Here is a 45,106-nt window from a genome sequence, read left to right on the forward strand (position 1 = left end):
TGGATTACATAGACACGCCTTGATGACCATGATCGCCTACGCCTTTCTCCAAGCCCGCCGCCTCAAAGCTGCGGGACGGAAAAAAGAGTCGGCGGTCCACCGCCACAACCGAGCATGCCAGCGATTAGACAAGCCATTCTCGACCTCTTCACACGGTCGCCACCCGGCAGATGCCCGCACTGTCAGAAGCTGCTGGCACACGCCCGAGAATCTAAACTGCCAAAGTAGTGCTAGGCATGGAAATCGGCACTTCCGAGGCCGAACCGATCTGGACGGAGCTCCTGCGCAAGCTGGCGCGCCGCGGCCAGCGCGGTGTTAAGCTCGTCGTATCCGACGCTCACGAAGGCATCAAAGCCACTGTTTCCAAGGTCCTATCCGCGACCTGGCAAAGATGCCGGGTTCACTTCATGCGCAATGCATTGGCGCATGCTGGAAAGAGTGGACGGCGCGTCGTCTCAGCCTTCATTGCAACGGCCTTTGCCCAGGACACGCCTGAAGCTGCCAGCCAACAGTGACGTAGTGTTGCCGATCAGATAAGGCCAAAAGTGCCGAAACTCGCCGGCCTCATGGATGCCGCAGAAGAAGACGTCCTAGAGCATTTCACCTTTTAACGGAACCATAGCCAGCATTTGTGAGATAGTTTTCGCATTCGGCGGGCTGGATTGTTTCGACCAGCCTGCCGATATGACGCCAGGTATCTTCGATGGTCCGCTTCTGTGCGTTTCGCATCCAATGCTTTATCTTCGAGAAGGCCTGCTCGATCGGATTGAGGTCTGGCGAGTAGGGTGGCAGGAACCAAAGCCGGGCACCGGCGGCCTTGATCAATTATCGGATTGTCGCCGACTTGTGACTGCCGAGATTGTCCATGACGACGATGTCTCCTGGCTTGAGCACCGGCACTAACTGTTGCTCGACATAGGCGCGAAAGCACCCGCCATTGATCGGTCCATCGAAGACACAGGGCGCGGTCAGCCGGTCGGCCCTCAAGGCACCCAGGAATGTCAGCGTGCGCCAGTGACCGTGCGGCGTAAACGCTCGCAGACGCTTGCCTTTCGTTGCCCAGCCCCTGATCGGCGTCATGTTGGTTTTGATCCAGGTCTCATCGATGAAAGCCAACCGTTCGGGATCGAGGTGCTGCTGCAAGGTCCTCCATCGCTCTCGTCTGCGGGCGACATCGGCACGAGACTGTTCAAGGGCGAACAGCGTTTTTTTTGAAGCGTAGCCCCTCGCTGCGGATGAACTTCCAAATCGTATTATGCGAGACGGTGAGACCTCGCGAAGCGAGTTCGGCCTTCAGTCCATGTAGCGTCAGATGCGGATTTTGAGCGAGCCGCTCGGCAATGAAGTCACGATGCGGCTCCAGAACAGGTTTGCGATAACCACCCATCTTGCTTGGACGAACCGATCCGGTCGCGCGATGGCGCTGAGACCACTTCACTACCGAAGACGCAGCCACTTCGAAACGCGCAGCCACAGCCCGGATACTCTCGCCGCTCGATACAGCGGCAACAACACGCTCACGAAGATCATTCGAAATCGGCGCGGTCATGTGATGCTGACCTCCATCCAGCCAGCATCAGTGAATCAGAAAAGAACTGAGTTGGGAATCAAACCCGATTCAGAAAAACGCGGAAACGCTCTAGCCTACATGACCTTTCCAAAGCAGCACTGGACAAAGCTTCATAGCACGAACCCAATCGAGCGGCTGAACGGTGAGATCAAGCGAAGGACGGAGGTCGTGGGCATCTTTCCCAATAACGACGCCATCGTCAGGCTCGTCGGTGCGCTGCTTTTGGAGCAAAATGACGAGTGGGCCGTTCAGCGCTCGCGCTACATGACGCTGGAAACCATCGCCACAATCAGTGATGATCAGCTTATTAACTTGCTAGCTGCGAGTTGACCCATTCCCGGTCTTGGGCGGAAAGCTCGAGAATCAACTGAGCTACATCATTCCATGGGACGCGATCTTGAGACGCATGCGAACCTCCTCTGCCTCGGATCTTGCCACCGATCATTTCTCCCAAGCGACCTTAGTCATTGTCGATGCTTCCGTAATTCTGGCTCTGGGCAGGGTGCCTGGAACCAGATGATGGCGGGCGCTGCCGAAATCTCTCATGAAAAACTCAACAGGGCTTGCTTTTAAAAAAGCATAAGACTAGCTTTTAGAGAATTGCGCTCGGGAAGGGGCGTGGGAGGACAGATGCGGGGCAGAGCGTCCCGGTTGGCGTGCGCGGTGAGGCGTGACGTTTTCCGTCCGGTGGAAATGGGAGGAACGCAGTTATGACACAACTGACCGTGTCAAAAGCCAAAGCGGAGTTCGTGACCCTGAGTGATGGGCAAATCATTGCCGCCTATCCGCAGGTTTTCCACGCCCGCGCACCGTGGGTGGTCTTCTCCAATTCGTTGGCCACCGATCATTCCATCTGGTCTGCCCAGGTCGAGGCGCTGGCGGGGCGGTGGAACATTCTTCGCTACGACCAGCGTGGGCATGGTGCATCGCCTGAGCCGTCAGCGCTGTCCGGTTTCGACCGGCTTGGCGCGGATGTCGTGGAACTGCTCGACAGGCTCGGTGTGAAGCGCGCCGCTTATGTCGGTCTTTCGATGGGGGTTCCCACAGGGCTCGCGGCGGTCGCAGCCGCCCCGGACCGTTTTTCCGGCTTGCTGCTGGCGGATGGTCAGGCACGGACGGCGCCGGGCGGCGGCCAGCAATGGCGCGAACGTGTCGCTTTTGTGCAGGACCAGGGGCTTGCGGCTTTCGCTTCGGTGACGGCCTCGCGTTGGTTGGCTGACCCGACCGGAGAGCGGCTGGCGCGGCTTGAGGCCATGATCGCCCGAACGCCGCTTGACGGTTTCGTCGCCTGTGCCGGCGCTCTGGCCGATTTTGATTTCACGGCTGGCCTTTCGCAGATCGATTGCCCCGTGTTGCTGGTCGCGGGAGAGCGTGACGGAAAGCTTCCCGAAACGATGCGCGCAATGGCCGACCTCATTCCCGGGGCGCGTTTCGAAACCATTGCCGAGGCGGGCCATGTGCCCTGTTTCGAGCGTCCCGACGCGTTCAATGCGCCCATGCTTGCTTTTCTGGAGACCCTGACGTGATGAAACTCCACTGGTCCCCGCGCTCGCCCTTCGTGCGCAAGGTGATGATTGTTCTTAATGAAACCGGTCAGATCGATCAGGTCGAATGCGTTCGTTCGGCCGTTGCCATGGCGACGGAACCCAATCCGGACGTTCTGGCCGATAATCCCCTCGGGAAGATCCCGACGCTTGTGCTGGAAGACGGCACGGCACTGTTCGACAGCCGCGTGATCTGCACTTATCTGGCCGAGCGCGCGGGAATGTTTCAGCCCGTTTCAGCCGCCGAACGTTTTCGCCAGCTTCGCTGGGAGGCGCTGGGGGACGGCCTGACGGATATCCTGCTTCTGTGGCGGATCGAGCGAACGCGCGAGGAGAAAGCCGATTCGGTGATTTGCGCCGCGTTCGAAACCAAGGTGCGGGCGACGGTGGCAAGGCTCGACGCCGAGGTGGACCCACTTTCGCAAACGCCGCTTGGTCTTGGCCAGATAGCCATTTTCTGCGCGCTTGGCCAATTGGAGTTCCGCTGGCCCGGCACGGGTTGGCGCGAAGCCTTCCCGCGCCTTGCGGAATGGTTTGCCGGGCTGGAGATGCGACCCAGCTTTGCCCGAACGGCGGTGGTTGACGATGCGCCGGCCTCCGTGCCGCCGGTTGCCAGCCAGCCGGCTGCCTTCACGTTCGGAGGTTGAGGCATGGCCGGACCGCTTTCCAATATCAGGGTTCTGGATCTCAGCCGCATCATGGCCGGGCCGTGGGCCGGGCAGATTCTGGCCGATCTCGGCGCGGATGTCGTCAAGGTCGAGCGTAAGGGCGTTGGTGACGATACCCGCAAATGGGGGCCGCCCTACCTGAAGGACACCGAGGGCAAGCCGACGGCGGAATCCGGCTATTACCTCTCGGTCAATCGCGGCAAGCGCTCCATCGAACTGGATCTGGCCTCCCTCGAAGGGCAGGACGTGGTGCGCGAACTGGCGAAGCAATCGGATATCGTGCTGGAAAATTTCAAGGTCGGAACGCTCGATCGCTACGGTCTGGGGCAGGCGCAGCTTCGCGAAATCAACCCGAGGCTCATCTATTGCTCGATCACCGGTTTCGGCCAGGATGGGCCGATGGCCGAGGACGCTGCCTATGATTTCATGATCCAGGGCATGGGCGGGCTGATGAGCGTGACCGGCACGCCGGACGGTGAAGCCGGTGGCGGCCCGCAGAAGGTGGGCGTGCCGATTGTCGATATCATGACCGGCATGTATGCGGCCATTTCCGTTCTGGCTGCGCTGTCCGAGCGCAATTCCAGCGGCAAGGGCGATTACATCGATCTCGCCATGCTGGACGTCGCGACCGCGATGCTGGCCAATCAGGCCATGAACCATCTCGTGTCCGGCAAGGTGCCGGAACGCAAGGGCAACAAGCACCCGAACATTCAGCCGCAGGACGTGTTCGCCGTCCGCGACGGGCATATGGTTCTGGCCGTGGGGAACGACGAGCAATTCGCTCGCTTCGCCGAGGCGCTGGATATGCCCGAACTGGCCACGGACCCGCGTTACGCGAAAAATGCCGACCGCGTTCGCAATCTCGATGTGCTGCATCCGCTGATTTCCGCTCGCCTCAAGACACGGGATCTCACCGACTGGCTTGCCCGGCTGGGCGAGAGGAAGATCCCTTGCGGCCCGATCAACACGGTGCCGATGGTATTTGAGGAAGCGCAGGTCAAGCATCGGCAGATGCTGCGGAAACTGCCGCACCCGCTTGCAGGCGAGGTGGCGCAGGTCGTGTCGCCGATGCGGTTTGAGCGTTCGGCACTCGAGTTCGACCGGGCTCCGCCGCTGCTGGGGGCCGATACACAGGCAGTTCTGGCGGAACTGGGTCTCTTTAAGGAGGATAACTGAATATGGGCAGGATCAGCTTTCCCACTCCCGATGAGATGTCGAAGGAGCAGCTCGCTGTCTTCAACGATATCATTTCCGGTCCGCGTGGAACGCTTGTGGGGCCGTTGCGCGCCGCACTTCACAATCCGGTGCTTGCCGACCGCTGGCAACGGCTTGGGCAGGTGCTGCGTTACGAAACAAGCATACCGTTCGCGCTCAATGAAATCGCCATTCTGGTCACGGCCCGCCACTGGAGCAGCCTGCTGGAATTTGCGCTTCACGCACGCGAGGCGCGCCGGGCTGGCGTCGATGAGGGCTGGATCGAGGCGCTTCGCTGTGGGGCGCGTCCGAATTTCGCGGGCGATGATGCGGCTGCCGAGGTCTATGAATATGTGCGCCAGCTTCTGAGCGCCGGCGATATTGCCGATACCGCCTATGAGGCGGTGAAAAAGCGCTGGGGCGAGGTCGGCGTTGTCGAACTGACGGCGGTTGCCGGTTACTACTCGATGGTGGCTATGACCTTGAACGCACATCGCATCCCGCTGCCGGAGGGCGTGGAATACGAGATTCCGGACAATGACAAGGGCGTGTTCAATCTGCCGCCCTTGCAGGAGAATGAGCCGCAACCTGTTCTGTAAGTGGCTTTCGCCTTGTATAAATCATAAAACTGATTTATAGATATTTTGGGCTGATCGGTCGCGCCTGGAGGAAGCGGCGCACCGTCACTGGGAGGAGTTGGAGATGAAATCTGTTGCAAATGCAATGCTGGCCGCCACGGTTGCCGGTCTCGTGTGTTGGGCGTCTTCGGCGCGCGCGGCCAGCGACGAACTGATTGCCGCCGCCAAGACGGAAGGCAAGGTGGTCTGGTACACGACGATGATCGTCGATCAGGCTGTCCGGCCGATCGCCGCCGCCTTCGAGAAGAAGTATCCGGGCGTCAAGGTGGAGTTTGCCCGCGGCAACAGTGGCGACATGGCGCTCAAGGTCATCAATGAAGGGCAGGCCCGCAACCGGATCGGCGACGTGTTCGACGGCACAGGCACCTATTCCTCCATCCGTGCGGCCGACATGGTGGCGCCCTATACGCCGGATTCGGCCGCGAGCCTCGCGCCTGAATTCAAGGACCCCAAGGGTTACTGGCACGCGGAGAATTTCTACTATCTGACCGCCGCCTACAACACGGATCAGGTCACCGCTGAAGAAGCGCCGAAAACCTACGAGGATCTTCTCGATCCCAAATGGAAAGGCCAGATGGCCTGGGCCGTGACGCCCGAACCGACCGGCGCAGCCGGCTTCGTTGGCAATATCCTGATGACCATGGGCGAGGAAAAGGGGATGGACTATCTCCGCAAGCTCGCCGCTCAGAAGATCACGAACATGACCTCGAGCCAGCGCACGGTGCTGGATCGCACCATTCTGGGTGAATCCCCGATTGCGTTGATGATCTTCAACCATCACGTTCCCATCAGTCAGGAAAAGGGTGCGCCGGTCGAGTGGATCCGCATGGAGCCGCTGGTCTCGAGCGCAAGCCTGATTGGCCTCGTCAAGGATGCGCCGCATCCGAATGCGGGCAAGCTTCTGATCGACTTCATTCTTTCCGACGAGGGCCAGGAAGCGGTTGCGGCCGCCGGGTACCTGCCATCCAATCCCAATGTGAAGATTCCGCATTCGGAGCTTCTTCCGACCGGCCCCAAGCCGTTCAAGGCGAACTTCATGTCGCCCGAGGTTGTGGACGAGAACCTCAAGAAATGGATCGAGATCGTCAACAAGACGTTCATGTGATCCTGTTTGCCCGGGTGGGCATCACCCGGGCTTTTCCTGCAAGAACAGTGCCGTCACGGTCGCATATGCAGGCCGTGGCAAGGATTTGATCAGCCGGAGGCCGCTGATGGCTATGACCGAACAGATTTCCATGAACCGTGCCGGAGCAGAGGCTCCCAGTTTGCCTCGAAGGAGCCGTAACCCGACATTCTGGCTCACGGCCGTGCTTGGGGTCGTGCTGGCCGTTCTCGTCCTGCCGTCGGTCGCCATCCTGATCGCGCGCTCGGTCATGATCACCAATCCGGACGCAAGCTTCGGCGGCCTAACCATTGCGCATTTCACGCGCTTCTTTACGACGACCGGCGTTCTGACGAGTACCTACAATTCAATCGTGTTCGCGGTGTTTTCCACCGTCGTGGCGCTGTTGTTCGGCGGCGCGCAGGCATGGCTCGTGGAACGCACCAACATGCGTTTCAAGCCGCTGGCCTACATGACCACCATCATATCGCTCGGCACGCCCTATATTCTTTATGTCGGCGCCTGGCTGTTCCTGCTGGGTAAGGCCGGGCCTATCAACGATGTCTTCCGCATGGTCACCGGTTCGCGCGGCGTGCTTATCGATGTCTACTCGATGTTCGGCATGGTGCTGATCGAGGGCTTCCTGTGGTCGCCGCTCGTTTTTCTGCTGCTCTCGTCCACGTTCCGTGTTGCCAATGCCGATCTGGAAGAGGCCGCGCGCATGAGCGGCGCCAATGTGTTCCAGACGATCTGGAACGTGTCCATCAAGATGGCGATGCCGGCTATTCTGGCGCTTGCCCTCTTCGTGTTCATTCGCGCCGTCGAGGCGTTCGAGGTGCCTGCCATGGTGGGCATGCCGGGCGGCATCGACGTTCTGACCACGGATGTCTACAAGTCGATCAAGGAAACCATTCCGCCTGATCTCGGCTATGCCAGCGCCTATTCGGTGGTTCTGCTCGTGATCGTCGGTATCCTGCTTTATTTCTACGGCAAGCTGGCCAAGAATGCGGGCAAGTACAGCTCCATTACCGGCAAGAGCTTCCGTCCGCGTCCGTTCAATCTCGGTCCCTATCGCTGGGTTGCCGAGGCGCTGGTGATCTTCAACTTCGTACTTCTTCTGCTTCTTCCGCTGCTTGCGCTGCTCTGGCTCGCGCTTCAGCCGTTCATGCGCGCCATTCGCCCTTCCGCTTTCTCGGCCATGTCGTTCCATAATTTCGCAACGGTCTTTTCGTCGGAGTATTATCGGGACCTCGCCGTCAACACGATCCTGATCGGCGCCATTGCCGCCACCGCAGCCGTCGTCATCACCTTTTTCGTCGGCTGGCTCAGCGCCCGCCGCAAGCCGGGCGGCGTCGTTCTGGACCAGCTCGCCACCGCGCCTTTGATCTTCCCCGGCATTGTCATGGGCGTGGCGTTCCTCATGGTGTTCCTGTCCGTACCGGTTCCGATCTATGGAACGCTCTGGGCGCTGGCGATCGCCTACACGGTGCGCTACCTGCCCTATGGCCTGCGCTACAGCTATGCGGGCGTACTCCAGATCCATCATGAGCTTGAAGAGGCCGCCGGTGTGGCGGGCGCGGGGCCGCTGACGATGCTGCGGCGGATCATGGCGCCGCTTCTTTCGCCGGCTCTCGTTTCCGCATGGCTGTTCATTTTCCTGATCGCCACCAAGGAACTTGCCGTGGCCGCCCTGCTGGCCGGACCAAACAGCCAGGTGGTCGCGGTCGGGATGTATGACCTGTGGGTCAACGGGCAGGGCGGGGAGCTTGCCGCCTTCGGTCTGGTCTGGGCCGCAGTCATGACCTGCCTTGCCTTCGTCTTCTATGCGTTCGCCCGAAACAAGGCGTGATCGACCAATTCCATGCGGGAGGAGTAATCCCATGTTGAAGCTTGAACATATCAGCAAAGTCTATCCGGCCGGCCGCAACGAGTATGCCGGCGGTATCCGGGATGCGGACTTCAACCTTGAGCCGGGCACGTTTTTCACCATGCTGGGTCCGTCCGGCTGCGGCAAGACGACCACGCTGCGCTGCATTGCCGGGCTGGAGGAACCGAACAAGGGCCGCATTTTGCTCGACGGACGCCCGATCTTCGACAGCGAGGCCGGCCTCTCCATTCCCATGCACCGCCGCAACATCGGCATGGTTTTCCAGTCCTACGCGATCTGGCCGCACATGACCGTGTTCGAGAATGTCGCTTTTCCGCTCAAGGTTTCGAAAGCGCAACGCTACACCGCCGCTGAAACCGACAAGGCCGTGAACGAAGCGCTGGAAGTGGTGGGGCTTGGCGGTTATGGCGCCCGCTCGGCCACGCAGCTTTCGGGTGGCCAGCAGCAGCGCATCGCGCTGGCGCGCGCCATCGTACACCGTCCCAAGCTTCTTCTTCTCGACGAGCCGCTCTCCAACCTCGATGCAACGCTGCGCGAGGGGATGCGTGTCGAACTGAAGCGGCTCCAGTCCGAACTGGGGATCACGGCGGTTTATGTGACGCATGACCAGACGGAAGCGCTTGCGATGTCGGATGTCATCGCCGTCATCGAAAAGGGGCGCGTCCAGCAGTTCGGCTCACCGGAGGATATCTATTTCCGCCCGGCCAACGAGTTCGTCGCCGGCTTCATCGGCCACACCAACATCCTGCGCGGCAAGGCTCTTGGCGGCGCGCCGGATGCGGTCACGGTGGAACTCGGCGCGGGTGTAACGATCCGGTGTCATGCCGATTGCGAACAGAAGCCCGGCGAGACGGTTGCGGTGTCGATCCGTCCCGAAAACATCACGCTGGCCGGTCTCAGGGAAGCCGCCGCCAACGAGAACAGCAACAGCCTGTCCGGTCAGGTCGGATCCGTCAGCTTCCTTGGCAACGTGCTGCATTACGAGATCAGGGTGGGCGATCAGACCATGCAGGTGGAGAGCAATCCGGACCGGCGTTTCGAACCCGGTGCGGATGTGGCCATCAGCTTCGCCCCGCGCCATGGTCGGGTTCTGCCGGTCGTCTGAAATGTTTTACGATCCGCGCAGCGAAGACCCCAAGGCGTTGGGCTTCACCCACAATCCCTGGAACGCCCTGATAGCGCCGCGCCCGATCGCCTGGATTTCCACGCGTTCGGGCGCGGGTGTCGCCAATCTCGCCCCGTATTCGTTTTTCAATGCGGTGTCGGGCGCTCCGCCTTTCGTGATGTTCTCTTCCGCCGGTCGCAAGGATACGCAGCGCAACATCGAGGAAACCGGCGAGTTCGTCGTCAACATGGCGACGGAAGACCTCGTTGCGGCACTGAACGACAGTTGCTTTCCGTTCGGGCCGGATGTCGATGAATTCCAACGGGCTGGCCTGACGGCTGTGGCGGCGCGCCACCTTCACCACGCACCCCGCCTCGAGGAAACACCCGTCTCCATCGAGTGTCGCCTGTCACAGATCGTCGAGCTGAAGACCGCTGCCGGCGCTCCGGTGCGTTCGGCCGCCATTTTCGGCGAAGTCGTCGGCATTCATGTCGATGAACGGATCATTCGAAACGGTCGCGTCGATCTGGCGCTGGCCCGTCCGCTGTCGCGGCTCGGTTACATGGACTATGCGGGTCTCGGACCAATCTTCGAGGTTCTCCGGCCCGAATCCGAACCGCAGGAGAGGGTGGCGCCCTATGGCTGACGATGCCCTCATCCGCCGGCTTGGCGGCGAACTGTTCAACAGGGCCGTGCGGCGCGTTCCTGACGACACTGTACATGCCTTGCGGCAGGCGATGGAGCGGGAACGGACGGAAACAGCGCGCAAGACGCTGGCCATGCAGTTGCGCAGCGCCGAACTGGCGGCGGAGCGCAATGCGTTCGTTTGCTCGGATAACGGTATTCCCGTCTATTTCGTCAGGCTGGGCAGTGAAAGCCCGATCCGTGCCGACTTCAAGGCAGCGCTCAAGGCCGGTTACGAAGCGCTCGTTGAAAATGTCCAGCCACCCTTTCTGCCGCACGTTACCAATCCCCTGACGCGTGAGCGCTCGCACACTGGCAAGGGTGTGCCCATCGTCACCTTCGATCAGGAAGGCGGGGTCGACTGGGTGGAAATCGTCTGTTCGCCGAAAGCGCTCGGCTCCGGGCGCTGGGCGGCGCTTGAGCTTTTCACCTTTCCAAGCATCGCCGAAATCGAGGCCTATGTGCTCGATGTGGCGATCCGGGCCGGCGGGCAGCACTGTCCGCCTGTCGCGGTCGGTGTCGGGATCGGCGGCACCTTCGACTATGCGGCGAAGATGGCGAAGGAGGCGACGTTGCGGCCGCTCGGAACGCCGCACACCGATCCAGAGGTCGCGGCAATGGAGGACCGGCTGACGCGGGCCATCAATGCGCTCGGATACGGACCGATGGGAACGGGCGGCGACACAACCACCCTCGGCGTTCATGTGGAATGGTGTGCCGGCCACGGCTTCACCCCGGTGGCCGTGGCGTTCAATTGCTGGATCAATCGCCGCTCCCGCGTGCGCATTCATCCTGGCGGCGATGTGGAGTGGATCGAATGAGCCGCGAAATCGATCTTCAGCTTCCACTCGGGCGGGCGGACCTTGCCGGGCTGCAGCTTGGCGATCGCGTGTTCCTCACGGGCGAGATCGTCTCCAGTGCCGGCTTGCCGACCTATGAGCGGCTGGTGCGGGAACTGTCCGAAGGCATCGCGCCGCCCGTGGCGTTGCAGGGCGGCTGCATATTCCATCTCGGTTCCGCGCTGGAGGCGCGCGATGGCGGCTGGCACCTGCATTACATCAACCCGACGACCAGCACGCGTTTCGATGCGCTGATGCCTGCTCTGATCGAAGGCTTCGACCTGTTGCTGACCGGCGGGAAGGGCGGTCTTTCACCTGAAAGCGCCCGGGCACTGGCCCGCACGGGTGGCGTCTACCTGTCCTTTCCCGGCGGCGGTGCGCCCATCCTGACCGATGCCGTCGAGGCTGTGGTGGAAGTTGCCTGGCCGGAAATGGTGTCCCATTACCGCATTGTGCGCCTGCGGGTGAAGCGGCTTGGGCCGCTGACCGTGGGTATCGATGCGCGTGGCAACAGCTTGTTTGCGCAAATCGATACCGTCGCAAAAGGGCGTCGGGACGAGATCCTTGCAGCGTTGGCGCAGTCGCGGGGCTGAGGGGGCTTTTCGACAAAAAGCAAAACTCTATATGATAGGTTTGAGTGATCGGCACGGCGTCGCGCGTCTGATTCACGGAGTCTGATCGACACGAGGAAAGCTGCCATGTCAGAGGCTACAATAAAATCACAGACCGCGAGTGCGCTGGAGAAGAGTGCCGTCGCCCGCTATATCCAGCTTGCCTCCATGTTTCGGAAATGGGTTGAAAACGGCCAGTGGCCTGTCGGTTCGCAAATTCCGACGGTGGGGATGCTCGCGAAGGAATGCGGCGTTGCCGGCATGACCATCCGCCAGGCGCTGGATATTCTGGAAAAAGAGGGGCTTATCGAGCGGTTTCGCGCCAAGGGCACCTTCGTTCGCCAGAAGCCGCGCCGCGAATTGTGGTGTGAGGTGCAGACCGACTGGAACGGCCTGCTGATGTCGCGCATCGATGCCGATATTTCCATTCTGTCCGATGTCGCCAACCAGACGCTCGATCAGTCCGGTTTCGATGTCGGAACCGTCGTGCCCGCCTATCGGCACCTGCGGCGCCTTCACCGGCGGTCAGGCGTTCCTTTCCTCGTCGCCGATGTCTTCGTCGATGAAGGATTGCGTGGCCTCATTCCCGAAGAGAACTTTTCGAAGACCACGGCCATGCGTCTGGTTGCCGATTTGCCGGGAGTCAAGATCGCCGATGCGCGGCAGATCCTGACCATCGATTCCGCCGATCTGGAAACCGCCACCCTGCTCGATATCGCTCTGTCTGATCCGATCGCCAAGGTGCAGCGACTGGCGGTCGATGAGAACGGCAAGTTGCTTCTCGTCGCAAACGGTCTTTATCGCGGCGATATGGTGCGGATCGACATGAAGCTCATCAAGTAGGGTCAGTCGGCCTTTACTGCTTTTATAAGTCAATAAATCATGTTATTGATTCAATGCGTGCAAAGAGATGCACGATTGGGAGGATATCATGATGTTTCAAAGGCTTGCTGGCGCATTGTGCGCCGGCGGAATGATCGTGCTTGCGCATGTGACGCCTGTCCAGGCGACGGAAGAAAAGACCGTGACGAACGGTGAGGCGACCATAGCCTATTCCGTGCGCGGCGAAGGCCCGCTGGTTCTGGTAATCGCCTCGACAGGCCGCGGCACGTCGGAGTTCGGCCCGCTTGCAGATCGGCTTGTCCAGCGGGGATACCGGGTTGCCCTGCCGGAACCGCGCGGGATCGGAGGCTCGCGCGGGCCTATGGAAAACGTGACGTTCCACGATTTCGCAAAGGACTTTTCCAAGGTGATCGAAGCGGAAGGCGGCAAGGCCGTCGTCGCCGGTCATGCCTATGGCCAGTGGATCGCCAAGACCATCGCGTCTGACCATCCCGGCATGACGAAGGGCGTCGTTCTTCTGGCGGGTGGCGCGAAGAAGTGGCCTCAGGAGCTTTCGGATGCCATCACGATGATCAACGATCCGGCATCCTCGCGCGAGCAGAAACTGGCCGGTCTCAGGCTTGCCTTCTTTGCGGAAGGCAACGACCCGACATCATGGCTTGAGGGTTGGTATGAAGACGTGACGAAGAGCCAGCGCGCCGCGCGCAAGCTGACCAACCAGAGCGACTGGTGGGCTGGCGGCACGGCGCCGATGCTCGACCTTCAGGCCGGCTCCGATCCGTTCCGTCCGGAAAGCTCGCGTCAGGAGGTCAAGGACGAGTTTGGCGATCGCGTGACCGTAGCCGTTATCCCGAATGCCAGCCACGCGCTTCCCGCCGAAAAGCCGGTGGAAACCGCTGACGCCATTGCCGACTGGGCTGACAAGCTGCCGAAGTAACGGTGTCAATGGAGGGCCGGGCCGCCTGCCTGCAAGGGGTGTCCGGCCTTCCGCTGTGTCAATCGCCTTTGCCGTAAAGTTCGGCAAGAATCCTTTCGCGATCCTGATCCAGATCAGGGACCGGGCCGCGCTTGGCCGTATCCGCAAAGGCGGAGAACTTGATGGGATTGCCTGACACGGCAAAGGTTTCACCCGTGCTGTTTCGGGTTTCGCACACCATGTTGCGGGCCTTGACCTGCGGGTCGTGGATCAGGTCCGCGATGGTGTTGATGGAGCCGCAGGGAATGCCTGCCGCCCGCAGAAGGGCAAGCCATTCGTCACGCGTGCGAGTGGTGAGGGTCTGTTCGATTTCGACCTCGAGTGCCTGATGGTGCCGCTGGCGCATCAGCCTGCTGACAAACAGGGGATTGCCGGCCAGTTCCGGCCTGCCGATGGCGTTCGTGAAGGTTCTGAAAAGTTTGTCGTTGCCTGCCGCGATGACGATCCATGTATCGGCGGTTCGGAAGGCCTGGAACGGCGCGATGAGCGGATGCTTGTTGCCCATGGGGCCGGGAACCTCGCCGGTGGCAACGTGGCGCGTGATGGCGTTCTCATGCAGCGCAATCTGGCAATCGAGCATTCCGACATCGATCATGCCGCCTTTGCCCGTCCGTTCACGGCTGAAAAGTGCGGCGGAAATGCCGAGCGCCAGGAATGTGCCCGCGCCGATATCGCCAAGCGAAGTGCCAACGCGGGCGGGCGGTGCGCCGGGAGACCCGGTCACGCTCATCATGCCGCTCATGGCCTGCACGACGATATCGTAGGCGGCGCGGTCGCGATAGGGACCGGTCTGCCCGAAGCCGGACACTGACGCATAGATCAGCCGGGGAAATCGGTTCTCCAGCGCCGGCCAGTCCAGCCCCAGCCGCTCCATCACGCCCGGGCGGAAATTCTCGATCAGCACGTCGGCGCGCTCCAGGAGGTCGAAGAGTATGGCCCGGTCGTCCTCGGCCTTCAGGTCCAGCGCGATGGACTCCTTGCCACGATTGACGGAGGCGAAATAGGTCGATGTCCCCGCATGCATCGGGCCGAAACCGCGTGAATCGTCGCCGCTTTCAGGCGCTTCCACCTTGATGACGCGCGCACCGAGGTCCGCAAGCAACATACTGGCATAAGGGCCTGCAAGCACGCGCGTCAGGTCGATGACCGTCACGCCTGAAAGAAGGCCGGGGTTCTGTGTCATGATCGAAGATCCTCCCAATCTTCACCCGTTTTCCCGGCACACTACAGGCAATGCGCCGGGAAATCCGCAGGATTTCGCAATCAGGCCCCGGCGAGGACAGGTGCGAGATCGGCGCGGTGAAAGCCAAAGCCCGCAGCCTGCGCCAGTTCGTCCATTGCCGCTTCCAGAACCGCCGGTGGCTGGCGCGCTGCCCAGAACAACGGCCCGCCGCGATAGGCGGGGAAGCCGTAACCGTTGACCATGGCGAGGTCGATATCGGAAGCGCGCTGGGCGATCCCTTCGGCCAGAAGCAGGGCCGCTTCGTTTGCCATCGCCGCCAGCGCCCGGCGCACGATTTCGTCATCGGTGAACGGGCGTTGCGGCCTGCCGCTCGCAGTGCGGCATTCGGCGACGATCCGTGCCGTTTCCAGAGCCGGTGTTCCCCGCCCGCCGGCAGGCGGGTAGTCATACCACCCACCGCCCGTCTTGCGGCCAAGGCGGCCCGCCTCGCAAAGCCAGTCGGCGATCATGACATAGCGCGTGCGGGGATCGCGCGTGGCGGCAAGCCGCTGGCGCATCTTCCATGCGATGTCGAGGCCGGAGAGATCCGACACCGCAAACGGGCCCATGGCGAAGCCGAAGCGCTCCAGCGCGCTGTCGATCTGTTCGGGGGCTGCGCCATCTTCCACCATGAACTCGCAATGGCGGCGGTAGGCGGCGTAGATGCGGTTGCCGATGAAGCCTTCGCCGACACCCGCGACAACCGTGGCCTTCTTCAGCCGCTTGCCGATGGCCAGTGCGGTTGCCACCACCTCGGGCGAGGTTCTGGCGCCGCGGACCACTTCGAGCAGCTTCATGATGTGGGCCGGGCTGAAGAAATGCAGGCCGACCACATCCTGCGCCCGGCCGGATGCCTCCGCCAGCCGGTCGAGATCGAGATAGGAGGTATTCGAAGCGATGATCGCACCGGGCTTTGCCAGCGCCCCAAGCTGGCGCATGACTGGCAGCTTGACGTCGTATTCCTCGAAAACCGCCTCGAGCAGCAGGTCGCAGCGGGCCAGCGCTTCATTATCCGTCGTGGTCTCGATGCGCGCCAGTGTTTGCGTCGCGCGGTCTTGAGCGATGCGTCCGGCGGCGACCGATTTCGCATAGTTTTCGCCGATCCGCGCACGGCCCGCGGCCAGCGCCTCGTCGGTGCGGTCGATCAGGATCACCCGGTAGCCGGCATCGAGGAAGGCGATGGCGATGCCGCTGCCCATCGTACCCGCGCCCAGAATGCCGACCGTCTCGATGTTGCGTGGCGCGACCTTTTCGAGACCGGCGACCTGCTGGGCCTGCCGTTCGGCGAAGAACTGGTGGCGAAGCGCGGTTGCCTGCTCGCCGTAACGCAATTCATCGAATGCGGCCCGTTCGAGAGCCAATGCGGCATCGAACCCGATCCCGGCGCCTTCCCGCAGCACCCTGAGCGCGGCGGGAACAGATAAAAGGCCCCTGGCGCCCTTCATCGCGGCGGCTTCGGCCGCCCTTATCCGCTCTTCCTCCTCATTCGGGATCGGCAGGTCGCGAACCCGCCGCTTCTCACCGGCGAGCGCCTTTGCCGCCCGCAGCGCCTCCAGGCGAAGGTCACCTGTGGCAACCGCATCGATCATGCCAAGTTTCGCCGCTTCGGGGGCCGGCACGCGGCGGGCCGAGGTGATGAGGCCGATTGCCGTGCTCATGCCGGTGAGGCGCGGCAGGCGCTGCGTGCCGCCCGCGCCGGGAATGATGCCGAGCCGCACTTCCGGCAGGCCGACAACGGCGTCCTGCGCGGCAATGCGATAATCGCAGGCCAGCGCTATCTCGTAGCCGCCCCCCAGGCCTGCGCCGTGAATGGCAGCGATCACCGGCTTTGGACAGCATTCGATGGCCTGAATGACCTGCGGCACCTGCGGTTCGCGCAGTGGCTTGCCAAATTCGCGAATATCCGAGCCGGATATGAAGGTCTTGCCGCCGCCGATGATCATGACGGCTTCAATGCCGTTATCCTGCGTTGCAAGCGCCATGGCGTCAGCCAGCCCCTGCCGTACGCCCCACGATCCCGCATTGACGGGCGGGTTGTCGATGATGGCGATCAGAACGCCATCTTCCCTTTCGAATTTCACCAATGTCTGCTGCTCGCCCGCCGGGGCGGTGCTTTCGGCTTCCGCTGCCATGTGCGGCTTTCCTCCTGAAGGTTTCAGCGGCCCTGGAAGGCTGGCGCACGCTTCTCGACGACGGCGCGGGTCGCTTCGCGCGCATCCTCGGTCGTCATCAGGCGGGTGCTGAACCCCTGTTCGAGCTGGTAACCGTCCTCGACGGTCATGAACTCCACGGCATTCAACGCTTCCTTGCCCAACCGCAGGCCGAGCGGCGCCTTGGCGGCGATGATGGCAGCCAGAGCCAGCGCCTCGTCCATCAGCGTTTCATGGGACACGATGCGATCGACGAAGCCCCAGCGTTCGGCTTCCTGCGCCGAAATCGGCAGGCCCGTGAAGAACATGCGCCGCAACACGCCCTGCGGCAGGTGGCGCCCCATGTGGGCGGTGGCGCCGCAGCGGCCGACATTGATTTCGGGCAGGCCGAAGCGGGCGTTTTCCGTCGCCAGACGGATGTCGCACACGGAGGCGATCACGGCACCCGCGCCCAGCGCAGGACCGTTGACGGCGGCGATGGTCGGCAGGGCGCATTTGCGAATGTTTTCGAAGCAGCGACGGATGATGCGCGCGCGGTAAGGGTCTTCTTCAACGGTCGCCGCCAGAAATTCGTTGAGATCGAGTCCGGCGCAAAATGCCTTCCGGCCCGAGCCCGTGAGCACGATGCAGTTCACGTCCGTCCAGTTGCTCGCGTCCTGGAACAGATCGGCAAGCTCCTTGTAGAGCGCCAGTGTGACGACATTGACAGGCGGGTTGTCGATCGTGATCGTGGCGATCTTGTCTGCTTTGGTAACTTTCAGGCGATCCGAGAGCTGGGTCGTCATCGATGGTGCTCCTCCCGTGGAAAATAGATGGCATAACCGCAAAATAGCAGCGAGAATATCATAAAACTATATATATGACATATATAAGTCCAGCCGTTTTCGCAATTGGTGGCGCGTGGCGCGCGGCGGCTGGTCCAGCATCTTGGAAACACGGGTTTCGGGATTGACGACGATATAAAAATCAATAAACTGATTTATAGAGTTTTGATCTTTCTGGAGGAGGAAAGATGACTGATCTGGCTGAGATCGAGATGATCCGCGACAGTGCGCGCGCCTTTGTGCCGCCTGGCGGTGATCTCGTGAGAATAAGAGGTTTGCGGTTTGGCGAAGCGGGTTTCGATCCCGCGATCTATCGTCAGATGGCCGAGATGGGCTGGCTCATGCTGCGCCTGCCGGAAGAGGAGGGCGGGCTTGGCCTGGGAATGAGGGCCTATTGCGCGCTTGCCGCCGTTCTGGGCGCAGGGCTGGTGCCGGAACCGCTCATTCACGCCAACCTTGCTGTTCGTCTTCTCGGTGCAGGCGTCGGGGACGCCGTTCTTGCCGGCACGAGGATCGTGCTTCCGGCATGGCAAGCCGGTTTCGATGGCCTCGATCTTGCCGCGGGCGTCACAGGTGCGGCGGGCGGACTTTCCGGTGAAAAACGTTTCGTTTATCAGGCAGCCGGCGCTGACGCATTCCTTGTCACCGGTGCGGAAGGCGGCTGGCTGGTCGAGGCTGGGGCGGAGGGTGTCTCGCTTGAATGCGAGGGCACACAGGATGGCGGCCACTTTGGCAGCCTCCGGCTCGCGGGCGTGTCCGCCGAACGGATCGACCTGATCGATCCGGCGGCGGCGCTCGACGAGGCGGCGCTGGCAACCTCGGCCTATCTGCTCGGGGTTGCAGAAACGGCGTTCGAAATGACGCTGGACTATCTGCGGGTCCGCAAGCAGTTCGACAAGCCGATCGGCAGTTTTCAGTCCCTCCAGCACCGTGCCACCGATCTGAAGATGCAACTCGCGCTTTTGCGAGCCGGTGTCGACATGGCTGCGGGCGCGCTCGATGCGGGCGTCGACGATGCCCGCCGCTCGGCCCTTGTCTCGCAGGTCAAGGTGCGCGCGGCCGACACAGCCATGCTCGTGGCCCGGGAGGCCGTACAGATGCACGGCGCCATCGGCTTTACCGACGAGCATGATGTGGGGCTTTTCGTGCGCAAGGCCATGACGCTTGCCAACCAGTTCGGCAGCGCTGCCTTTCACCGCCGCCGCTTTGCCGCCATGCAGCCTTATGCCGCCGCCTGAGGCGTGACGAGGATTTTCCGATGAGCCTTCACTCCAGAAACGACATCTACGCCGTCATGAGCGATGAAGAATTCCGCGCGCAGGCCCGGGCCTTCATCGAAGCCAATTATCCGGACATTCCGCGCTTTTCGCAGAAGCGGCTGCATTTCAGCCAGAGCAAGCCATGGTACATGGCGCTGGCCCGCAAGGGCTGGGTCGCACCCGCCTGGCCCGTGGAGCATGGCGGCATGGGGCTTTCCGCGACCAAGCAATTGATCTGGATCGAGGAAAACGAACGCTTCGGCGCCGCGCGAATCAACGATATCGGTCCCGTCATGCTGGGGCCGCTGTTGATCCAGTTCGGTACCGATGCGCAGAAGGCGCAGTTTCTGCCGAAGATTCTCAGTGGCGAGCATATATGGGCGCAGGGCTACAGCGAGCCGAATGCAGGGTCCGATCTCGCCGCCGTCCGCACCGAGGCGGTGCTGGACGGTGACGAATGGGTCATCAACGGCCAGAAGACCTGGGCGACGCTGGGCAACGATGCCAACTGGATTTTCATTCTGGCGCGGACGGACAAGTCCGTGAAGAAGCAGGCGGGCATCAGCTTCATTCTTGTGCCGATGGATTTGCCGGGGGTCACGGTGCGTCCCATCGAAAACCTCGAGATGCACGATGAATTCTGCGAAGTTTTCTTCGATGATGTTCGGGTTCCCCGAGAAAACCTGGTCGGTGCGGTCAATCAGGGCTGGACCATGGCCAAGGCGCTGCTGGGCCATGAACGTGTCTTCATCGGTGCGCCGCGCCTGTCGTCGTCAGCGCTCGCCCGGCTCGATCTTCTGGCCCGAAAGGTTGGTGTCGCTGACGATCCGGCTTTTCAGGACCGCTTCACGCGCCTCAGGCTCGACGTCGCCGACCTGACAGCCCTGTTCGAGACCTATATCGAGAAACTGCGTCACGGCGAGGCGATCGGTGCGGATGTCTCGATCATGAAGATTTTCCAGAGCGAGCTTTACCAGCGCATTTCCGAGGAAATGATGGCAATTGGCGGCGCGACGGCAGCATTGCTGGAACCCTTCGAACATGATCCCAGACTGCATGCGGCCGGCACATATCTGATGGCCCGGCCGACAACCATTTTCGGCGGCTCGAACGAGGTGTTGCGCAACGTTCTGGCCCGAATGGTTCTCGATCTGCCCGCCTGACCGGTTTCCCTTCCGCAATTTCACTTACAGAAAGGGTGTCCTGTACCATGTCAGAACCCGCTCGAACGCCATCCGCCGGCTGCCTTTCCCATCTTGTGGTTCTTGATCTCAGCCGCGTTTTCGCCGGGCCGCTGGCAGGCCAGATTCTTGCCGATTTCGGTGCCGATGTCATCAAGATCGAGCATCCCGTGCATGGCGACGATGTGCGCCATCTCGGCATACACCGCAAGGACGCCGAGGGCCGCGAGACCGGGGAAACGTCCTCCTTCCTCGCGATGAACCGTGGCAAGCGATCCGTTGCCATCGATCTCAAGGCCCCCGAAGGACAGGCGCTGGTCCGCAAGCTGGCAGAGCAGGCAGATGTCGTGATCGAGAATTTCAAGGCGGGAACGCTCGACCGGTACGGACTGGGTTACGAGGATCTGAAGGCGATCAATCCCCGTCTCGTCTATTGTTCGATCACCGGCTTCGGGCAGACCGGTCCGAGCGCCGACCTGCCGGGCTATGATCCGCTTTTTCAGGCCCTGAGCGGGCTGATGAGCATTACCGGTGTGCCGGATGGCGACCCCGGCGCCGGGCCCAATCTTGTTGGTTACAGCGTTTCCGACATCACGGCGGGCCTCTATGCGACGATCGCTATTCTGGGTGCTATTGCCCATCGCGATCAGGGCGGCAATGGTCAGCATATCGATCTGGCGCTGCTCGATGCGCAGGTTGCAGCCCTTTCCCACATCGCCATGAATTATCTGGTTTCCGGCCGTACACCCGTGCGGGCCGGCTCGGCGTCGCAGATCACCTGCCCTTGGCAGGCCTTCCATTGCAGGGATGGCGATCTCATGATCGCCGTCGGTAACGACCGGCAGTTCGTTCGTCTTTGCGATGTGCTCGGCATTCCCGGGACGGGCGCCGATCCGCAATTCAGGACCAACCGCGACCGGATGGCAAACCGCAAGATGTTGCTTCCGCGTCTCGACAGCGCCTTTCTGCAACGGGATGTTCAGGAATGGACGCGGCTTCTCACGGAGGCCGACGTGCCGTGCAGCGCGATCAACTCCATTCCGCAAATGCTGGAAGATCCGCAGATCAGGCACCGGCAAATGGTGATCGAACTTCCCCACGAGCAGACCGGCACCGTGCAACTCATTGCCAATCCGGTGCGCTTTTCCGAAACGCCAGCGGTCTATCGCCGCCCGCCGCCAGCGCTGGGGGCCGATACACAGGCCGTGCTGGCGGAAAAGCTGGCGCTTTCTGCGGCGGAGATCGCAGCGCTCAGTGAAGCCGGGATCATCCGGTAACTTCGGTTCGTCGGCATAAGCAATGCACAGTCGTTCCGCGCTTGAATTCGCGGGACGACCTTACGCCGGTGACCGACTGCTTCACGGCCATCGTCGCCGGACCGGCGGCAAAATCTCTATCGCCGTCAATCCGGCATTACCCGTGCTGCCGCATCAGGGTGCCCCAAGGCGGCGGGAAAGGGCGGCGGCGGCCATCTGCATTTTCCGGCCCAGTTGCGGAACGGTCTCCGGCGTCACCTCGTCACGCAATATGCTGATGGCGATGCCGGCCACCATCTTGCCCGTAAAATCGCGTATCGGCGCGCCGAGACAGATCATGCCCTCGCGGATCTGGCCGTCATCGATGGAAAAGCCACGGGCGCGAATATCGGTCAGTTCCGCCTTGAGGGCGGGCAGTTCCCGGACGCTGCGCGGGGTCATGCCAGGCGGCAGGCCATCGGGAAACAGCGCATCGATCTCACCATCCGACAGCTCCGAAAGCAGCATCTTTCCGGTCGCCGTGAAGGCCGCCGGCAGGTGCGTTCCCAGCACGAAGGTGTGGCCGAGCGGTTTATCGGAATTGCGGCAGCCGATATAGACGACGTCCGCCTCCTCCAGCACCGTCAGGGTCACCGTGTAGGACGACCATTCCGGAGCGTGCTCGAAAAATTCCTGAAACGCGGAAACCACGCTGGTTTGAGACAGGAAGCCACCCGCCCATCGCATCGGGTGCGGTCCCAGACGATAGCTGCCATCCGCCCCGCGTCCAAGAAGACGAAGCTCCACCATCGCGCCGATAAGACCATGCGCCGTACTTTTCGGCAGGCCGAGATGGCGCGCAATGTCCGTCGCCGTAAGCCTTTGATTTGTACCTGCCAGCAGGTCGAGAATCTGAACCGCCCGTCGCAGAGCGGGCACGGCACCACCGCCGCGTGTCTCGGCGTTATTGTCTTTTTCCATTCCCTCTCCTTGACACCGGCCGCGAGATGACGTTAGTTCAATATATTGATCAAAGTTCAATATATTGAACTACACCTGCTGGAGGAGCAGATGCTTAAGCTGAATAATCCAGATTTACTGCGTAATGCGTGTCTTGTCGCGGGAGAATGGGTTCGCGCGGGCAGTGGCGAGACGATTATCGTCACCAATCCGGCTAACGGCGAGATTGTTGGTGAGGTTCCCTCGCTGGCAGCCGACGAGATCGAGCAGGCGGTTGACGCCGCGCAGAAGGCGTTCACCACCTGGAGCCGCCTCGCCGCGAAGGATCGTTCGGCAGCCCTGCGCCGCTGGTTCGATCTGATGGTGGCCCATGCCGACGATCTGGCGGCGCTGATGACCGCCGAACAGGGCAAGCCGTTGGCAGAGGCAAGAGGCGAGGCGCTCTATGCGGCGTCCTTCGTCGAATGGTTTGCCGAAGAAGGCAAGCGCATCTACGGCGACACGATCCCCGCTCCGACCAATGACAAACGCCTGATCGTGCTCAAGCAGCCGATCGGCGTCTGCGCCGCCATCACGCCCTGGAACTTTCCGGCGGCGATGATTACCCGCAAGGCTGCACCGGCGCTTGCCGCTGGCTGCACGATGATCGTCAAACCTGCGGAACAGACCCCGCTGACGGCGCTGGCGCTCGGCGTTCTCGCCATCAAGGCCGGTATTCCCGCGGGCGTTTTCCAGGTCGTGACAGGCAAGGCCCGCGAAATCGGCGGCGTGCTGACCGGCAGTGATGTCATTCGCAAGCTGTCCTTCACGGGGTCCACCGAGGTTGGCCGCATCCTCATGGCGCAGTCGGCGCCCACCATCAAGAAGCTGTCGCTGGAGCTTGGCGGCAATGCACCCTTCATTGTGTTCGATGATGCCGATCTGGATGCTGCGGTCGAAGGCGCCATCGCCTCGAAATATCGTAACGCCGGGCAGACATGTGTCTGCTCCAACCGGCTTTACGTTCAGGCTGGCGTCTATGATGCCTTTGCCGAAAAGCTTGCCGCCCGCGTGGCGGCCCTGCCCGTAGGCGTCGGCACCGAGGCCGGCGTTCTGATCGGCCCGCTGATCGATGGCGACGCGATCGCCAAGGTGGAATCCCACGTCGCGGACGCTGTGTCCAAGGGCGCGAAGATCGTCACCGGCGGCAAGCGTCATGCGCTCGGTGGAACATTCTTCGAACCGACGGTGTTGACCGGTACGACCCAGGACATGAAGATCGCCCGCGAGGAGACCTTCGGTCCTGTTGCTCCGCTGTTCCGTTTCGAGACCGAGGAGGAGGTCGTGGCTATGGCCAACGACACGGAATTCGGTCTTGCCGCCTATTTCTACACGGAGAATGTGCGCCGCACCTGGCGGGTGGCCGAAGCCTTGGAATACGGCATGGTGGGTCACAATACCGGCCTCATTTCCAACGAGGTTGCCCCCTTTGGTGGTGTGAAGCAGTCGGGCCTCGGGCGGGAAGGCTCCCGCTACGGCATCGAGGAATATATTGAAATGAAATACCTGTGCTCGGCCATCGGCTGAGCCCTGTCTTTCCCGGGAGGAAACGAGATGACCATCAATCCCTTTGAGTTCAGAACCGTACCGTCCATGGAGGTCGCCTGGGGCGGTGCCCAGCGGCTCGGCGAGATCCTTGCCCAGCGCTTTACAGCCCGTAAAGCGCTCCTCGTCACCGATGCCGGTCTCGTCAAGGCCGGGCTGATTGCACCGATCATCGAGAAGATGAAGGTTGCCGGCTTTGCCGTCACCATCTTCGACAAGGTGGTCGCCGATCCGCCGGAACAGGTGCTGTACGAATGCGTCGACATCGCCAAGGGCGCGGGCGTCGATATCGTCATCGGCCTTGGCGGCGGCTCCTCGCTCGACATCGCCAAGCTTGTCGCCATCCTCACCGTGTCCGAGCAGAAGCTGTCGGATATGTACGGCATTGGCAATGTGAAGGGTTCGCGCCTGCCCATGGTGCTGATCCCCACCACCGCCGGCACCGGTTCGGAAGTCACGAACATTTCGATCATCACCACCGGCGAAACCACCAAGATGGGTGTCGTTTCCCCGCAGCTCTATGCCGACTTCGTGCTGCTCGATGCCGAACTGACCGTTGGTCTGCCGACGCTTCACACGGCCGCGACCGGTATCGATGCCATGGTGCACGCCATCGAAGCCTATACCAGCAAGCACAAGAAGAACCCGCTTTCGGATGCGCTGGCCCGCGAGGCGCTGCGCCTGCTCGGCTCCAACCTCATTGCCGCCTGCAAGGACGGCACGAACCGCGCGGCCCGTGAAGGCATGCTTCTCGGCGCAACGCTTGCCGGCCAGGCCTTCGCAAACTCACCGGTTGCCGCCGTGCACGCGCTCGCCTATCCGCTGGGCGGCCATTACCATGTGCCGCACGGTCTTTCCAACGCGCTGATGCTCGGTCCGGTGCTTCGCTATAACGCCAAGGCCGCCGCCTCCCTTTATGCCGAGCTGGCCGACGTCATGGGCGTGCCGGGCACCGGCGATGCGGTGGCGCGTTCCAACGCCTTCGTCGAGCACATGCAGGCGCTGATGGATGAAAGTGGCGCACCGCGCCGCCTGCGCGATGTCGGCGTGACCGACAACACCCTCGCCATGCTGGCCGCCGACGCGATGAAGCAGACCCGCCTGCTCGTCAACAATCCCGTGGAGGTTGGCGAGGAGGACGCTCTCAACCTTTACCGCGAGGCGTTCTGAGCGAACGCTTCGCAGCTATCAACCGTTCACCAACCGGGAGGATCAAACGTGACGGACATCAGACTTTACATGCTTCAGTCGGGCACCCTGAAATGCAAGGTGCACAACATCAAGATGAATGAAGGCAACGGGGCCGATTACGAAATCCCCGTTCCGTTCTTCCTCATCACCCATCCGAAGGGCCACACGATCATCGATGGCGGCAATGCCATCGAGGTCGCCACCGATCCGCGCGGCTACTGGGGTGGCATCTGTGACGTCTACCAGCCGGTTCTCGACAAGAACATGGGTTGCGTCGATCAGGTGAAGGCTCTCGGCCTTGATCCGGCCGATGTGAAATATGTCGTGCAGTCGCACCTGCACCTCGACCACACCGGCGCCATCGGCCGCTTCCCCAATGCCACGCACATCGTCCAGCGCTGCGAATATGAATATGCCTTCACGGCAGACTGGTTCGCTGCCGGCGGTTACATCCGCAAGGACTTCGACCGTCCGGGCCTGAAGTGGCAGTTCCTGAACGGCAATGTGGACGACTATTACGACGTCTACGGCGACGGCACGCTGACGACCATCTTCACGCCGGGCCATGCACCGGGCCACCAGTCCTTCCTCGTGCGTCTGCCCAACAGCAAGCCGCTGCTTTTGACCATCGACGCCGCCTATACGACGGATCACTGGAACGAAAAGTCGCTTCCCGGCTTCCTCGCGTCCACCATCGATACCGTTCGTTCGGTGCAGAAGCTGCGCACCATTGCAGCCCGCGAAGACGCCATCGTCGTCACTGGCCATGACCCGGATGCCTGGTCGTCCTTCAAGCATGCTCCGGAATACTATAGCTGATCTTGGATCGGCGACGATGAAACGGTGATGAGTATGGCGGGGCCTGGTTTTCGGATCAGGCCCCGTCATGCTTTGGTTCAGTGAGCTTGCGTGCAGCGCAGCGTGTTCGTCGGAAAGCTCGTGTCTGCATATTCAGGAGCGTGCGAAGCTGACGGGTCGTGAACGGCGGCGGTTCGGGTGAGATTTGTTACTCGGTCAGAAATTCGATAAATCTTTCAGCGATATGGGAGATAGTCCGTTTAGCCGAACGCACGATGTAGAGCGACCGGGAGAGGTCCAGATCTTCGATCCTGACAAATGCGATGGATGTGTCATTGAACAGCAGAACAGCTTCGCGGGGCAGCAGTGCCACGCCAACCCCGGCGCGGATCAGGCACAGTTGCGCGATGGTGGAGTGCGCTTTGAGGCAGCCCTGGTGGAAGGCCGCCGGAAGGGAAGGGTGCGATGACAGCAACCGTGCGGTGCCGGTGTTTTCATCCAGATGAATGAGGCTATCCGGGTCGATGTCTTGCAGGCGTATGGAGCCCGCCTTCATAGCAAGGGGATGATCGATCCGGCACGCCAGACCAAACGGGTCCGTGCTTATCTCCGTCTGCAGAAGGTCCGTCGAGGAGCCGGCGCGACCGGCGATGGCAATATCCAATGTCCCCTCGGAAACAAGGGCCGCAAGGCGTTCGGCAATATCGTCGTGCAGCGTGATGGTGACAGAGGGGTAGGCCTTTCTGAACGTCGCGATGGCGGGCGCAACAATTCCCGAAATCGCAGACGGGGATGCGCCGATGGCCAGTGAGCCGTGTTCCAGCCGGGCGCTTTGCCGCAGGTGAGACAAGGCCCTGTCAAAGCTCTCGATCAGCGGGCGGGTTTCCTCCAGATACCGAAGGCCCGGCGCGGTTGGTCGGGGTGGTCTCAGGCGTCTGTCGAAAAGCGCCAGTCCGGCAGCCTCTTCCAGTTGCCGAACAGTTTCCGTCAACACCGAGGGGACGACACCGAGGCTTTCTGCGGCGCGCGCGAATGAGCCTTCCCGCCAGATGGCGTGAATGGCGCGCAGGTGCCGCAAATTCACATTCGTGTTTTCCGAATTTATTTTCATGATTTTCTAATTTTACGAATGTCCGTTGTGTGGTTCAAGGGGTCTCAAAGGAAAGAGGGTAGGTGATGTTTCACGAGACGAATGACCGCATTTCCGGTCTGATGCAGGCGCTTGTTGTGGCGGGCTTTCGCGGTGAGATCGAGAGGAACAGCGCCTTGCGGGCGGCGATGTCGACCGACAACTCCGTCTACCAGATCTTTCCCGATCTTGTTGTCGCGCCGCGCGATGCTGCGGATGTCGTCTGTCTCCAGGCGGTTCTCGACAGGCCGGAATTTGCAGGCACGAGCCTGACGGCGCGTGGCGGCGGCACGGGCACGAACGGACAGAGCCTGAACCGCGGTGTCATCCTCGATTTTCGCAGGCATATGAACCGGCTTCTGGACGTTAATGTCGAGCAGCAATGGGCTGAAGTCGAGCCGGGAATTGTTCTGGACGATCTCAATGAGAAGCTGCTTCCGCATGGCTTGTTCTTCGCACCGGAAACATCCACCTCGACCCGCTGCACGGTGGGCGGCATGGTCTCGACCGATGCTTCCGGCAAGGGATCGCGTGTGTATGGAAAGACGTCGGACAATATCGTCGGCATCGAAATCGCCCGCGGGCAGGGGTTGGTCGCTTCCTTCGAGCCGACACCGGACTGGGCAAAGCCCATGCTGGCGGCGGCTGAAAAGGCGGCCCGGACAGGACGTGACGCGTTCATAGCCAACACGCCCAGGCTGAACCGTCGCTTCACCGGCTACGATCTTGAACGCGCCTGTCCGGAGACGGGCGGTTTCGAATGGTGGCGGCTCTTCCTCGGCGCGGAGGGAACGCTCGGGCCGATGACCCGCATTCGCGTCCATTTGCGCCGCATCGAAACGGAAAAGCGTTTGATCGTCGCCGGCTTCGACAGTTTTCGCGACGCCCTGTCCGCCGCCATGCCTTTGATGGAGGATGAGCCGACGGCCGTCGAGGTCATGGACGAGCGCGTTCAGCAATTGGCGCAGGAGGCCGGGATCCTCGCGCGCCTGCCGGAAGCCCTGCGGCCGAAGGGCGAGGGCCGCGTGGCCTACGTCTTCGTCGAGTTCAACGGTGACGATGCCGCTTTGCTCGACCGGCGCGTCCTCCAGTGTCGCGAGCACCTTGCCAGATTACCCGGCATTGGCGCGGTCTATGTGGCTGGGGACAAGACGGAAATCCGCGATCTCTGGGCAATCCGGTCGGCGGGCGTCGGTCTTCTGGGCAAGGTCGATGGGCTGGCGCGCCCGGTCGCCTTCGTCGAGGATTGCGTTGTCCCTCCGGAAAATCTCACGCCTTTTGTGGACGAGTTCCTGGCCGTGCTGACTGCAAACGGCCTCGGCTTTGGCATGTATGGCCATGTCGATGTCGGCTGCCTGCATATCCGCCCGGCGCTCGACATTGACCGGCAGGCCGACCGCGACAAACTCGCCGGCATCTCCCGCAGTGTCTTTGACCTGACCCGCAAATATGGCGGGATTTTCTGGGGTGAGCACGGTAAGGGCGTGCGCGGTGCGTTTCTGGCGGAATGGATCGGTGCGGACGCTTACAAGGCCCTGCAGGGCGTGAAGGCCGCGTTCGATCCCGGCGAGCGCTACAATCCCGGCAAGCTTGTCGTTAATGGCGGCGAGATCATGGGCATCGCCACCACGAACTTTCGCCCTTTCAATGCGCAGGAGGGCGATGCGCTGGAACGGGCCTTTCGGTGTAACGGCAATGCGCAGTGTCTGAGCTATCAGGCGGCGACGCCGATGTGTCCCTCCTTCAAGGCAAGCGCCGATGTGCGCCACTCGCCAAAGGGCCGGGCTGACGCGTTACGGGCCTGGAAGGCCGCCCGTGATCGCGGCGCGCCCGATCAGGTGATGGAAGACGACCTGATGGGCGTTCTCGATACCTGCCTCGGCTGCAAGGCCTGTGCATCGACCTGTCCCGTTCAGGTCGATGTTCCGCACATGCGCGCGGCCTTTTACGCGGATTACTTCAGCCGTCATGCCCGGCCTCTCGCCGACAGGCTGACGCTTCTGGCCGAGCGGTTCGCACCCCTCACGGCTAAGATGACGCCATTCATCCGGCCCTTCTGGCCGCTGGCGCGCAAGGTTGCCGCCACCGTGATGCAGGCGGTCGACCTGCCGGAAACCCTTGCCCGTCCGCAGCCCGGCAGGGACCGCATTGCGCTTGACGCTCTTGGTCGACCGTTGCCGGAAGGGACGGTGCTGCTCTGGCAGGACTGGTTCACGGCGCTGTTTGATGAAGCCCTGCAGCGGGATGCGCTGGCGGGCTTCAGGGCGCTGGGTTATCGACCTCTTCTGGTCGAGATGCTGCCGGCAGGAAAAGCGGCCTTGAACCTTGGCGATCTCGCAGGCTTTCGTGAGCAGGGCGCGCGGTTGGCGGATGCGCTTCAGCGTGCCTCGGCTTCTGGCGTGCCGATGATCGGGCTCGATCCGGCCTTCGTGATGATGCTGAAGCAGGACTATCCGAAATACGGCTTTGCCGTTGGGCAAATTCTTTCTCCGCAGGAGTTTCTGAGTCGTGAGATCTCCGGGGGCAAATCCTTGCCAAAGGCCGCTGCAGGCGTCTCGGCCAAATTGCTGAACCACTGTACGGAAGCGACGGCGAGACCCGGTTCCGGATCGGAATGGAAGGCGGTGTTCAAGGCGATCGGCGTCGCACTCGAAGCGCCCGCTACGGGTTGTTGCGGCATGGCGGGTCTGTTCGGTCATCAGGAACGCCACCAGGCAGTTTCCCGCAAGCTGTTCGATCTCTCCTGGCGCCGGCACATGGATGACGAAAAGCCGGTGATCGCCACGGGCTTCTCGTGCCGGTGCCAGAGCGAGCGGTTGGCCGGGCGAGACATCCAGCATCCCCTCGGACTTGTTGCAGCGGTGCTGCGACGCTGACCGGCCCGGTCGGGTGAGGGGGCGCCCCACCCGACCCGTGCCACGGATGAGCACGGTTGGCGAACCGTTTGGTGGCCGGATGAAGCATGAGAAAGCATGCTTCATGCCGCTTCCGGGATACCTTGCTGAATCGATACGCCAAATTAACTTCAGCACCCGCATACAATACTGCGAAAAATGGGATTAACGGCACCAGACAGAGGACTTGGCCAGGATGGATGCAACTGCTGACGCGCAGGTTCTGAACCAGCTTTTTGCCTGTGCGCGCTACAATCGCGGCCGCGATATCATAGCCGCCAATCCTGGTTTCTGCCGGCTGTTCAATACGCAGCTTGAGGCCTTGCAGGACAAAGGCGAAGTTGCGTTCCGTCCACTTGCGCATAATCCGGTCGATGACGCCGCCTGGAAACATATCCTTTCGAGCGGCAAGGCCCAGTTTCAGTGGCAGGCCCCGGATCGCCGCTGGTTTCTGTCCCGTTTCGTTCGGGTGGGAGAGCGGGATCAGGTGGGAACGGAGATCTTCGAGGTCGTGGCGGAAATTTCCGCAATCAAGAAGAAGGAAGTTGAACTGACATCCCGCATGATCGCTCTTGGCAATGCCACGGGGCTTATGCGGTTGTCTCCGGATGGCTTCATCACCGAGGTCAACAGCCAGTTCGCAGGTCTGATCGGCCAGGGCGCCGATGCATGTGTCGGACGTCATTTCACGGCCCTCTTTGAGAAGAACACGCAAAAGGCCGCGGATTTGCACCGCATCCTTCCGACCTTGCACAAAGGTGAGCCCTATTCGGCCGAATTGTGCTTCATGGATCGCGATCGTCTCAGGCGCTGGCTCCGGTGCACCTTCGCGCCGGTGATGGACGACGAAGGCCATCTCTTCGAAATCCTGCACTATGCCTTCGACATCACCGAGCAGAAGACGGTGCATGCCGAGTTCAGGGCACAGGTTACGGCGATTGAGAAGTCGAATGCCATGGTGACCTTCGATATGGCCGGCACGATCCTTGATGCCAACGCGCATTTTCTGCAGGCGACCGGTTACGCCCGCGAGGACATCATCGGTCGTCATCATCGCATGTTCGTGGAGCGTTCTTCAGCTTACGGGGTCGATTATGCAGCTTTTTGGAGCGATTTGAGGCAGGGCAAGCATCGTTCCGGTCTGTTCAAGCGGTTTGGCAAGGATGGTCGCGAACTCTGGTTGCAGGCCACGTACAATCCCATTGCCGACACCAACGGCGAGCTGATCAAGGTCGTGAAATATGCTTCGGTGGTAACCGAGGAAAAACTCCTGCAGGCGGAGCATCAAAGCCAGATAGCCGCCATTCACCAGACGCAGTGCGTCATCGCGTTCGACCTCGATGGCACGATCCTCGATGCAAACGACAACTTCTTGAATGCAATGGGCTATCGCTTCTCTGAGGTAAACGGCCAGCATCACCGCATGTTCGTGGACCCGACTTACGCAACGTCACCGGACTACGCACAGTTCTGGCAGGATCTTGCGCAAGGACAGCACAAGTCCGGCGAATACCGGCGCCTTCGAAAGGACGGAAGGGATGTCTGGCTTCAGGCAACCTATAATCCGATCATGGATATGAGCGGTCGCACGTTCAAGATTGTCAAATATGCGACGGATATTACCGCCGAACGCGAACGGCATGTGGACGTACAGGGGCAAATTACCGCCATTCAGCGCTCGCAGGGCGTCGCCTTCTTCGACATGGACGGCACCATTCTGGAGGTGAACGACAACCTTCTGGAAACGCTGGGTTACCAGCTCAGCGAGTTGCAGGGCCGTCATCACAGCAAGCTTGTCGGGCGGGAAGCGGCCGAAAGCCCGGAATACCTCTCCTTCTGGCAGGAGTTGCGCAAGGGCACCTATCAATCGGGATTGCAGAAGCGCTTCGGGAAAGATGGCAGGGAAATCTGGCTGCAATGTTCCTATAACCCTATCCTCGATCTCAACGGCAGACCGCTGAAGGTCATGAAGATTGCGACGGATGTCAGCGCCAACATCGCGCTTGCGGAAGCGTTCGAGGATGCGAAGCGACAGGCCCAGCACGATGTGGCGACCTCCCTGCCCAACCGCGCCAAGCTGATGAGCTTCATGAATGCCATGCTCGCCAGTCAGGGCGGCAGCATGGTCGTGTTCTACATCGACCTCGACCGCTTCAAGCCCATCAACGATACGCATGGCCACCATGTCGGGGATCGCGTTCTCGGCGAGGTCGCCGACAGGCTGCGCCGCGTGATCCGCGACGACCAGCTGGTCGCCCGCGTTGGAGGCGATGAATTCGTCATTGCCGCTCCGGGCCTGCCGACTGAGGCGATTGATCGGTTCTGCCAGAGGTTGCTCGAGACGGTCACGGCGCCCATCCACCACGAAACCGGAGAAATATCCATTGGTGTCTCTGTCGGGATTGCGATTGCGCCGACCGATGGCTCCACGCCGGACGAGCTTTTGCGGGCGGCGGACAGCGCACTGTACAAATCGAAGCAGAACGGCAGGGGCCAGTACAGCTTCTTCTCGAGCGAAATGAATGAGAGGATCAATGCGCGGCGGCGTCTCGCCGAAGACATGCGTCACAGTCTTGCTGCGGGCGACTTTATCGTCGAGTACCAGCCGCGCTTCGACACGCGGGCCAGAAAGATCCGCAGCGTCGAAGCCCTCGTGCGTTGGGAGCATCCTGAACGCGGGCGCATCAGCCCGGCCGATTTCATTCCGCTCGCCGAACAATGCGGCATCATCACGCCGCTCGGCGAATGGGTGCTGCGGACAGCCTGCGCCACGGCGGTCAACTGGGAGGGCGTCGGCGTTTCCGTGAACGTCTCACCTGTCCAGTTCCACGATCCCCAGTTCGTCGAGAAGGTCGCGGCCTGTCTGCAGGAAACGGGCCTGCCACCCCACCTGCTGGAACTCGAGATTACGGAAGGTGTGCTGCTGGACGACGCTGCACGCGCGACGGAAACGCTTGAAGCGCTGAAAAAACTCGGCTTGCGCCTGGCGATGGATGACTTTGGCACCGGCTACTCATCGCTCAGCTATCTGCGCAACTTCCCCTTCGATGTCATCAAGATCGACCGCAGTTTTGTTTCCGACATTGCCACGAACCAAGGGGCACGGCACATTGTGCAGGCGATTCTGGGGCTTGGCCGTGCTCTCGGTCTGTCGGTGACTGCAGAAGGCGTGGAGACGAACGAGCAACTGACGCTGCTGACCGCCGACCATTGCGACGAGGTGCAGGGTTTCCTGCTCGCCAGACCGCTGAGATCCAGCAAGATCGATGAGTTGATCGTCGAGCTGTCGTCGCAGCAAAGCAAAAGACACGCAACGTAAGCCTTTGCTCATGTCCAGGCTCTGCGCCGACAACGACCGCGAGGCGTGTCAGCGATGGTATCAGGCAGCCAGACGACAGACAGTGCAGCAATAGAGGTGTGTCTTGGCCACCGCAGCCCATCGGCGACGAAGGTCAATCCCGTCGCCGTTGCTGTCCTTGTTGTCCCGGTCTGATGTCTACACAGTCGTTACGGCGAGGCCGGTTCGCCGGAGGGGCGAAATCGCGCCTCCAGTTCGGCCACGTCGGTCACGTCCCCGAAGAAGAGGTAGAAGTTGACCAGAGCTGCGGCATGCTCATCGTCACGCAGACTGGCGTTTGCATCATGCACCATGGTCGTCCGGTAGTTCAGCATCATCGCATCCCGCGCCGTCGATTCACAACAGGCATTGGTCATCGTTCCGGCCACGAGGACCGCTTCGATGCCGCGGGCGCGCAAAATGCCATCAAGATCCGAAGCGCCTTGAATGAACGCACTGTAGCGGGTCTTGCCAACGACGAGATCCTCTCCCCTGACATCCAGTTCCGGCCAGAGCTGAGAGCCGTGGGCCTCTTCACTCAACGCGGCGCAGCGCGCTTCGAACCGTTGTGGCGTTAAAAGGGTCTGGTGGAAATGCGGGATCGTGTGAAGCGCGCCGTGCGTGAATAATGTCCGCACCCATACGACAAGACCGCCCGCCTGCCGCAGTGCCGCGGCGGCGCGATTGATGGCCGGAACAATGGATTGTGCCGGCGGTGGTGCGTCTGCTTCACCCTGATCCAGAAAATGATTCTGCATGTCGATAACCACCAATGCTGTGCGTTCGGGTGCAGCATCATCGTGGGCAAGCAACTTGCCCTGACGGGCCAGAACCCGATCGATTGCCCATTGGGGCATTTTGAAATCATGCATCTTCTGCTCTCCTTTTGTGCATTTGCACCCGTGCCTGATTAAAATCATTTCACACACTGCCGTGTGACCCCTATGAATCTATTATCGTTCATTGTATACAGTCAACAGTCTTCCGAGAACGATAGTGGCACGGGCTTTGCATGGAACGTGTGGCGCCAAAACATGCGCAGTCTCGAAAGGAAGGAAAAGGGCAATGAGCCTTCGAAAGATGATAGCCGGCGTCGTTTGCGCCGCCACGCTTGCCGCCGCGCCGGTCACGGCCTTTGCGGAGCCGGTTCAGAAAATCAAGTTCATGGAAGTCATCCACTCGCTCTTTTATTCGCCGCTCTACGTGGCGCAGGGCAATGGCTACTTCAGGCAGGAAGGGCTGGAATTCGATCTCGTTGCGGCGCAGGGCAGCGACAAGGCAACCGCAGCGCTTCTCTCCGGTGCCGCCGACATCGTGCTCGCCGGTCCTGAAACGGCGGTCTACATCGAAAATGGCCAGTCGCCTGAGAAGATCCGTATTTTCGCGGGGTTGACCGCCACCGATGGCTCGTTCCTCATTGGCCGCAGCAAGGACGAGAAATTCGATTGGGCGTCGCTCAAGGGAAAGACGATCCTCGGATGGCGAAAGGGTTCGGCGCCCGCGCTTTTCCTCGACAAGGTTCTCAAGGATCATGGGCTTGATCCCGAGAAGGATGTAACGGTCATCACCAACATTGCTATTCCGGCCCGCGTCGGCGCCTTCATGGCTGGCACCGCTGATTACGCCACGTTCTTCGAGCCCGATGTTACCAAGATCGAGGCATCCGGTCAGGGCTATTCGCTTGCCAATGTCGGCAAAGCCGCCGGCCAGATCGACTATACAGTCTTCACGGCCAAGGAGGGGTACATCAAGGCCAACCCAAAGGTCATCCAGGGATTTACCAACGCCATCGCCAAGGGTGAAGCCTGGCTTCAGACGGCATCGCCGGCAGAGGCCGCCAAGGTGCTTGCTCCCTATTTCAAAGGTGTTCCGGAAGATGAGATCGCATCCTCGGTGCTGCGCCATCGGGAAGCCGGGGTCTGGAAGGCCTCGCCACTCGTCACGCCGGAAGCCATGAGCGAGTTGCAGAAACTGCTGGTCGCATCCGGCGTTCTCGATGCCGGCAAGGAAGTTTCCTACGACAAGCTTGTCGACCCGACCTTTGCCAGGGCGGCGCAGTGAACAGCGCCGTTACGGAGTAAGAAATGACAGTTCCCAAGATCGAATTTCGCAACGTCAACCTTCGCTATTTCACCACGAAAGGCGAGACACTGGCGCTCAAGGATATCAACTTCAAGGTCGAAAAGGGCGAGTTCGTCAGCATCGTCGGCCAATCCGGTTGCGGCAAGAGCACATTGCTGTCGCTTCTCGCCGGGCTCATCAGGCCAACGGATGGAGAAGTCCTGATTGACGGAGTGCCGGTTGGCGGTTCATCGCCCCAGGTAGGCTTCATGCTGCAGCAGGACAGCCTGTTCGAGTGGCGAACCATCGTGGAAAACACGATGCTTGGCCCCGAGATCCGGCGTCACAATCTGCACGAGGCGCGGTTGCGGGCGGAAGGAATTCTGAAGCGGTACGGTCTTGGGGACTTTCTCGAAAGTAAACCATCCGAGCTTTCCGGCGGTATGCGCCAGCGTGCGGCGCTGGCCCGCACCATGTGCCTGCAACCGGATATTCTACTGCTCGACGAGCCGTTTTCAGCGCTCGATTTCCAGACGCGACTTTCGATCGCCGACGAGATCGGGGACATTATCCGCAAGGAAAACAAGACAGCCATTCTGGTGACACACGACATTCCCGAGGCTATCGCCATGGCCGATCGTGTCATCGTCCTCAGCCGTCGTCCCGGCCGCGTCAAGTCGATCCACCCGATCACTTTCCCAAGTCACGGCGAAGAACGTCCCGGCAGTTTCGCTGCCCGCGAAGCCACCGAGTTTCCGGCCTATTTCAATACCGTCTGGGAGGAGTTGGAAGTTCATGTCGAGTAATGTCAAAGCCATCGTTGCACCGAGTGCCGAATATCGTGCGTGGCTCGCGGCCCAGCGCCGGAACAGGTTGCTGATTATCGCTGCGCAGGTCGGTCTGATCCTCGCCTTGCTCGTGGCCTGGGAAGTTGCGCCGCGCCAGCATTGGGTCAATCCGATGCTGACGAGTTACCCGAGCGCCATCTGGACCGCCTTTTTGGAAATGGTTTCCAGCGGCGAACTGGGAAACCATGTCATGGTAACGCTGATGGAGGTGGTTATCAGCTTTGCCCTCGCCATGCTTTTCGGGACTGCAATTGCCGTTGTACTGTGGATGTCGCCCGGTCTTGAGCGGGTTCTCGATCCTTTCCTTGTCGTGGCCAATGCGCTGCCGAAGATCGCTCTCGTTCCGATCTTCTACATCTGGCTTGGTGCCGAGGGCTCAATCTATGCGGTCGCCATCGCGGTGGCGTTGTTCATCACCATTCTGATGCTCTACACCGGCTTTCGCCAGTCAGATCCGAACAAGATCAAGCTTGCCCGCACGCTTGGCGCCACCCGCTCCCAGATCCTCGGCAAGGTCATCCTGCCCGGCAATATCCATACGTTCATCGCCACGCTGAAAGCCAATGCCGGCCTTTCCCTGGTGGGCGTTATCGTTGGTGAGTTCCAGGCCTCCAAGGAAGGTCTTGGCTATCTGATCGTCTATGGCAGCCAGATCTTCCGGATGGATATGGTCATGGCATCCATTGTGATCCTCGGCTTTATATCGCTTGCGATCTACGCCCTCATTCAATGGACAGAAACCCGGATCAACAAGCCGTCCGGACGGGTCTGAAGCCAACGACAGCAGTCGTCCGTGCCGCAGTAAGCGTGTGGCGCCTGACGATTATACCCGCAAAACAGAGATATGACGGCGCCGGTGGCATTCGTCATATCCATATCTTCGTATACAATAGACAGAATGTTGATATCGATATGATGGACTTCACAAGTGTTGCCAGCGTAGAACAGTGGGTTGCAACAAGCGTTCTGGTTCTTGTGGGCGCGTGCCTGCAAGGCGTGAGCGGTGTCGGCTTCGGCATGTTCGCGGCACCGATCCTTGCCATAGTCGCTCCCGAACTGGTGCCGGGGCCCATGCTTTTCCTGTCCCTTGTCATTGCTGTTCTCTCCGTCATCCGGGAGCGTTCGAGCATCGACACCAAGGGGCTCGGCTATGCGCTGCTCGGGCGGATACCGGCCTCGATCATTGCTGCCGCCATGATCGGCGTGCTTCCGATCCGCGAACTGTCAATCCTGTTTGCCATCGTCATTCTTGCCGGGATCGTTATGAGCCTGACGCGCCTTGAAATTCGCCCCACTGCGCCCGTGATGTTTGGGGCAGGGTGCGTGTCAGGGTTCATGGGCACGTTGACCTCTGTCGGCCTGCCGCCGATCGCCTTGATGTATCAGAGCGCACCCAAGGCGACGCTGCGCGCTTCGCTCGGTGGCTTCCTCATCTTCGGCACGATAATTTCCATCGCAGCACTCACCGCCGCGGGGCGCTTCGGCATGCACGACGTCGCGCTAGGCACCTGGCTCATTGCGCCATTGTCGCTTGGCTTCTGGATTTCCAATCCGCTTGCCCGGCGCGTGTCTCCGGGTATCGTCCGGCTTGCCGTGCTTGCCCTGTCGGGTTTTGCCGCGCTGTTGCTACTCGTCCGTCAGTTTTGGGTCTGAGCAGTCAGGCTGGCGCGCATGTAGGGCGAAGCGAGGCTACACGTCGCCTTGTGTCGCCCCGTCGGCGTCGCGGATCGACTTCAGATGCGCTTCCCCCGCGCCGAGAACGTGGGACATGGCCCGCCTTGCTGCCAGTTCCTCGTCGCCGTCGAGAATGGCTTGCAGAATACCCGCATGCTCCTCCCAGCTGATCGCCTGCCGCTGGGGGTTCTCCGGCGAGAAGAGAAGGGCACTTCGCGCGCGCAGCGAACCGAGCATTTCCGAAAGGAGTTGATTATTGCCAGCCTCTGCAAGGGCTTCGTGGAACTGGTCGTTCAACTCACGCAGCCCTTTGTGACGCCCGGCCCCGACCGCGGCCTGGCCCTTGCTCAATATTGCCTCGACCCCTTTGAGGGTGACGGGATTGCGGTGGCGGGCGGCGAGCCGCGCATTGTGCGATTCGAGAAGGGCGCGAATCTCGATGATTTCACCGATTTTTTCGGGCGCGAGTTCCGCGACATGGGCACCCTTGCGGCTTGAGACATCGACCAGTCCTTCCGAACTGAGCGCGCGGATTGCTTCCCGGACCGGGTTTCGCGATACGCCATATTCCTCGGCAAAACGTTCTTCAACCAACCGTTCGCCGGGTCTCAGACGTCCGCTGACGATGGCGGCCCGGATCTCCTGATAGACGAGGCTGTGGAGGGAGTTGTGCTGTTCACCCAACCGTTTCCCGGCCGCTTTGCTTGCCTTCGCCATGCGATCATCCTACGCGTCTTCTATCGGCCCATGCGTAACCGATCTGTCCCCGCATGAAAAGGGCACCCGGTTGTCTACAGTGCACAGAGGGCTGGCGCCTTTTGCCGCGTACAGGCCGATTTTCGAGTCGGGCGGTGGCCCAATGAAATGAATGACTGGATCAAGCGGCGCCGATCGCCACCGGTTCACCCATTCCATCACATTTTTCACCGTCACGTTCACGCATCATTTGTGCGATAATCGAACAAAAATCATATAACGCACAAAAAAGATTGCCGTCGGGCCGCGTCCGGCTTTAATTTCGAGGCCACACACGGAGGTTTCAGACATGGACAAGACAATCGCGAGCGCGGCGGAAGCCGTGGCCGGGATCGGTGACGGTGCGACCGTGATGATCGGCGGCTTCGGCGGCTCAGGCGCGCCGATCGAACTCATTCACGCACTGATCGACAAGGGGCCGAAGGGGCTTACCGTCATCAACAACAATGCCGGCAACGGCCGTATCGGCATCGCCGCAATGATCGATGCGGGGCTGGTTGCGAAGATGATCTGCTCCTTCCCGCGCTCATCGGACCCGCGCGCCTTCACAGATGCCTATCTGGCCGGCAAGGTGGAGCTGGAACTGGTGCCGCAGGGCACGCTGGCCGAACGCATTCGCGCCGGCGGCGCCGGCATTCCCGCTTTCTATACGCCGACCGGCTACGGCACGGAACTGGCCGAGGGCAAGGTGATCGCCGAATTCGACGGTCGTCCTTACGTGCAGGAGCGCTGGCTGAAGGCCGATTTCGCGCTCATCAAGGCGCATGTCGGGGACATCCACGGCAACCTCACCTACAACAAGGCCGCCCGCAACTTTAACCCCATCATGTGCATGGCGGCCGCCAGGACCATCGTGCAGGTGGCGACGCTGGTGCCGCTCGGCGGCATCGACCCCGAACAGGTGATCACCCCTGGTATCTTCGTGGATGCCGTGGTCGAGATCGCCAATCCGCAACAGGAAGAAGTTCTTATCCGGTCGGGAGCCGTCTACGCATGACCACCGAAACTCAGGACGACATCAAGCTCTCCAACGCCCAGATCGCCTGGCGCGCCGCGCAGGACATCGAGGACGGCGCTTACGTGAACCTCGGCATCGGCTTTCCGGAAATGGTGGCGCGCTACCAGCCGCCGGGCAAGCAGGCGATCTTCCACACAGAAAACGGCATTCTCGATTTCGGCGAGCCGCCGGCGGAAGGCAAAGAAGACTGGGATCTCATTAACGCCGGCAAAAAGGCTGTGACGCTGAAGCCGGGCGCGGCCTTCTTCCACCACGCAGACAGCTTCGCCATGGTCCGCGGCGGCCATCTCGACGTTGCCATTCTCGGCGCCTACCAGGTGGCCCAGAACGGTGATCTTGCCAACTGGCGCGTCGGCTCCAAGGGCGTACCGGCCGTCGGTGGCGCGATGGACCTCGTCCATGGCGCAAAGCAGGTCTTCGTCATCACCGAACACGTCACCAAGGACGGCAAGCCGAAGCTGGTGGAGGCCTGCACCTTCCCGCTGACGGGTGTCGGTTGCATTACCCGCATTTATACCAGCCATGCCGTGATCGACATCGTGAAGGGACGCTTCGTGCTCAGGGAAAAGCTGCCGGGTCTTTCGCTCGAAGCCCTTCAGGCCATGACCGGCGCGCCGCTTCATATCGATGGCCCCGTGGCTGATCTCATCGCGCCCGATCTCTGAGGAACTGACATGACCGACGTTTTCATCTGCGACTATATCCGCACGCCCATCGGCCGTTTCGGCGGTTCGCTCTCCGCTGTCCGCGCCGACGATCTCGGCGCTGTGCCGCTCAAGGCGCTCATGGAGCGCAATACGGCGGTGGATTGGGAAGCCATCGACGACGTGATCTTCGGTTGCGCCAATCAGGCCGGCGAAGATAACCGCAACGTGGCGCGGATGTCGCTGCTTCTGGCTGGCCTGCCGGTTTCCGTCACGGGCACGACCATCAACCGCCTGTGCGGCTCGGGCATGGATGCGCTCATCACCGCCGCCCGCGCCATCAAGGCCGGCGAGGCGGAACTGATGATCGCCGGCGGCGTGGAAAGCATGAGCCGCGCGCCCTTCGTCATGCCGAAGGCAGACACGGCCTTTTCACGCAACGCCCAGATCTATGACACCACGATCGGCTGGCGTTTCGTCAATCCGGCGATGAAGGCGGCCTATGGCGTCGATTCCATGCCGGAGACCGGCGACAACGTGGCGATCGATTACAAGGTCACCCGCGAGGATCAGGACGCCTTTGCCGTCCGCAGCCAGGACAAGGCTTCCGCCGCGCAGGTCAATGGTCGTCTGGCCAGGGAAATCGTGCCGGTTTCCATTCCGCAGAAGAAGGGTGATCCGGTTCTGGTGACGAAGGACGAGCATCCCCGTGCCACGAACCTCGAGGCGCTCGCCAAGCTGAAGCCTGTGAACCGCATGGATGGCGCAACCGTGACGGCTGGCAATGCGTCCGGCGTCAACGACGGGGCGGCCGCGCTCATCGTCGCTTCGGCGGCGGCGGTGAAGAAATACGGCCTCACGCCGATTGCCCGCATCGTTGGCGGTGCCACGGCGGGCGTTCCGCCGCGTGTCATGGGCATCGGCCCGGCGCCGGCCTCGCAGAAGCTGCTCGACCGCATTGGCTGGAAGGCCGGCGATCTCGATGTGATCGAACTCAATGAAGCCTTCGCCTCCCAGGGGCTGGCGACGCTCCGCCTGCTCGGGATCGCCGATGACGATCCGCGTGCGAACCCGAACGGCGGGGCGATCGCCCTTGGCCATCCGCTGGGCATGAGCGGTGCGCGCATTGCCGGCACGGCCGCGCTTGAACTGTCGCTGACGGGCAAGGCCAAGGCGCTCGCCACCATGTGCATTGGTGTCGGGCAGGGCATCGCCATCGCGCTCGAGCGCGTTTGATCGCTGACGCCCCGGCCTTGCGCCGGGGCGACTTTCGGCATGTTGCATTCTTCTGACTTCCGGGCACAATGCCGACGGGATGGAGGAGGATGGAAACGTGCTGGAACATGCGCTGCTTTACGACGCGCAGGGCCAGCCGCTGCTCAGCGGAAAGCTGAATGCTTCCCGCGAGTGGGCGGAGGTCAATGCGTTCTGCAACCGGGTCTATATGCCGCTTGCGGCGCGCCCGCTTGTGGCCGGGTCTGACCCGAATGCGACATTGCGTACCTTGTCGATCGGCCGGATCGTGCTTAGCCGCTTCTGCTTCGGCGTGCCGACCAAGGCCGATGATTTCGATCCCTCGTCCGGCAATATCATCGTGGTCAACACCATGCGCGGCAGTGTGCGCCATCCGCTTGGCGATGGTGTGAGCATCGATACGCAGCCCGGCGACAGCTATGTCGTGGATTGCAGCCGCACGGACTACTGGAACGTGGCGGATGGCAACGACCTCCAGTTCAACCTTACCATCCCCCATGCGCTGATGGAGGAAACTTCGCATCGCTGGTATGGCTTCGTGCCCGAGGACGACCTCTGGACCAAGCGTCTGGTTTTCGGCCGCGGCCCATCGGCCTGGCTTTCTCTTCTCGATTACGCAACGCGATCTGTCGATGCCCGCAGCGAAGGGATTGCCAGCCCGCTGATCGAGCGGCGGATCGAGGAAACGCTCTGCCTCGAACTGCTGCGCGGCTGGGCCGAACAGTCCGGGCTCAACCTCGAAACCGGTGCGCGCGGGGCAGCCCCCCGCTATGTGCGCGAGGCCGAACGCCTGATGGTGGAACAGGCGCACGAGGCGCCAACGGTGACGGATATCGCGGCGCAACTGGGCATTTCCACCCGCAGCCTTTCCGAAGGGTTCCGCCGGTTCCGTGGCATTACCCCGCATGATTATCTTACGGCACGACGCCTTGACGGGCTTCGCAAGGCGCTTGAGCGCGCGGCCCCCGGCGAGACGGTTTCCTCGGTTGCCGCAGCCCTCGGCTATGTGAACCTCACGGCGATGACCGTGAGCTATCGCCAGCGCTTCGGTGAAAGCCCGCACCAGACCTTGCGCAGCCGTCCGATGTCATCCTGACGGTCATCCCGCTTTTCTTCCCGTATGGATCATCATCTGCCGGAATGGATCATCCCCCGGCCTGCGTCTGCCCGCCCTGTTGGACTAGAGTGAAAACGGGTGTCGGTTCACACCCCGCTACCCGGACAGGAGACCGGTTTGTGCAATCTTTGCAATATGATGAGGGGCATGGCCCCCAGGGAGGTTATGATGAAAGCGCTTGTCTATTACGGGCCAGGCAAGAAAGACTGGGTTGAAAAGCCGAAGCCGGTGGTGCTGGAACCGACGGACGTCATCGTGAAGATCACGAAGACGACGATCTGCGGTAGCGACCTGCACATTCTCAAGGGCGATGTGCCGACCGTCACGGAAGGTCGCACGCTCGGCCATGAGGGCGTGGGCATCGTCGATGACGTCGGCAGCGCCGTGCGCAACTTCAGGAAGGGTGATGCGGTCCTCATCTCCTGCATCACTTCCTGCGGTTCCTGCCCGAACTGCAAGCGGCAGCTTTATTCCCATTGCGATGATGGCGGCTGGCAGCTTGGACATACGGTGGATGGCACACAGGCCGAATATGTTCGCATCCGCCACGGCGATAATTCGCTCTACCCGATCCCGGCGGGCGCGGATACGGAAGCCCTCGTCATGCTCTCCGACATCCTGCCCACGGGGCTGGAAATCGGCGTGCAGGCCGGCGGCGTAAAGCCCGGCGATGCCATCGCCATCATTGGCGCGGGACCGGTCGGCATGTCGGCGCTTCTGACAGCGCAGTTCTATTCGCCTGGCCGGATCGTGATGATCGACATGGACCCGGCGCGTCTGGCCCTTGCCCGCCAGTTCGGCGCCACCGATACGATCCAGGTGGGTGCTGAAGATGCGACGGCGCGGATCATGGACATGACGGAAGGTCGCGGTGTCGATGTGGCTATCGAAGCCGTTGGCGTGCCGGCCACCTTCGATATTTGCCAGAAGATCGTTTCCGCTGGCGGCAACATCGCCAATGTCGGCGTGCACGGCAAGCCGGTGGAACTGCATATCGAGGATCTCTGGATCAAGAACATCAACATCTCCATGGGACTGGTGAATACCAACACCACGCCGATGTTGCTGAAGACGGTTCAGGCCGGCACGTTCGACCCGACGAAGCTCATCACCCACCGCTTCGCGCTGGATGACATCCTCGCAGCCTATGACGTCTTCGGCAACGCGGCCCGTGAAAAGGCCATGAAGGTCATCCTCGCGGCGGCCTGAGTTCGCGACAGACAAGCGTAGATCCCCACCGGCCCGGATGACAGGTCCGGTGGCTTTTTTCTAATCGCGGTTGTTAGGCTGGTCGCAGAGGGCATCGCAGGTCGGACTCATGGTTCTCGTCGAGGTCGGTACTTTGACCGCCTCATCATGGCGTTGGATAGGTTCAGTCGACCAATGTGGTGTTTGCGGTTATCTGAACGACCCAGCACTCGCATTTGTGGGATAAGCTTCGCACCGCACAACTAGGACATCGTCCGGTACGGAATCCATCGGGTTGCCATGCATATGCGTCATGTCCTCGATCGCCGAAACGCTAGGTGTTTGATCCCACAGTTTAGCACTACTTTGGCAGATTGATTATTTAGGGCTTCCCTGCGCGGAGTTTCGGTGATTCATAAGGAACCAGCTTTTGAAGGGAGCTGGTGATGAATGCTGATTGGATGGACGACCTCGAGCACTGGCTTCAGCCATTTTTGGCGGGTCTTTCGCATTGAGCCCGACGCAGGATGTGTCCGCTTTACATTGGAGGACTGATTGGGCCAGGCGACCGTAAGAGCGTGCAACCGATGGCCGCGCGCACAGACGATGTCGGCTACGATCAGCTTCATCATTTCGTTGCGGCCGGGGTTTGGGACAGCTCTCCGCTGGAGGTCGCGCTACTGAAGGAGGCCGATCGTCTGGTCGGTGATCAGGCGGGCTTTCTCGTCATCGACGACACAGCATTACCGAAGAAGGGACAATATTCAGTTGGCGTCGCGCCTCAATACGCTTCGTCGCTTTGCAAGACATCCAATTGCCAGTCACTGGTGTCTGTGACCCTGGCCTCGCGCGAAGTGCCCGTGATGGTGGGCCTTCGGCTCTTCCTGCCCGACACATGGACGAATGATCCTGAGCGGATGAAGCGGGCGCGCGTCCCGAAGGGTCGACAGGTCGCTCTTACAAAGCCGGAGATCGCCATCGAAGAGATTGATCGTGTCATCGCTTCAGGCTCGCGTTTTGGCTGTGTGCTTGCTGACGCGGGCTACGGGTCGAGCAGTGCTTTTCGTCAGGCTCTGAGTGAGCGCGGTTTGCTGTAGGCAGTCGGATTATCGCGGCGTCA

At 61.2% G+C, this 45,106-nt stretch carries 36 protein-coding genes and 4 pseudogenes; 32 read left to right on the forward strand and 8 right to left on the reverse strand.

The features are described from left to right. Positions 1–227: 227 nt before the first annotated feature. Positions 228–608: pseudogene (locus GGQ66_RS20350) on the forward strand (transposase); the annotation flags it as partial. Here GGQ66_RS20350 and GGQ66_RS20355 read toward each other — a convergent pair. After that, positions 601–1,549 (reverse strand): annotated as a pseudogene (locus tag GGQ66_RS20355) (IS630 family transposase). The pseudogenes GGQ66_RS20350 and GGQ66_RS20355 overlap by 8 nt on opposite strands. Positions 1,550–1,621: 72 nt before the next feature. Between GGQ66_RS20355 and GGQ66_RS20360 the strand changes: the two are divergent. From GGQ66_RS20360 to GGQ66_RS20420, 13 genes and pseudogenes are all read left to right on the forward strand, one after another. Next, a pseudogene (locus tag GGQ66_RS20360) lies at positions 1,622–1,900 on the forward strand (transposase); the annotation flags it as partial. Positions 1,901–2,280: 380 nt separating this feature from the next. After that, on the forward strand, positions 2,281–3,096 hold the full coding sequence (locus GGQ66_RS20365; RefSeq protein WP_183795097.1) for an alpha/beta fold hydrolase: 816 nt from the start codon (positions 2,281–2,283) through the stop codon (positions 3,094–3,096). Continuing rightward, on the forward strand, positions 3,096–3,761 hold the full coding sequence (locus GGQ66_RS20370; RefSeq protein WP_183795099.1) for a glutathione S-transferase family protein: 666 nt from the start codon (positions 3,096–3,098) through the stop codon (positions 3,759–3,761). Before GGQ66_RS20365 ends, GGQ66_RS20370 begins: the two co-directional genes overlap by 1 nt. Before the next feature lie 3 nt (positions 3,762–3,764). After that, positions 3,765–4,958, forward strand: a complete 1,194-nt coding sequence (locus GGQ66_RS20375; protein ID WP_183795102.1) for a CaiB/BaiF CoA transferase family protein — start codon at positions 3,765–3,767, stop codon at positions 4,956–4,958. Between the two features lie 2 nt (positions 4,959–4,960). Then, a complete protein-coding gene (locus tag GGQ66_RS20380) occupies positions 4,961–5,575 on the forward strand; it encodes a carboxymuconolactone decarboxylase family protein (protein ID WP_183795104.1) in 615 nt (204 codons plus the stop codon). Positions 5,576–5,678: 103 nt separating this feature from the next. Continuing rightward, a complete protein-coding gene (locus GGQ66_RS20385) occupies positions 5,679–6,719 on the forward strand; it encodes an ABC transporter substrate-binding protein (RefSeq protein WP_183795106.1) in 1,041 nt (346 codons plus the stop codon). Positions 6,720–6,825: 106 nt separating this feature from the next. Next, positions 6,826–8,565 carry an ABC transporter permease gene (locus GGQ66_RS20390; RefSeq protein WP_237359012.1) on the forward strand — a complete coding sequence of 580 codons (1,740 nt, stop codon included), beginning with the start codon at positions 6,826–6,828 and terminating at the stop codon, positions 8,563–8,565. 31 nt (positions 8,566–8,596) lie between these two features. After that, positions 8,597–9,709 carry an ABC transporter ATP-binding protein gene (locus tag GGQ66_RS20395; RefSeq protein ID WP_183795108.1) on the forward strand — a complete coding sequence of 371 codons (1,113 nt, stop codon included), beginning with the start codon at positions 8,597–8,599 and terminating at the stop codon, positions 9,707–9,709. A 1-nt stretch (position 9,710) separates the two neighbouring features. After that, the gene (locus GGQ66_RS20400) at positions 9,711–10,355 is read left to right on the forward strand and encodes a flavin reductase family protein (RefSeq protein WP_183795110.1); all 645 of its coding nucleotides are present in this window, start codon (positions 9,711–9,713) and stop codon (positions 10,353–10,355) included. Next, positions 10,348–11,214 carry a fumarate hydratase gene (locus tag GGQ66_RS20405; protein WP_183795112.1) on the forward strand — a complete coding sequence of 289 codons (867 nt, stop codon included), beginning with the start codon at positions 10,348–10,350 and terminating at the stop codon, positions 11,212–11,214. The genes GGQ66_RS20400 and GGQ66_RS20405 overlap by 8 nt, the downstream gene beginning before the upstream one ends. After that, positions 11,211–11,825 (forward strand): fumarate hydratase C-terminal domain-containing protein, encoded by a 615-nt coding sequence (locus tag GGQ66_RS20410; protein ID WP_210287352.1) that lies wholly within the window; start codon positions 11,211–11,213, stop codon positions 11,823–11,825. The genes GGQ66_RS20405 and GGQ66_RS20410 overlap by 4 nt, the downstream gene beginning before the upstream one ends. A gap of 105 nt (positions 11,826–11,930) precedes the next feature. Further along, positions 11,931–12,686, forward strand: coding sequence for a GntR family transcriptional regulator (locus GGQ66_RS20415; RefSeq protein WP_183795117.1), 756 nt, complete (start codon positions 11,931–11,933; stop codon positions 12,684–12,686). An 88-nt stretch (positions 12,687–12,774) separates the two neighbouring features. Next, complete coding sequence (locus GGQ66_RS20420; protein WP_237359013.1) at positions 12,775–13,623, forward strand: alpha/beta fold hydrolase; 849 nt, start codon at positions 12,775–12,777, stop codon at positions 13,621–13,623. Positions 13,624–13,681: 58 nt separating this feature from the next. On the opposite strand, the gene GGQ66_RS20425 is transcribed toward GGQ66_RS20420, so the two are convergent. The 3 genes from GGQ66_RS20425 to GGQ66_RS20435 all read right to left on the reverse strand — a co-directional run bounded on the left by GGQ66_RS20425 (position 13,682) and on the right by GGQ66_RS20435 (position 17,819). Continuing rightward, on the reverse strand, positions 13,682–14,845 hold the full coding sequence (locus tag GGQ66_RS20425; RefSeq protein WP_183795119.1) for a CaiB/BaiF CoA transferase family protein: 1,164 nt from the start codon (positions 14,843–14,845) through the stop codon (positions 13,682–13,684). An 80-nt stretch (positions 14,846–14,925) separates the two neighbouring features. Continuing rightward, positions 14,926–17,016 carry a 3-hydroxyacyl-CoA dehydrogenase NAD-binding domain-containing protein gene (locus GGQ66_RS20430; protein ID WP_183795120.1) on the reverse strand — a complete coding sequence of 697 codons (2,091 nt, stop codon included), beginning with the start codon at positions 17,014–17,016 and terminating at the stop codon, positions 14,926–14,928. A gap of 23 nt (positions 17,017–17,039) precedes the next feature. Continuing rightward, the gene (locus GGQ66_RS20435; protein WP_183795123.1) at positions 17,040–17,819 is read right to left on the reverse strand and encodes an enoyl-CoA hydratase-related protein; all 780 of its coding nucleotides are present in this window, start codon (positions 17,817–17,819) and stop codon (positions 17,040–17,042) included. A gap of 227 nt (positions 17,820–18,046) precedes the next feature. Between GGQ66_RS20435 and GGQ66_RS20440 the strand changes: the two genes are divergently transcribed. The 3 genes from GGQ66_RS20440 to GGQ66_RS20450 are packed head-to-tail and all read left to right on the forward strand — an operon-like array spanning position 18,047 to position 21,575. Beyond that, positions 18,047–19,096: an acyl-CoA dehydrogenase family protein gene (locus tag GGQ66_RS20440; RefSeq protein WP_183795125.1), complete on the forward strand. Its 1,050-nt coding sequence runs from the start codon at positions 18,047–18,049 to the stop codon at positions 19,094–19,096. A gap of 20 nt (positions 19,097–19,116) precedes the next feature. Continuing rightward, the gene (locus GGQ66_RS20445; protein WP_237359014.1) at positions 19,117–20,280 is read left to right on the forward strand and encodes an acyl-CoA dehydrogenase family protein; all 1,164 of its coding nucleotides are present in this window, start codon (positions 19,117–19,119) and stop codon (positions 20,278–20,280) included. 47 nt (positions 20,281–20,327) lie between these two features. Further along, positions 20,328–21,575: a CaiB/BaiF CoA transferase family protein gene (locus GGQ66_RS20450; protein WP_183795127.1), complete on the forward strand. Its 1,248-nt coding sequence runs from the start codon at positions 20,328–20,330 to the stop codon at positions 21,573–21,575. A 153-nt stretch (positions 21,576–21,728) separates the two neighbouring features. Here the strand turns inward: GGQ66_RS20450 and GGQ66_RS20455 are convergent, their stop codons facing one another. Continuing rightward, the gene (locus GGQ66_RS20455; RefSeq protein WP_183795129.1) at positions 21,729–22,514 is read right to left on the reverse strand and encodes an IclR family transcriptional regulator; all 786 of its coding nucleotides are present in this window, start codon (positions 22,512–22,514) and stop codon (positions 21,729–21,731) included. Between the two features lie 90 nt (positions 22,515–22,604). Between GGQ66_RS20455 and GGQ66_RS20460 the strand changes: the two genes are divergently transcribed. Genes GGQ66_RS20460 through attM form a run of 3 tightly spaced genes read left to right on the forward strand, consistent with a single transcriptional unit; the run spans position 22,605 to position 26,087 of the window. After that, positions 22,605–24,059 carry an NAD-dependent succinate-semialdehyde dehydrogenase gene (locus GGQ66_RS20460; protein ID WP_183795131.1) on the forward strand — a complete coding sequence of 485 codons (1,455 nt, stop codon included), beginning with the start codon at positions 22,605–22,607 and terminating at the stop codon, positions 24,057–24,059. A 27-nt stretch (positions 24,060–24,086) separates the two neighbouring features. Continuing rightward, positions 24,087–25,247 carry an iron-containing alcohol dehydrogenase gene (locus GGQ66_RS20465; protein ID WP_183795133.1) on the forward strand — a complete coding sequence of 387 codons (1,161 nt, stop codon included), beginning with the start codon at positions 24,087–24,089 and terminating at the stop codon, positions 25,245–25,247. Between the two features lie 48 nt (positions 25,248–25,295). After that, on the forward strand, positions 25,296–26,087 hold the full coding sequence (gene attM / locus GGQ66_RS20470) for an AttM family quorum-quenching N-acyl homoserine lactonase (RefSeq protein ID WP_183795135.1): 792 nt from the start codon (positions 25,296–25,298) through the stop codon (positions 26,085–26,087). Positions 26,088–26,274: 187 nt separating this feature from the next. Here attM and GGQ66_RS20475 read toward each other — a convergent pair whose 3' ends face one another. Continuing rightward, positions 26,275–27,150, reverse strand: coding sequence for a LysR family transcriptional regulator (locus GGQ66_RS20475; RefSeq protein WP_210287353.1), 876 nt, complete (start codon positions 27,148–27,150; stop codon positions 26,275–26,277). Positions 27,151–27,242: 92 nt separating this feature from the next. Here GGQ66_RS20475 and GGQ66_RS20480 point away from each other — a divergent pair, with 92 nt between their 5' ends. Further along, positions 27,243–30,071 carry an FAD-binding and (Fe-S)-binding domain-containing protein gene (locus GGQ66_RS20480; protein ID WP_183795139.1) on the forward strand — a complete coding sequence of 943 codons (2,829 nt, stop codon included), beginning with the start codon at positions 27,243–27,245 and terminating at the stop codon, positions 30,069–30,071. 214 nt (positions 30,072–30,285) lie between these two features. Continuing rightward, positions 30,286–33,408, forward strand: coding sequence for a bifunctional diguanylate cyclase/phosphodiesterase (locus GGQ66_RS20485; protein WP_183795141.1), 3,123 nt, complete (start codon positions 30,286–30,288; stop codon positions 33,406–33,408). A 188-nt stretch (positions 33,409–33,596) separates the two neighbouring features. Here GGQ66_RS20485 and GGQ66_RS20490 read toward each other — a convergent pair whose 3' ends face one another. Then, the gene (locus GGQ66_RS20490) at positions 33,597–34,298 is read right to left on the reverse strand and encodes a cysteine hydrolase family protein (protein WP_183795143.1); all 702 of its coding nucleotides are present in this window, start codon (positions 34,296–34,298) and stop codon (positions 33,597–33,599) included. Positions 34,299–34,491: 193 nt separating this feature from the next. On the opposite strand from GGQ66_RS20490, the gene GGQ66_RS20495 reads away from it, so the two are divergent. The 4 genes from GGQ66_RS20495 to GGQ66_RS20510 all read left to right on the forward strand — a co-directional run bounded on the left by GGQ66_RS20495 (position 34,492) and on the right by GGQ66_RS20510 (position 37,988). Next, positions 34,492–35,487, forward strand: coding sequence for an ABC transporter substrate-binding protein (locus GGQ66_RS20495; RefSeq protein ID WP_237359015.1), 996 nt, complete (start codon positions 34,492–34,494; stop codon positions 35,485–35,487). Positions 35,488–35,510: 23 nt separating this feature from the next. Further along, on the forward strand, positions 35,511–36,293 hold the full coding sequence (locus GGQ66_RS20500) for an ABC transporter ATP-binding protein (protein ID WP_183795145.1): 783 nt from the start codon (positions 35,511–35,513) through the stop codon (positions 36,291–36,293). Next, positions 36,283–37,107, forward strand: coding sequence for an ABC transporter permease (locus GGQ66_RS20505; RefSeq protein ID WP_183795147.1), 825 nt, complete (start codon positions 36,283–36,285; stop codon positions 37,105–37,107). The genes GGQ66_RS20500 and GGQ66_RS20505 overlap by 11 nt, the downstream gene beginning before the upstream one ends. A gap of 140 nt (positions 37,108–37,247) precedes the next feature. Then, positions 37,248–37,988 (forward strand): sulfite exporter TauE/SafE family protein, encoded by a 741-nt coding sequence (locus GGQ66_RS20510; protein WP_183795149.1) that lies wholly within the window; start codon positions 37,248–37,250, stop codon positions 37,986–37,988. A gap of 36 nt (positions 37,989–38,024) precedes the next feature. On the opposite strand, the gene GGQ66_RS20515 is transcribed toward GGQ66_RS20510, so the two are convergent. Then, positions 38,025–38,726 (reverse strand): GntR family transcriptional regulator, encoded by a 702-nt coding sequence (locus GGQ66_RS20515; RefSeq protein WP_183795150.1) that lies wholly within the window; start codon positions 38,724–38,726, stop codon positions 38,025–38,027. Positions 38,727–39,054: 328 nt separating this feature from the next. On the opposite strand from GGQ66_RS20515, the gene GGQ66_RS20520 reads away from it, so the two are divergent. From GGQ66_RS20520 to GGQ66_RS20545, 6 genes and pseudogenes are all read left to right on the forward strand, one after another. Beyond that, positions 39,055–39,762, forward strand: coding sequence for a 3-oxoacid CoA-transferase subunit A (locus GGQ66_RS20520; RefSeq protein ID WP_183795153.1), 708 nt, complete (start codon positions 39,055–39,057; stop codon positions 39,760–39,762). Continuing rightward, complete coding sequence (locus GGQ66_RS20525) at positions 39,759–40,448, forward strand: CoA transferase subunit B (RefSeq protein WP_183795155.1); 690 nt, start codon at positions 39,759–39,761, stop codon at positions 40,446–40,448. The genes GGQ66_RS20520 and GGQ66_RS20525 overlap by 4 nt, the downstream gene beginning before the upstream one ends. A gap of 9 nt (positions 40,449–40,457) precedes the next feature. Continuing rightward, complete coding sequence (gene pcaF, locus GGQ66_RS20530; RefSeq protein WP_183795157.1) at positions 40,458–41,663, forward strand: 3-oxoadipyl-CoA thiolase; 1,206 nt, start codon at positions 40,458–40,460, stop codon at positions 41,661–41,663. A gap of 97 nt (positions 41,664–41,760) precedes the next feature. Continuing rightward, on the forward strand, positions 41,761–42,777 hold the full coding sequence (locus tag GGQ66_RS20535; RefSeq protein ID WP_183795159.1) for an AraC family transcriptional regulator: 1,017 nt from the start codon (positions 41,761–41,763) through the stop codon (positions 42,775–42,777). 189 nt (positions 42,778–42,966) lie between these two features. Then, the gene (locus GGQ66_RS20540; protein ID WP_183795161.1) at positions 42,967–44,007 is read left to right on the forward strand and encodes a zinc-dependent alcohol dehydrogenase family protein; all 1,041 of its coding nucleotides are present in this window, start codon (positions 42,967–42,969) and stop codon (positions 44,005–44,007) included. 425 nt (positions 44,008–44,432) lie between these two features. After that, a pseudogene (locus GGQ66_RS20545) lies at positions 44,433–45,077 on the forward strand (IS701 family transposase); the annotation flags it as partial. Positions 45,078–45,106: the final 29 nt, after the last annotated feature.

This window comes from Allorhizobium borbori (genome assembly GCF_014196535.1).
Classification (GTDB): Bacteria; Pseudomonadota; Alphaproteobacteria; order Rhizobiales; family Rhizobiaceae; genus Ectorhizobium; species Ectorhizobium borbori.

Bases quoted from the DNA above. Each gene is read 5' to 3' on its own strand.
- GGQ66_RS20365 (WP_183795097.1), top strand. From the start codon at position 2,281: ATGACACAACTGACCGTGTCAAAAGCCAAAGCGGAGTTCGTGACCCTG.
- GGQ66_RS20370 (WP_183795099.1), top strand. From the start codon at position 3,096: ATGAAACTCCACTGGTCCCCGCGCTCGCCCTTCGTGCGCAAGGTGATG.
- GGQ66_RS20375 (WP_183795102.1), top strand. From the start codon at position 3,765: ATGGCCGGACCGCTTTCCAATATCAGGGTTCTGGATCTCAGCCGCATC.
- GGQ66_RS20380 (WP_183795104.1), top strand. From the start codon at position 4,961: ATGGGCAGGATCAGCTTTCCCACTCCCGATGAGATGTCGAAGGAGCAG.
- GGQ66_RS20385 (WP_183795106.1), top strand. From the start codon at position 5,679: ATGAAATCTGTTGCAAATGCAATGCTGGCCGCCACGGTTGCCGGTCTC.
- GGQ66_RS20390 (WP_237359012.1), top strand. From the start codon at position 6,826: ATGGCTATGACCGAACAGATTTCCATGAACCGTGCCGGAGCAGAGGCT.
- GGQ66_RS20395 (WP_183795108.1), top strand. From the start codon at position 8,597: ATGTTGAAGCTTGAACATATCAGCAAAGTCTATCCGGCCGGCCGCAAC.
- GGQ66_RS20400 (WP_183795110.1), top strand. From the start codon at position 9,711: ATGTTTTACGATCCGCGCAGCGAAGACCCCAAGGCGTTGGGCTTCACC.
- GGQ66_RS20405 (WP_183795112.1), top strand. From the start codon at position 10,348: ATGGCTGACGATGCCCTCATCCGCCGGCTTGGCGGCGAACTGTTCAAC.
- GGQ66_RS20410 (WP_210287352.1), top strand. From the start codon at position 11,211: ATGAGCCGCGAAATCGATCTTCAGCTTCCACTCGGGCGGGCGGACCTT.
- GGQ66_RS20415 (WP_183795117.1), top strand. From the start codon at position 11,931: ATGTCAGAGGCTACAATAAAATCACAGACCGCGAGTGCGCTGGAGAAG.
- GGQ66_RS20420 (WP_237359013.1), top strand. From the start codon at position 12,775: ATGATGTTTCAAAGGCTTGCTGGCGCATTGTGCGCCGGCGGAATGATC.
- GGQ66_RS20425 (WP_183795119.1), bottom strand. From the start codon at position 14,845: ATGACACAGAACCCCGGCCTTCTTTCAGGCGTGACGGTCATCGACCTG.
- GGQ66_RS20430 (WP_183795120.1), bottom strand. From the start codon at position 17,016: ATGGCAGCGGAAGCCGAAAGCACCGCCCCGGCGGGCGAGCAGCAGACA.
- GGQ66_RS20435 (WP_183795123.1), bottom strand. From the start codon at position 17,819: ATGACGACCCAGCTCTCGGATCGCCTGAAAGTTACCAAAGCAGACAAG.
- GGQ66_RS20440 (WP_183795125.1), top strand. From the start codon at position 18,047: ATGACTGATCTGGCTGAGATCGAGATGATCCGCGACAGTGCGCGCGCC.
- GGQ66_RS20445 (WP_237359014.1), top strand. From the start codon at position 19,117: ATGAGCCTTCACTCCAGAAACGACATCTACGCCGTCATGAGCGATGAA.
- GGQ66_RS20450 (WP_183795127.1), top strand. From the start codon at position 20,328: ATGTCAGAACCCGCTCGAACGCCATCCGCCGGCTGCCTTTCCCATCTT.
- GGQ66_RS20455 (WP_183795129.1), bottom strand. From the start codon at position 22,514: ATGGAAAAAGACAATAACGCCGAGACACGCGGCGGTGGTGCCGTGCCC.
- GGQ66_RS20460 (WP_183795131.1), top strand. From the start codon at position 22,605: ATGCTTAAGCTGAATAATCCAGATTTACTGCGTAATGCGTGTCTTGTC.
- GGQ66_RS20465 (WP_183795133.1), top strand. From the start codon at position 24,087: ATGACCATCAATCCCTTTGAGTTCAGAACCGTACCGTCCATGGAGGTC.
- GGQ66_RS20480 (WP_183795139.1), top strand. From the start codon at position 27,243: ATGTTTCACGAGACGAATGACCGCATTTCCGGTCTGATGCAGGCGCTT.
- GGQ66_RS20485 (WP_183795141.1), top strand. From the start codon at position 30,286: ATGGATGCAACTGCTGACGCGCAGGTTCTGAACCAGCTTTTTGCCTGT.
- GGQ66_RS20490 (WP_183795143.1), bottom strand. From the start codon at position 34,298: ATGCATGATTTCAAAATGCCCCAATGGGCAATCGATCGGGTTCTGGCC.
- GGQ66_RS20495 (WP_237359015.1), top strand. From the start codon at position 34,492: ATGAGCCTTCGAAAGATGATAGCCGGCGTCGTTTGCGCCGCCACGCTT.
- GGQ66_RS20500 (WP_183795145.1), top strand. From the start codon at position 35,511: ATGACAGTTCCCAAGATCGAATTTCGCAACGTCAACCTTCGCTATTTC.
- GGQ66_RS20505 (WP_183795147.1), top strand. From the start codon at position 36,283: ATGTCGAGTAATGTCAAAGCCATCGTTGCACCGAGTGCCGAATATCGT.
- GGQ66_RS20510 (WP_183795149.1), top strand. From the start codon at position 37,248: ATGATGGACTTCACAAGTGTTGCCAGCGTAGAACAGTGGGTTGCAACA.
- GGQ66_RS20515 (WP_183795150.1), bottom strand. From the start codon at position 38,726: ATGGCGAAGGCAAGCAAAGCGGCCGGGAAACGGTTGGGTGAACAGCAC.
- GGQ66_RS20520 (WP_183795153.1), top strand. From the start codon at position 39,055: ATGGACAAGACAATCGCGAGCGCGGCGGAAGCCGTGGCCGGGATCGGT.
- GGQ66_RS20525 (WP_183795155.1), top strand. From the start codon at position 39,759: ATGACCACCGAAACTCAGGACGACATCAAGCTCTCCAACGCCCAGATC.
- pcaF (WP_183795157.1), top strand. From the start codon at position 40,458: ATGACCGACGTTTTCATCTGCGACTATATCCGCACGCCCATCGGCCGT.
- GGQ66_RS20540 (WP_183795161.1), top strand. From the start codon at position 42,967: ATGAAAGCGCTTGTCTATTACGGGCCAGGCAAGAAAGACTGGGTTGAA.